Here is a 54,754-nt window from a genome sequence, read left to right on the forward strand (position 1 = left end):
GCAATAAGTTCATATACAGTACTTGTTTTCCTCGTATTTCGATAGGTGTGTCTTAATGTTTTAAAGGTGTATTGCCCACCAATAAAGACACTGCCCACTTCATCCACCGAATTACGATGATACTCGAAGTAGGTAAATCTGTTTGTTGTAGGATCTGTATATCTTTTTCTGTTCGGATACACTTCTGATGTGGGTCGATCAAGTTCAAGTTTTTGATACGTATCTCCTCGAAAGTTTTGTTCTAATGTAAGACTTACGTCGTTTATTTGGGAATCAACATGTACAAAAACAAAAAGGTCTTTTGTTGGGACCTTCCTTAGGGTTACCTGTGCTACTCCAACCCTTTCCTCAGCTTCATTCATAATGTCAAGGTAATATACCTGATCCTTCACACCATATAATGAAGCTTTCTCTTTCCTGTTTAATTTTAATTTGTGGTGTTTGGATGTCGCTTCAAGATGAAAGCTTCTATTTAATAATAGTTTTTCTTTTGGTGCTTCCTTTTTCGCATATACTTTTGCTTCATGTTGTTGGGGTAAAACAAACAAACATAAACATACGATTGGAAAAATAAACAAAAATCTTGTGACCCAGTTCTTGTTATGTGTCATATTCACTCTCACCAGTTCAAGGAATAATTAGTATACTGACCAAATCATTTTGACAATATAAAAAGAGTAAAGCATTTTGTTATATGCCTTACTCTTAACGACTTGTCGTTTATTTATGTATTGAATGTCCCGGTTTGTATAAGTGACCGGCTAGTCCATTCTCTTCCTTCTAATCCACCAATAAACTCCTCCACCGATTACACCTAATGCTAGCAAAACTGAGAAGATAATTTTTTCTTTAAAGAACGGTGAATGATTGCTTTGTACTTTTGTTGATGCGATTTTCGTGTCATCTTTTTCGATTATTTCCTCATCTTCTGAAGGTGTTTCTTCCGTAACTACTTCTTCGCTTTCCTCTTCTTCTATTGAATCTTCTTTATCTTGATTCAATTCTTCAACAACTTCTTCCGTCTCCACTTCGGTACTATTGGTTGTGTCAGTTGTACTTGTGGTCACTCTTTGTGAACCTGTATGTTCTGTCACAACTGGTGAAGTTGGTTTTGGAGAACTAGTACCTGGTTTTGGCGTTGGCGTTGGCTTCGGCTCGGGTTTTGGGGCCGGCTTTGGTTCTGGCTTCGGTGTTGGTTTCGGCTTTGGTTTTGGTGCAGGTGTTGGCGTCGGTGCCGGTTCTGGATCTGGCTTAGGCTCCGGAGTTGGTGTTGGCTTTTCTGGCTCTGGTTCAGGTGTTGGTTCTGGCTCCGGCTCTGGTGTTGGTTCTGGCTTTTCAGGTTCCGGATCAGGATTTGTGACCGGATTTGGTTTAGGCTTTGGTCCTGGGTTCGGGTCAGGCTGTGGCGGAATGACCATTTTTCCTGGATGTAAAGCAATGCTCAACCTTATAGGTTTAACGTCATTCTTCTCTCCATAAGCATATTGCGGAAAACCAAAAGCAAAAAGTACCCCTATTATTACGAAAACCTTTATTACATTACGTGCCCTTTTCACAGTCATCACTTCCCATACCTTACTAGTAGTATTTATCTATCATTTCATTGATTCTCTTATTCTAGTAAAAAATTCCTGTTTTTATTATATCGTATAATACTCGTTTTGCCATAGAAGGAAAGCATTTTTCCTGACTGTATTTTTCAATTTTCAACTTTTGAATAAAAATATGAACCCCCTAAACTAGATGATTTCTCCAGCTTAAGGGGTTCATGTTAAAAGAACAGTATCACATTTTCGTTAAATGACTAATTGCTTTCCGCTCATGGTATTGCATTTTTGATTGAATGTCAGACTTTGTATTCGCACAAAGGCAATCCTCTAGTAAAGCTTTGTTTTTGCTAAACTGTAGGCTATGCCAATAGTATTTTGCTTTTAAAATCAATCGTTTCACGGATCATTCCTCCTTCGAATTGCATAAATCGTCGGAGTTTCGTGTTCGGAAACTGGCTGGCGTAGTCAAATGACAGTAGCCCCTCTAGCTTTGCGTCATCACCTTTCAATGATTTTGCCCTTTCGTACGATTTATGTTCGTACCATTAATATTAGTTAATCAGACTCATACCAAAAAGAGTCTTTAGACCTATTTTTAGTGCTATATAACTAGTTGGAGAGGGTTGTCTGTTTATTTATTTCAACACCGACTCAAATACAGTTTTTACCTTCGGTGTTACGTCATGGCTTCCATTTTTCACATTTTCGATTAACATCGCCACTAACAGACTCGGGTTTTCCGTATTAACTGCAACAAACCAACCATTTTCCTGACCGTCTTCCTCTTTGCTTGCTTTTAATTCTGCTGTCCCTGTTTTACCAGCTAGTGTTACGCCGTCTATTTTGGCATCACGCGCTGTTCCTTTAGGGTCTTCAACTGTTTGAACAAGATCATTAAGGATGAGTTGGGCGGTTTCTGGAGTTATGACATTTTCCTTCCACACTTCAGGTTCTGAACCGTCCAATATTAGTTTTGGTTTGATTAGGTTTCCGGAATTAAGTAATGGTGTATAAGATACAGCCAAATGGATTGGGCTCATTTCAAGCTGTCCTTGCCCATATCCTGTGTCCGCTGTTAGAATCTCTGTGTTTAAACCCTCATTCGAAACCTTTGATTCATATACGGGATATTCAAACGGGAATGGCTCACCAAAACCATAATTCACTAATTCCGATTCAAAGCGCTCGCCGCCAATTCCTAATGCTGCCTGAGCAAAGTAAATATTGTCGGAGTAAACAAAGGCATCTCTTAAGTTCACCGGTTTGCCTGGATCACTCACCCTTGTGATTGAATATCCGCCCCATGAACTGTCTTTCTTCCACTGCTTCCCTTTGATGTCGATTGAGGTCTCAGGTTTTATCACATCGTTCGTTAGGGCGATTCCGGCTGTGATTGGTTTAAAGGTAGACCCAGGTGCATAGGTCATAATAAAACGATTCAATAATGGTTTAAGTGGATCTTCATTTAATTCGGTCCACGGCGCATTTCCTAACACAAATGCATTTGGATCAAATGATGGACTACTTACAAGTGCAAGCGCCTCCCCTGTAAGTGGGTGGATTGCTGCTGCAGCCCCAGCTTTCCCATTGAGTTGATCATATGTAACAAGTTGTGTATCGATATCAATTGTTAATTTGATTGTTTCGCCATCTTTCACTTCTTGCTTCGCAAGAGTGACATTTTCTCCGCCGTTTGCCTTTTTAATAAAGAGATGAGTGCCTTTTTCTCCTCTTAGCCGGTCCTCTAACACTAACTCAAGACCCTTTTTACCTACTACATCATTAGCTGAGTACCCTTTTTCTTCAAGCTTTTTTAAATCCTCCGCGGTTACTTTTCCAATGTATCCAATTAGATGCGCAACCGCCTCTTTAAATGGATATACCCGAGAATCCACCTTTTGTGAAAGGACGCCATTTAACTGTGTAACCTTTGTCGCAAGCTCTTGATCTTGTATAGGGAGTCTTGCAATTGGCACAAAATAGTGAGGTTGAACCCAAGAAGCATTTAACTCTTTTTGAATGGTTTCTGGATTTATTTTTAATAACTCTGCTGCTTTCCTAATTGTTTCATCCTTCTTTTCACCGAGGTCTTGGGGGACCATTCCGATTTCATAGACAACCCCATTTTCAGCTAAATTTACGCCGTTGCGATCAAGGATTTCCCCTCGTGTTGGTGATGAAAATTCGAGTCCAATTTCATCCCCTTCTTCCATGTCTGGAAAGAACATCGCTGGTTCCCATTTTATTGCCCACTTCTTCTCGTCTTTCTTTTCTTCTAAAACAAGAGTTGCTTGTTCTGAAAATTCAACAGGGCCTGCAATTGTCTCCATTGAAAGATTGTATGGGAATGTCACTTCCCCTTGTTCGTTTGGTTCAATCTCCTCTTCTGGAGCGTTGAAATCGATTTTGAGATTACTTACACCAATATCCCGATAAATCTTGGTGAACCGTTCTGAGAATTCTTCCTTATCTACCGTTTCCTTTGTGTCTGTTGAAAAGTTATCATATAATTCATCGAAGTTTTGTTTCTCCCAATTCGTAATAAACGCATTGAATTGATCCTCTGGTTTTGGGTCTTCCTCGCAACCAGTTAGTATCATAAGACTTGTCAGTATACTAACTGCGACCAAAAGTATTTTTTTCATCTTCCTCTCCCCTTTCCCATATCATTCTTATATTTTAACAATTTTTCGATAAAAATGGGACACGGGGACAGGTTATTTGTCCCACCTAGGTATGCTTTAATGAACCTGTTCTTAGTGTAGGCTTCAAAATCAAGTGCAACGCTGTTCGAAAGAATTTTTTTTAAGATCACCATACATTATAAGGTAGCTTGAGATGGTATGAAGACAATAAAAAAGTGGGTTAGGCACAATCCCCTCCCCACTTTAATATCAACTATTTTCCGGTATATCTAAAGGATACCATATATATTTCTGATTCTTGGATTGGGTTGCGATGCCATCCATAGTATAAGCTAATGGGATACGAAATTTGGTAATTTGAGTCAATGATGTGTTGTCCGGCCTGAAACACACCAGGTTCCCACTTAAAATTGAGATTGTTTTTTGTATGGAGGATGTCGACTTCATTTGGTGTCAGATATATTCGTTCTCTTGACAAGGCAACACTACTAATTTTACCGTTATCTTCAAATACTGTCGTCCCGTCAGGAAAGTCATAAGTCGTTCCATACTCAGTCACGACTTTCTTCCCTTTCTTTAATGCAGATTGTTGACTGGAGGCAGATGCCCCGACTTTAATCGTTATGTTATCAAAGGTTACTGTTTTTGTTTTTGAAAACGTCTCTGTAAAGTCAATGATATTATCTTTCGTTAAAAAGGTGGTTTCTCGTTTTTTCGAAAGCTCCGTTACGACTTTATTACTTACTGCACTCGTTCCGCCAATAATTTGGAAATTGGATATATTAAATCGTCTGATTACGTTCACGTTAAAATAAGGAAGACTATTGGGCTTGACTGTTAAAAACCAAGCATTTTGCTTAGCCGCTAAAACGGAACTTGTAAGTGCATCTGGCCAATGATCACCCCTCACAACGACCGCTAGATTTTTCGGAAGTTCTAGACTGTCAAAATAATGTTGATTTAAGCGATAGGCGGTATGGTACCTGTCATTTCCACTGACTCTTATTGTGTAATGCTTCTTATTCACTTCTTCAAATACACTGTAATCTATTACTTCAGTCCCACCTATCAGTCTGCCTTGCGACAATTTAGGTTCATTCAGTAGTTTATTTACGGAGGACGGCAGCTTTTTCTTGGTTGTAAGTAAAATAGGGGCCTTATCTCTAATCGCAAAACTTGATGCAGATAAGGCATCCGCAAAGCTTGTACCACTTGCAATAATAAATGGAGAATAATAACTCTTGTTTACTACTTTTAGATATTCTCTTGCAATATTTGTTGATGTATCGTAGCGGTCTTTACCACCAATTCGTCTAATAGAGGAGATGCCCAACGTTTTTAATTGACTTTCGACATTTTTTGTAACCGCATTTTCTCCTCCTAGAATGATGATATTCTTTGCTTGTAATCTACTAATCTCTTGCTGAGTAGCAGAATATAATTCTTTTGGAGTTGTTAACAAAATTGGGGCATCCAACTCATATGCCAAGGGAGACACGGCTAATGCATCCGGAAAATCCATTCCCGTTGCCAAAACAACCGTATCTGCCGTGGTCCACCCTTTTTTCGAAACTTCAACCGCTGTTTCATATCTGTTTTTTCCCTTAATTCTTTCTGCTGCTTCAGTCATACTTGGAGCCAAGAAAACGAGTAAAGCAACAAACATCACAGCACCAAACCTTTGCAGCCTCACCATACCCATCACCTCTTTATTATTTAAAATTTTCAAACAATTCAATTTTAGCAGAAAATGGTTCTTTGGTATAGGACTATTGTATGAGATGTAGGATAGAGGTACTATCAATTATGCCGAGTTGTGCTTTTACAAAGTAAAGCCAGCCACCGTTCGGAAACAGTGACTGATTACTTGGTGGGACAATGGAATGCCTCCGTCCCAATTTCTAGTTCCATTTTATAAGCGGAATGCCATTTTGTTTATTCTTGCTAATTTCCCCATTATAGGTTGGTTCATCCTGAGAAGGTTCTATGATTACGAATATATTGAACGTATATTGATCCCAAATGGAGACTCCTCTTTGTTTTAGTTCAGTAGATGAATTTGCTTTTTCTGTATAGACGTTTACTAATCTTTGGGCAAGTTCTTTTGCCTTTTGTTCAGATGTTCCTTCTTTCAGTTTTAAGATGAAACTTATAAAGGCATCTTCGCCTGAAACAAAGAATCCCTCCCTACTTATCTGAGGCTCTTTCTTTAGTTCACGATTCGTTTCCGCTTCCCATTTACTATCTATTTTTACACGCTCGTTTCTTACCTTATTTAAATTAACGTAACCACTAGGGATTGTAGTATCAAGATTTGGTGAGTCCACTTCATCGTTTATGAAAATCTTATCTACAAATAGTTCTTCAAAGACTTTTTCACCTGCATGGGTTGTTAATTCTAGGATGATTCCTGTGTCGAGGTCTATTTTTATATTGGCTTTCGTTCTTGTGTAGTCTTGATACCTTGGGTTGAGAGTTGCATGTAATCTTACCCAGCCCGCTATTTCATCGACTTCCTCCACTTCCCAAGAGTATGCCTCTGTAAATAAGGAGTCATAAGTGGTTAGAGGAGAAAGTGGTTCAAGATTAACGATGGTTGGATCGTTGTATATCTCAATCGCTGTACCAGCAAGTTCGATGTTTTCGAAATTTTTAACGTCGTGGTCCACTAGTGTTAATTGATTTCCGTTTATGATTGTTTCAAGATGTTGCTTTCCTTGTGGTCTCTCAATCATTGCATCAGATACATAAATAAGTTCCCCATTTTTATATCCCATGCTCACCTCGAACGTTTTCTTTAAGGTGACCCTATCATAAAAATTGCTTGTATATGCCAGTTGCAGTTTTTGATAGGGTTGCTGCGTACTGTTCCATCTTTCTTTGAATTGTGAAATCCATTCGTCACCAGTCTTTTCTTGCTGCGGTGGGGTTGGTTCTTCTTCTGTATTTTGTTCTTTCTTTTCATCTACAATGGGCTGTTGTTCATTTGGTGTATGAAGCTCTGGTGGATTTTCATTGTTTTGGGCAGGAGTGTTACTATCTCCCTGCAGGATATAAGGGACAGAGATGATTGAAAATAACAAGACCGCTGCCACTGCTGCTATTGTATGAAGAAGCTTTTTCGGCTTTTTAGGTTTTTTCTTTATACGGTTGATAATTTGTTCCTTCTGGCTTTGATACTCATGGTTTGAAAAGACGTGTTTGTCTAATTGCTCCTTTATAACTTTTAATTCATCCTTCATTTTTTTCACTCCTTTCATGTTCATCTTTAAGCATTTTTCGCGCTCTATCTAAACGAGTTCGTATTGTTGAAGCACTAACTTGAAGCAGTTCGCTGATTTCTGGTGTAGTCATTTCTTCATAATAAAATAGAATGACGACTTCTCGATAAATCACCGGTAACGCTAATACTTTGTCGGCAAGGACTTGGTTATTTTCGTTTGCGAGCAAAATCGACTCAGGAGTATCTGATTCCACCTTTTTAATCATGTTTGCAAAAAGTTGTTTTAGCCCTTTCTTCCTTCTTTCCTGGGCTCGAAGATAATCTTTGGCTTGATTGGCAGCAATGGTATACAACCAGGTTTTTATATTGCTCCTCCCCTCAAACGTTGCATATTTTTCATAAACCTTTATAAATACATCTTGTGTGACCTCTTGTGCAGTTGTCCAATCCTTTACATACGTGAAAACAAAATTGGTGATTTGCCGCTCATATGCTTCGATTAGTTCCTCGATGTAAGAGATGGGATCTACTTCCTCCTGTACTGTTGATTCATGTGTGACAACGTTCTTCACTAACTCACCCCCTATTAAAAATTCTATTTACTTATTAGACGTCCGGTCATACAAAAACGTCCCATGGGACAGGGGGACAGGTTAATTGTCCCAGGCCGGGACAATTAACCTGTCCCCGCGTCCCGCCGCACATAGAAAAAGAGAAAGGCGGCGCCTTCCTCTTTTAATCGGTTGTTTCTATCCACCAACCGGCTATGTTTATTCCTTGATAATGTACTTCTTTGCCTGTGCTGTCTTTGTATGAAAAGTTGCCCGTCGCGAACAAGAGGTACCAGTTTGTTTCGCCACTGGTGATTGGAACAATTTCTGATTTCGTTACCAGGTTTTCTTTTTCATCGATATAGGTTGACACTTTTACACAATCAAATCCGCTTGGGCAATACAGTTGTTTGTTGTTACTCACCCATTGTTGGAATGAATCGGGTTGGGTTGGGACACGTAGTGCACTAAATGCGATTGCAATGATTAGAAAGACAATCCACCACGTTTTCAGTCCATGCTGTTTTTGGGTGAAGCTTACTAGAAAGAGGTCCAAAACAACTGTATATAAAAATAACCATAGAAAGATATCTTCCCTAAAAATAAACCACCCTAGGATGAAGACGTAGAAACCAACACGTAGGATCTTGTTAAACTGTTGCAAGACCGTTGGATTGATGTCAGACACTTCCACGTCGTCCTCTTTAATGTAGACCCAAATAATTATGGCGGCAATGAGTAAAATGAAAATGAAAATCTTTAGCATCGTGTTCCCCCTGGGATTAAGAGAGTGACTTTTCAATTCCCTTGCTTCCTATTGGGACGGAGGGACAGGTTCATTGACCCATGATGGGTCAATGAACCTGTCCCCTTGGCCCTTATGCTGTTTTTTTGCGTGTTGCGAAGAAGGCTGTGATTCCTACTCCTAGTAACAGTAAACCAACTAGTAAGATGTTGTAATTGTTCGTGGCTGTTTTAGGTAGTTTTTTGTCATCGTTCTTCTTGTCACTTTTATTATTCGTTTGTTTTGGCTTGTCGTCTTTATTGATTTCCTTGCCTGGCGTTGTTACTTCATCTTTATCATCAGCAGGTTGTTCTACAGGTGTACTAGGTGCTTCACCCTCTTCAGGATCTGTTTCGTCACCTGGTTCTTCTACCATTGCCGATGTTGTTACCTTGGTCGTTCCATAGATGAAGCGTTCCTCATTATTTTCATCAAATCCGATGATCTCAATAGTGTATTCTGTTTCAGGTTCGAGGTCTGAGAACAGGTAGGTTGTCTCCTTCATTTCTTCCTCTACCACTTCTCCATCTACAAAAACGGAATAGGTAAAGTCTTCAAATCCGTCGGATGTTACAGGTTCCCAACTTAGTTCAATCTCCGAATCTGAAACATTATCAACTGAGATATCAAGGTATTCATAAAGTACAAGTACTTCTTTTTCTTCCAATTCATGAATAATCGCTAGTGTCCTAGAACCTTCTGTTAAATCTAATGGATTTTTCAATAACATAACTAACAGTAGGTTTTCCAACTTTAATAAGCTTGAAATATCGGAAATCTCATTGTAGCTCAAGTCCAGAATTTCGATATTTAAGTTTTCTAAAGAAGTAATATCCTTGATTTTGTTTCGTTGTAACGTTAAATATGAAAGGTTTGTAAAACTAGAAAGTACTCCAATGTCTACAATTTCATTCCCGTCTAATCCTAAAAACTCAAGGTTTGTTAGATTTTTTAACGGTGAAATATCCACAATTTCATTTTCCGCTAAAGATAGATATGTAAGTTCCGTTAGTCCTTTCAGCGGCTTTAGTGATGAAATCGCGTTAGAATCTAAATGCAATTCTTCTAAATTAGTGGCAAACTCCAATCCTTTTAAATCAGTAATACCTCTTTCCGAGGCATCGAGAGCAGTTAAAATGCTCAGATCGCTTTCCACAATTTCACGTGAATTTATATGCAATGCTTCCTTAATCGCTTCCTCTAAAGCTGGGTCGTTAAATTGAACTGATTTGCCTGACGGGGTAGGTGGCGTCTTAACATATGCATATGCACTTCCCCACACAAAGCCATCCTCATCGACACCCTCAACCGTGATATCGATTTCTGATAAAGGATCAAGTCCTGTTAGCTTATAAAATGGTTTTGAGACAGGCGTTTCCCCAACTTCCTCACCATTTACGTAAACTAAGTACTTTTTAATATTTTCAACTACTTCGAAAAAGTTTATGTCAAATTCAACTGTGGATTCCGTTACATCTGTCACAACAATTTCATGTTCAATATCGCTCCATTCAATATAAACATCTCTTTCTTGGAGTTTTTGAATAACTGCCATATCTGATGAACCTTTACTAAGGTCAAGTCCATAGTTGCCATATACAGTTACATGCGTTAGGTTCGGCAATTCAAGAAGCGTATCAATCTCATCTAAATCATTGTAAGCTAAAAAGACAGTATCGAGACTTTTTAAGTTTGCTAGGTTTTTAATAGTAGAAATTTGATTTTCATCAAGATCAAGGAATGAAAGATTTATAAGATTTTTGATTGGTGTTAAATCCTTGATTTCATTTCCACTTAGCGTAAGGTCCACAAGGTTTGTTGCGGACTCAATACCTGTTAGGTCCTTGATTTCTAAATAACCCGCATCAAGAGAAGTTAATCTCTCCATATCGTCGATGTAAATGTCTCGATGATAGACTTTTAACGCCTCTACCACAGCCATTTTTAAATTTTCATCTTTAAATTGAACCTTTTCTCCGACAGGTGGCGCAGTCGTTTTTGCTTCGGTTTCGATGGTCTCGACTGTCCCATCCTTATAGAAAATATCCACTTTTACCTGATAAGTTGTTTCCTGCAAAAGGTCAGTGTACGTGTATGCCGTTGCGTAAGGATCGGTAATTTCCTCGACCATTGTGTCATTTAGGTACACTTGGTATTTTTTAATATCTTCGGGTTCCCATGGCTCCTCCCAATATATTGAGATGGATTGCTCCGTTACACCCTCGACAGATAGAACTTTTTTAATGATTAATTGATCATCATCTAAGAGAATCTCAATCGGGTTAGCTTGGTAGTCACGGTCGTTTTCGACCTCAAATTCTGCTGTGATTTCTTCCTCAGTTGAGTAGTTGAAGGTAACGAGTTCATATGTTCCAACTGGTAATTCTAGATTCTTAGATTCACTGTCATAGTCGTTGAAAAAGCCTTCCTCATCTAAGAAGCCATAGTATTCTATTTCAGCAACATTTTCACTAACCCCAATGATTGAATAGTCAAAGTCGTACGGGATATTGCCTTTTGTTGTGGAAACTTTGACGTTTGTTACCACGGTTTCATTTGATGATGCTGGTACAGTTGTTTCTGAAGCTTCTGTTGGTTCTTGTGGTTCAGTAACTTCAGAGGCGTCGGCTTCCACCTGGTTTTCAGTTTCCTCATTGGCTTCGCCTTGGCCTTCTTCTATTTCTTCGCTTTGGTCACCTTCTGGAGTCGTTTCTTCAGAAAGATACTCTACCTTTTCACTTGTTAGTAGATTTCCAGATGACGTCAGCGCTGTAACTTCATATGTATACGTGGTGTTCGATATGATATTCGTGTCTTCATATGAATACTGTTTGATCGTTTCATCTTTGGTTTGTACACTCGGTTCAATTTTAGTTGTTTGTCCATTTTTAATAAGTTGATAGTTTATGATTTCTTCATTTTGTGGGAGTGACGCTTCCCACGTTAACGTGATGCCATTCTCTGATTCCGTTAAACTTAGCTGGCTTAGCTTGTTTTGCGCCTGAGTCTTGCTGATGGTCAATGGACTCAAGAACGAAAGCAGTAATACTAGGACCATACTTACATGTAGCCATTTTCGATTACGCATTTACCCTTCCTCCTACCGGAATTACAATAATAATAGAAACCATCCAGCATATTATATATCAGAGAATAGGAAAATAGTATCTAAATCTTCCTAAAATTAACATATTTCGAAAGCTGAAAATACTGAATTTGAGGGACCAGGGACCAGGGGGACGGTTCTCGTGGTCCTAGTACTCTTAGAATACTTACTTCATCTGACATTAAATTTGAGGATAACGGATATTGACGACATTGTATCGAAAAAAACCATGATACCGGCCAATAGCTCCAGCAAGTCAAACAGCCGTAACAGAGCTAATATTTTTTCTTTCCCAATACTTTATTAATTGACACAATTAATGTAGTGTGGACTTGAGTGACTGGCAAGTCTTTTAATACACTCATAAGAATCAAGTACAGACACTGCATTTTTTCGCAAAGATCTGTTCCTTTACTACAATAATCATCATCTAAATTCGAGTAATTGTATTGTAATTGAACTAATAGGATTACCGTTTTGGTTCTTAGATGTAAAGATATGAGATTTACTATAGCCATCATCAAATTTTATATGGTACCCATTTTCATCCATAGACCTTTCATCAAAATACTCTGCATATACGGGATCTGGATTATAGGCCTTAACCACTTCATCGAAGTTATCGTAATAAATAGATGCCTTATCTCCCAAGATCTCCACTTTATAGATTTGATTACTTACTTTGGAAATTGTATAGGTTGCATCAATATATTCAACGGTAAAATCACCTGATAATTCATTCTCTGAAATTGGTTGGCCATATTGAGCAATTAATTCTTCTTTTGTTTTACCAAAATTCATCTTTTCATAAAATTCTTCATAAAGATTCGTTACTTCTATCGTTTCGGTATTATTTTTTACTTCAGAATCCTCCTTCTTTTCAAGTGCGAAATCATAAACAAGTCTGGTATCTTTAGAACTAATCGCTACTAAATATTCACCATTTGAACTTTTTAAATTAAATAGATATGCTTTTCCCTGAGCTTCTTTCGATTCATATTCTTTGATAAATTCAGGTGTTCCTTCATATTGAGATAATATCTTTTCAGCTTCTTCTTTGGTTAATTGAATATCCTTTCCGTCCAATGTTTCAAAATTCCATCCATCTATTTTCCATTCATCATTCTCTTTCGATAGGTTGAATGTAGATAAAGTACCTATATTATGCAATTCATTAGCTGGTTCTAAGGTGAAAACTTTAAGGTTATTTTCTTCCTTTTGTTCAAAATCAAAACGAACATCATAATGAATCTTCGGTAAATAGACACTATCACACCCACAATAAAACTCCTCAACAAATTCTTGCAATGTGGTGTCAGCAAAACTATTTGTAACAAATGTCATAACTTCTGGTTTTAATACGTTATAATCAACAGGATTTCCAGGTCCCCAACCATTTCTCTCTCCTGAAGAAAGTAGTGTTTCAAATAACGGGTCGATTCTTTTATCTAATATTTTTTGAACATCTTCTTTTTTAAGTAAAACAAAGTCGTTTACCGCATTTTTACCTTTTACTTCAGTGCTTACTTCTTCAACTTTTTCTTTATCCGTTTTAACAAATTCGTGGTACCCCATATATCCACCAACTCCAACAATTATGGTAGAAATAATAGTAATAATAATTTTCAACATTCACTGTCCTCTTTTCTTCTTTTTGCTTGCATGCTTTATACTTCACTTATCCTATGTATATTTAAAAAGCGTTGCTTTTTTCAAAAAGGGCTACACCATTGCCCCTAATTCACAACTAATCACTTATTCTCTTTCCAATTCTTTTTAATGTCATTGTTTTCATCGAGCATATCCGTTAGGTAATGGATGCTTTGTAACAATTTTGTTTGTTCTAATAATCCAGGATTGTTGTTATTAACTTGAACTATGTAATTATCTAACTCACTATTAATTAGATTGTTTCTCCGTTTGAACTCATCTGGTAAATCACCAAGTAATGGTGAGCTTTTTTGTTCATTGAACCTTATTAAATCTGTTTTCAAAACTCTTAAAGTTTCTTCTAACTCTTGTAATGATGCCTGATCTTTTTCGGCCTCTTTTGCCAATAACGGCAATTTTTTCTCTAACTCTTTTAAATTATTAATGTGTGTTACCGTTTGATCTACAAAATTATTACCCACAAAAATGTTCTCAATTGGCTCCCAATTTTTTAAAGCTACCAATAGAGGTATTATTAGCAATATTGCAATCAAGATTTTTCTCCAACTTAGCTTGGATGATTCTTTTTCTGATTGAATAATTTCTTTAGCTGATCTTTTATCAAGAAATCGAATAACTAACATAAAAACTAGATAAATAGGAACACTCCAGAACAGAGCTTTTTGATCAAAATTTAATAATGAAAGCCATTTATATGAAAATATCCCCTCAAAGAATCCTCTATTATTTTCTATTCTAAGTTCGTTATATTGAATGAGGCCAAGGAAAAGAACAATACCCGAATAGAATAACGAGAAATAGTGGATATTATATATTTTCTTAACAAACCCTGGTATAAAACGAAAAGGGAACATAGCTAATATCCATATTCCTAAAAAAATATATAACGGGAGTAAAGATAGGATATCCTTTAAAATCTTATCTTTTATGAAAATAAGTAAAAAGAATGGAACGAGCAAAGCATAGATAATAGATAGATAAGGATTCAAAAGTAATGTTGCCACAATCACAATTATAAGCAAAATAGGTGGTGTCAATCTTTCTGGATGAACGGGTAGTGGTTCTGAGGTTTTCTCGTTATTTTCTTCATTTTTCTCAAAAACCCATTTACCGAAGCCTGGTTGCCTTTTATAACCCTCTCTTTCTAATTCATCTTCAATTCGCCCCTTTGTCCAACTGCTTTTTGTGCTATTATATTCTTTCTCCTTTTTCTTAACATGATAGTCGTTCAAAATGAAACCCCCTGATTCTTATTAATAAATCTATTCATAATTTACCTGTTGAACAATTTCTTCGATATTTAGATATCAGCGCAAATTGCTATTTTAATATACAGTAAATTTCTAAAATGAGTCAATTGTACCATAAAACCCCAAATACTCACATTGTTTCTGAGCATTACTATGGGACCAAGGAGGGACCAGGGGGACGGTTCTCGTGGTCCCGGGACATGGGGACAGGTTTGTTGTCCCAGAGTGGGACACTGAACCTGTCCCCATGTCCCACCTAAAAAAGGAACAGGAAGGAAGCTATCTCATTTGAGGTAGTTTTTTTAAATTTGTGTTAAATAACTGTTACAACCTGTACGAAGTTAACAGCCCAACATATTTTATAAAAAAGGAGGTATTTAATGTATAAGATTACGAAGGATTACATTAAAATCGGGAATTCACGTTCAGGGCAAAAGATTTCAAAGGTTCGTTTTATTGTGAGTCACGACACTGGGAATCCTGGTTCAACTGCTTATAACAATCGTACGTATTTTAACAACCAACAGCCCAGTGCTTCCGCCCATACATTTGTGGATGATAAATATATTTTAGAAATAATCCCACTTAACGAAAAAGCATGGCATGTTCAATATAATAAACCGAAAGATAACCAACTTTTTGGAGACGATGCCAATGATGCAGCAATAGGTGTTGAATTGTGTTGGGGCGGAAGTATTAATTTCCAAGAAGCCTACAAACGATATGTGTGGTACCACGCTTATCTTTGTAAAACATTTAATTTACAACCTAGAAAACATATTGTCTCACACAAAACCATTGATCCTCAAAGACGCTCCGACCCTGATAATGCACTAAAAAGATATGGAATCACATGGTCCCAGTTTATTAATGATGTAGTTAAAGAATTTGAAGGTAAAAAAGTTGAATCTAAACCAGCTCCACAAATAACAAAGGAGGAAAATGACATGTTAGAAAAAGCAATATTAATTGGTGGACTTCCTGATTTTGCAGTAGCAGAGCTATTAGCCGCCCGACTACAAGCACCTATTTACACTCGTGATGCCTATCCAGGTGGCAAAGTTACAAAGGAATTATATGTAGTGGGTGGATCGACAGCAGGTCTACAGGCAGATAAAATTATCAATCTAACTGGTAAAGACCGATTTGAAGTAGCACAAAAAGTCGGGAATTACCTAAAGTAAACTAAGATAAGCCCTTTCTCTTTGGAGATGGGGCTTGTTGTTTTGAATTTTTGTCGATTCTACGAAAATAGACATAAGAACTTTCTGGCAAGCATCTTCAAAAGATAGCAAGCTGTAAAGCCGCTGTTTAAATAATAAGAAAATATGGAAGCAAAATTATTTTTAAATAGGATTTTTATGATAATGATGTCCGAAACAGTTTATTTCAGAGGACCTAAAATCCTTTCAATCAAACGTTCGTTTGAAAATCAAATTTTAGTCCAACTCTTAACTAAGCTGGCAAACAATCGTTTGTTTGAATTAATACTTTATGATTAGTACAGATTTTTTTAAAACTTTAATTTGATATATAAAAATACATATAAAAGAATACTCCTATTTGGCTACAACCAAACGGAAGCGATTTTTTGATTCTGCCATACCTTAGTCCCGTATTGCAATTACATTGTTGTAAGCATTTCTGTACCTTCCCTTTTTCTTAGCATTAATCTCATAAATCAAAAACAAATTTTCACAATTCCTTTTATTTTTGTTATATACTGGTAAGTATCGAAAATAGGTACATAGTAGGAGGATTATAGTCACGTGAGTCTTATAAGAGATTTAGGGAAAGGTCTAGGAAAAGCTGCGGGTTTTGTTGTAGGGAAGCCAATCGAATTTGTTGGTGAGGTTACAGGTGTCAATTTAATAGAAGATATTGGAAAAGGTGTGCAAACGGCTTCAGAATTTGCAGGAGACACTGTTGGACAAGTTGCAAGTGGGGCTGTTGATACTGTATCTGGCATTATTAACGAAGATTCAACCAAACGAGATAAAGGACTTGGGGAAATGGGCAATGCTGTTTCCAGAACTGCAAAGGGTGTCGTTGTAACAGCTAAAAATGCAATCCATGACGGTGGAGATGTTATTGGCGGATTTATGGATGGGGACCAAAACAGAATGAAAAAAGGAGCATCTTCTCTAGTAAAAACAGTAGCAGTTTCCTCCTTGGCGATTGGTCTGCTTGATGTTGTTGATGGTGCTGATGGTGATCATGTTGCTCAGGCCGAAACACCTGATACTCCTAACAACACTGTACTATCCGTCGACTCTGATTCTACGCTAACAAATGAAGGTGGCACAACACTTGAAACAACTAACGACCATTTAGCAGGATCTGTGCATCCAGAAACAGGAGTTCCATTTGAAGAAAATACAGTAGAACTCCCAACTGGTGAAGTAGTTACGGGTGTTTACCCGGTTTTTGATGTTGAGTATGAAGTACAAATGGATGAAAGTTTGTACCTTCAATCTGATTATGTACATTTCAACTACGCAAATGCTGAATTATATGATGCTATCCAAGCAGATTCACAATTGGCTGATGACTTAGGATTAAGTGAACAAGACATACAAGCTTTAGCAAATGGCGATACCCCAGAAGGATTTACTTGGCACCATAATGAAGAGCCAGGAGTATTACAGTTAGTAGATGAAGAGATTCATGCGAATACTGGGCATGACGGTGGCAGAGAATTATGGGGCGGCGGAGAGCAGTACCGCTAATTTTAGAGTTGCATGGAAAAAGGCTAATGTTTTAGGGTGTTATCCATTAGTCCTTTTCTTTGATTTCAAACTTCTCTATCTTATTTTTGTGGCGATTCACCACATTCACCCCGCCCGAAGCCGAGATCACACTCCCCGTAATAAAATCTGAGTTATCCTCACATAAGAAGGCGATGATTCTCGCTATATCTTCGCCTGTGCCAGGTCGGCCGATTGGCGTTTTAGTGTCCTGTTGTGTGCGAGCTGTCAAAATTGAGGCTTCCTTCATATCTCCAGTGATGTCTCCTGGGCACACCATGTTTACCGTAATCCCGTGTTGTGCTTCCTCGAGAGCGACAGACTTGGTAAGTGACACGAGACCAACCTTTGCTGCACTAAAGGCAGCGCGATATATCCAGCCAGGCGAGCTCTCTGCATCTTGAAAGCCATAAGTAATAACCCTGCCAAATTTCTGTCTCCGCATCACAGGAATAGTAAGTTTGAGAAAGTGGTAGACTGAACTCAAATTGCCGTCTATCATTTCGTTCCATTCATGATCCTCATAATCTACGAGTTTTTTCCGTTCAAAAATATAGGGGCCGGCGTTGTTAATGAGGTAGTCAATTCGACCAAATCGGTTCATGGCTTGAGTAAAAATAGTAGAGATGTCCTCTTTTTTCGTAATATCACCTTTGACGAATTGGATGCATTCTAAATTGGATTTCCATTCTCGTTTAAGCTCTTCGACGCGAGCCTCGTCACTCCTATAATTCACAGTTACCGAGCAACCCATTTTCAAAAATTCCTCTGTCACTTTTCTACCTAATCCCTTTGTTCCTGCTGTAATGACTGCGTGTCTCATCTGTTTCACCTGCCATTCCGTATTTGGGACAATTAACCTGTCCCTCTGTCCCTTATCGGTTTATTAGTGTTAGAAATTCAAGGCGTGTATCTGCGCGTTCTTTAAATATGCCTCTAACGGCTGTTGTTATGGTTTCTGAGCTTGTCTTTTTGATTCCACGTCCACACATGCACATATGCTTCGCTTCGATTACGACCATTGTGCCTTGTGGTTCGAGGATTTCTTCGATAGCATTTGCAATTTGGTTTGTAAGTGTTTCTTGCACTTGGAATCGTTTTGCATACCCTTCTACCATTCTTCCAATTTTCGATAGTCCGGTTACCTTTTTATCAGGAATATAGCCAACATGGGCGACACCAAAGAAAGGTGCGAAATGATGCTCACACATCGAATGAAACTCGATATTCTTTACTAAGACGAGCTCACGGTGTGCAACGTCAAATACCTTTTTAAGATGGTCCTTAGGATTTTCTCGATAGCCTTCTGTGTATTCTAGGAATGCTTTGACCACCCGCTGTGGTGTTTCAATGAGTCCGTCACGCGAGGGATTATCCCCACAGAGTGCCATAAGCTCCTTTAGTGCATTCGTTACGTTTTTTACTTGTTTGACTTTTTCCGGGCTTTGTTCAAATATACGAGGGAATTTTTCAATTATGTTTCTTTCCGCATCTATTAAAGACATATGGTGAACCTCTTTTCGTCTATAAAAAAATTTATTAAACTACTAGTTCTCTTTCCAATTGGAATTTCCTTCCTACTAAAGGACCAACTATATGATTCATTTTCTAATGTGAGAGGATGTGCCTAATTGCTAGATTTCAAGATATTACAGGAAAAATATGTTAAAATAATTTCAAGGTTTCTACTAATATAGTCTTTCGAAATTACTAGTTTGACTATTAATTTTCAACAAATCGGGGGAATGAACGATGATAGAATTTAGAATGAGTGACAATGAAATGTCATTTGAAAATGAACAGTTTTTTACGAGAATGGATATAAACGGAAAGGGAGAAGGTCATGACAAAGGTGAACCAAGACTTCGATGCGCAGTTTCCATTACCCTTCATGTAAAAGAGACGAAAAATGAATTAAGTCTTCGAGCCAATATATACTGGGATACACACTATCCAAAAACCCACCCCATTTTTACTGGTGGCAGCCTCGTTACATTTATTGAGGAACAAGGCATTGAGTATGATGCGTTTAAAGTGTACTGGGATAAAGTGAAACGATTGGCATCCAATGTTTTTACAGACAAGGAAATTTTGGAATATCGCAAAATGATGGAAAAAGTAAAAGCGTAAGTGTTGGTTGTTACTGAAGGATTGGGTGCTTATGAGGATCATAAGTGCCCAGTCCCGAAGTTTCACTCCCTCACATTTTGAAGTGATCAACAACAAGCCCCGTTGTTAGTATGCAAAACCCACCCAACTCCCCCTCCAAATTCGACACAATTCGAGCAATCCTCAAAATGTACATACAACCTTTGTAGTATTTTTCGTAAAATGACATGAATTTCCATTCATATTCATTGCAGGATGGAATGTTTTTCCGGTAAAATTTTATGGTATATTTCAAAATTCGAAATAATTCGTGTTTGCAAATAGGGGGCTTTCTTCAGATGGTTTCAGATGTAATGAAAAAGGAGGAACAAAGAAGGGATACGCATTTAAGTCAGCTTGCCTCTGTTGGGCAAATTGCCGCAGGGATTGCGCATGAGGTGCGTAATCCATTAACAGCAGTGAAGGGATTTTTACAACTTCTTCAACAGGAGGAACAACACAGCTATCTTGATATTGCGCAGAGCGAACTAGACAATGCACTTGTGACGCTAAATAATTTACTTCAGGTATCTAAGCCTGATTTAGAGGACGAAGATGCACAAGTCATTAATCTCGCGGCTGAGTTGGAATCGATTTTAAACCTTTTTCTGGATAAATTATATGAAATTAAGATTGAGACTCATTTCCAGGACACAGATGCAACCATTGCTGGCAAGAAGAATCAGTTTAAAAAGGCTTTTTTTAACTTAATCAAAAATGCGATTGAGTCTATTGAGGGGACCGGCAACATTCGGATTACGCATTCGGCAAATGATCGGGAGGTTATTGTAACCATTAAGGATTCGGGAGTCGGCATTCCTAAAGAAAAAATGAATCTGCTTGGGACGCCCTTTTTTTCAACCAAGGACGCTGGAACCGGAATGGGGCTCGCCCAGGTATTTTCTGTTGTCTACCAACATGGCGGGGATATTTCCGTAGACAGTGAGTTAAATGTTGGAACAACCTTTACAATTAGGCTCCCAAAACAACACACAATAAATCGAGGTGTACGAAAATTGAATGTAGCCTTAAAAAATACCGATTCAGTGAAAGAGTTTTTCCGAGAAAACAAGGCTTATTTTGAAGAAAGATTACTTGAGGAAGCTATTAATGTAAAGGATAAAATCAAGGAAATTCATACTGTTGGGAACATTAACCTCCTCGATAATGCTCACAAACTTGTACTCTATGTGGTTGAAGAGCGTGAGCATGAGCTTATTACGTTTGCCAAACGCGAAGGCGTAGCGTGGGCAAAAAATTCGCTGACACTCGCGTTTAAGCTTGAATGGGTCCAAGCCATTCGTCGGACACTATGGGATTTCTTATACAATTATGATGTGTTATTAAATAATGAACCTCATCGTGACGACTTCTATTCACTTGAAAAAAAGGTGAACATTCTGCTCGACCATTTCTTGACGCATTTTTTCATCAGCTATTCGAGATACAAGGACGAGCTGCTAGAATCGCAGCGACAACTTGTTGAAAATCTGTCCGTTCCGATCATCCCAATTAACGGAGATACGCATATCATCCCATTGATTGGTGCAATTGATAGAATTCGTGTCGTGACCATTGAGGATAAAATTTTGGACAGCATTGAAAACGAGCATATTCACACGTTGATTATGGACCTATCTGGAGTCGCCTTCATGGAGGACGAAGTGATTTTTCGTTTCATGAAACTGATTGAGGGCATTAAAATGATGGGCTGTCAAACTGTCCTTACCGGCATCCGTGCCGAAATCGTCAAAAAGATGATTTCGTTGGATATCAGTTATTCCGATATTGCGGAGTCGAAAGGAACACTGCAGCTGGCGTTGAAAGATTATTTGTTTACGAGAGATGTTGCAGAATAATATGACTGGGACGAGGGAGCAGTCCCCGTCCCAAACTATCCTCAAAAACTAGTATTCTCGATGACCATTGCGATGCCTTGGCCACCACCGATACAAAGGCTTACCACCGCATATCTTTTTACCCGGCGTCTTAGTTCATAAGCCGCTGATAGGAGAATTCTCGCCCCGCTCGCTCCTACCGGATGTCCTAGCGCGACCGCTCCACCGTTAACATTTGTTTTCTCTCGATCTAACCTGAGTTCTTTTTCAACCGCAAGATATTGTGCGGCAAATGCTTCGTTCACCTCCACTAAGTCCATATCTCCTAACCCTAGTCCCACACGTTCAAGCGCTTTTTTAATGGCTGGAACTGGCCCGATTCCCATAATGGTTGGGTCGACCCCAGCTACTCCCCACGAAATCACTTTGGCAAGGGGCTTAAGTCCATTTTCACGAACCGCTTTTTCACCGGCAACAATCACAGATGCTGCCCCGTCATTGATACCGGATGCATTTGCAGCTGTGACCGTTCCGTCCGCTGCAAATGAGGGGCGCAGTTTGCTCATGGTTTCCAAGTTCGCGTCTGGTTTGATATGTTCATCTTTTTCGATAAAAATACGACCTTTTCTCGTTTTCACCTCAACGGGCACAATTTCTTCCGCAAAGGTTCCATTCTCGGCTGCTTTAGCTGCTCTCTGATTCGATTGTATGGCAAATTTATCTTGTTCTTCGCGGGTAATACCATAATTTTTTGCTAGTTTTTCAGCGGTCATACCCATGCCTTTACCTGTGTATTGGTCGGTCAGGGTTGTCAGTAGCATGTCTTCAAACTGGAGATTGCCCATTTTTGAGCCACCGAATCGCTGTGTAAAATTGGCGTATGGTGACTGCGACATATTCTCCGTTCCACCAGCTAGCACGAGTTCAGCGTCCCCTACTAATATATGGTGAGCCGCGGACACAACGGACTGCAGACCAGACCCGCAAAGGCGATTCACCATAAACGCGGGAACCTCGAGAGGAATGTCACTATGTAATGAGATGTGCCGTGCAAGGTAGGATGCGTTTTTTTCCGTATGAATGACATTCCCGTAAATTACGTGGTCGATTTGTGCTGGGTCAACCTTAGCTCGTTTCATTGCTTCAACCGCAGTTGCCCGACCTAATTCGGTGGCACCCGTTCCAGCAAACGCCCCTCCGAAACTCGTGAACGCCGTACGAGCCCCATCAATGATAAAAATTGGCTCCATGAAAAAACCTCCTTTTTTCACTAGTTTACCATGTTACTAATCATATGTAATGAATATTCAGACTAATACACATATGGAAGGAGGTGTACAAATTTATGCACACCTTTACTTAGACTCATTCAGTTGTTTATGTCGACCCATGGCTGCGTAGAGGAAGAAAACGGGGTATGTGGGGGTGTAAACTCTACCGGTATAAAACGCTTTCATTATTATGTATAACCTTCGATGACTATGTATGACCTCAAGCATTTCTATATCTATTAACCTCAATGAGACTTTCTACCTATATAATATTCCCTATTTTGACAAATTTCTGTTAATTACGTCACAACTTTTCACTTTTTTTGTCATTTTTCTATGTATCTCGCGTGAAAAATTGTTCAAACGTGAAGTTCTGCTACCGCAAACGTTACATACAGACCCTTACCACACCCCTCGTACGTAAAGTTTACCCTTTGGACTCCCCTTCTTGTTTCCCAGTAAATTGAAGGTACCGGCGGAATACATGAGGAACGCGTTTTTTAAAAGGACAGTTTACGTGGAATTTGAGGAACTTGCAGAACAGTATAAACCATTAATTTTTCAGGTGATTAAAAATTTGCGTTTGTTTGGAGACAAGGAGACGTTTTACCAAATCGGCTTGATTGGACTCTGGGAAGCGTCGACCCGCTTCGATCCGCGAAAAGGTGTTGAATTTTCAACGTTCGCATTTTCAACGATTCGCGGAAAGCTACTGGATCATGTAAAAAAGGAAGTTCGTTACAAGGAGCACTGCCAGCTTTCTGGCGAGGAACTTTTTATGCAGGTTGCTGATGGTTCGGGGAGCTACTCAACAAATTTAATCGAGGCTTATGGAAAGGGTTTGACAGATAATCAGGTAAAGTGGGTTCAAGGGCGGATTATAGAGGATAAAAGCTATAAGGAAATTGCGGCCGAGCACGGAGTTTCGGTTGAATCGGTAAAGTCTTGGGGAAAACAGGCCGTTAAAAAGTTGCGGACTATTATTATGGTAGAAAGGTAATTTTGTAGATGGTTTTTCCAAACAAACATTTGATTGAATGTAAACAAATGTTTGTTTGAATTTTTCAAGAAAATGTCGGCGGGCAACCTGATTCAAACAAACGACTGTTTGAATACAAACAAGCGCTTGTTTGAAGTTTCGGTTCATTTTTTCAAGGATAATGAATGATTAGGATTATGGCAAAGGGCAACAATGTATGGTGAGGTGAGGACATGATTAAGAAGTTGTTGATTCTCGCAATCATTGTGGAGCTTGGTGTGTTTTGGTATGTGCATCAGGAAAAGGGGTCTGTTCAAGTTCAAGTCGAGGAATTGCCGCAGCGTGAACTTTATTTGGACAAGAAAAAGGTCCCTGCTGATGAACCGGAGCCTGCAGTCGAAGCTTCCGCAACGACAGACCCTTTGGCTGAAATAAAAGACAAATATACAGTGGAATTTGAGAATTTAGAGAAGCAAACGAAAAAGGAAGCAAAGGAGCTCCTGGCACGGGCCAAAGCGGATTTCACTGAGGAATCAGCCGATGGCATCGCCGCTTTACAAGTCTTTGGCAGCTATTACAACGAGTTCAAGACGCTAGAAAAAGAAACAGACGAGGCCTTCGAGCAAATCTATTCGCAACTTGAAACTGAACTAGAAGCCAGCGGCTATTCAAAGGATGAGGCCGTTATCTTCCGTGAACAATACGAGGATAAGAAGAAGAAAATGCTGAAAAAGGCGCTCGATGTGCAAGGGAGTTATGAGTGAGGGTTTTGGGATTGATAAAGGGTTTGTGTGCGAGGTTGGGGTGATTGTTTCTGATATAAGGGGTTGTGTGCTGGGTTGGGGGGATTGAGTAGCCCATGAGCGGATTGTGTGCCGGCTTGGGGTGATTGTTTCTGATATAAGAAGTTGCGTGCCAGCTTGGGGTGATTGAGTAGCCCATGAGCAGATTGTGTGCTAACTTTTGGAGTAGTTGTGTCCAAAGTTAAGTGGTTTAAGCCCCAAGATGGGCGGATTGCATCTTTAGAGGAATGGATTGCACCATCATGGTGGGATTTGCGTCTTCTGATAAGGGATTTGCACGGTATTGGTGGCATTTGCGTCTTCTGATGACTGATTTGCACACTTTTTAGTGGGATTTGCGTCTTCTGATGACTGATTTGCACCGGTTTGGTGGCATTTGCGTCTTCTGATGACTGATTTGCACCGGTTTGGTGGGATTTGCGTCTTCCGATGGGCGATTTGCACCGGTTTGGTGGTTTTTGCGTCTTCTGATGAGGGATTTGCACCGGTTTGGTGGGATTTGCACCGGTTTGGTGGGATTTGCGTCTTCTAATCAATGATTTGCACCGGATTGGCGGGATTTGCGTCTTCCGATGAGCGATTTGCACCGGTTTGGTGGCATTTGCGTCTTCTGATGAGGGATTTGCGCCGGTTTGGTGGCATTTGCGTCTTCCGATGAGCGATTTGCACCGGTTTGATGGCATTTGCGTCTTCTGATGAGGGATTTGCACCGGTTTGGTGGGATTTGCGTCTTCTGATGAGCAAATTGCACGTAAGGCGTAAATTAGTGTACATCCCCTAATTTGACCCCTGCCCATGAACATCGAGCGATGCCTGAGTCACTCATTTTTCAACCTAAATGATACCCGCAAATGTTGAAATAACTGGGTAGAATGCATATAATGAAGGTATACTAAAAAAAATCAGGTGCAGTAACACCTGATCAACACAATTACATGCCGCAAAGTGAGCGGCTAACCAATCTTTAAAGAATTACAAATTGAAGTAATCACCCCTAATTCCTTGGTTGGGAGGGGCGGTTACTTCTTTTTGTTTGCAACGACCAACATGACCACAATTGTTAGGACCCCTAGCAAAACTAAATTAGATTGTAGTGCCACGGACATTGCCTCGTATGCCGTCATTTCTACCACCTCCCTTCAACAGGAAGTGGCTAACCGCCCACCCGCTTTATGTAACTGTATGTTTATTTTAACATTTCAGATAATAGATTACCAGCAAAATACGAACGTTTGTTCTATTTATTTTTACACAAACGAATATTATTTTTGTGGTAGAATATAGAAAAAATCTATTTAAGGAGCGTTCTACTTTGAACTTATTTGAGAAATTAATTGCAACCTATGATACTTCATTAGATAAAAATGGTGTAAGTGGCGAACGTCTAGCGTCTCGCCTTGCTGCCCTCTCAAAAATTGGGTTAACCGCTGATAACGGCTCCTACAGAATTGGCTTTTCCAAAGAGGAAAAAGCAGCGAAAGATTTGGTAAAAGAATGGATGTCGGAAGCTGGTCTTACCGTGACACAAGATGGAGCTGGAAATGTATTCGGACGTCTTGAAGGCAAAAATCCGAATCTACCAGCGCTCATGTCTGGCTCCCATGTTGATAGTGTTCCAAATGGCGGCCATTTTGACGGCCCACTTGGTGTACTTGCAGCCCTAGAAGTTGTTAGTGCTTGGAAACAAACCGGATTTGTACCAGAACGTCCATTTGAGGTTACTATTTTTTCAGACGAAGAAGGTGCCCGTTTTAACGGAGGTCTTAGTGGCAGTACATCAATGATTGGGGAAGCAAAAAAGGAGGATTATCTTCCGAAAAAAGACATCCATGGCGACTCATTTACAAAAGTACTAGAAGATGTCGGACTCTCGGCTGAAGAATTTTTCAATTCTCAAAAAGACCTTTCCAAACTTGAGGCGTTTGTGGAAATTCATATTGAGCAAGGAAAACGATTGGAGCAAGCTGGAGTGCCAGTTGGGATAGTAACTGGAATCGCCGGTCCTTGTTGGTTAAAAATGACGTTTACGGGAGTGGCCGGACATGCGGGCAACACGCCAATGAACGATCGCAAAGATGCTTTGGTTGCTGCAAGCCAGTTCATTCATGAGGTTCAATCTCTTCCAGGCCAGGTGAGTTCGTCAGCAGTCGCAACCATTGGTAAAGTCGATGTGCTACCAAACGGCGCAAACGTCATTCCAGGTGAAGTTCGCCTCATCGTTGACATTCGTGATATTAAAAAAGATACAAGAGATCGTCTCGTTGAAATGGTTATTGAAAAAGCACAATCCATCTCTACTGCACATGGTATTGAACTTCACTATGAAGAAACATTGCGCGAAGCACCCGTTCCAATTGCTGAAGACATGCAGCAAAAGCTTGAAAAATCAGTCGTAGCACAAGGGATTGAACCGGTTTATTTACCAAGCGGTGCCGGCCATGATGCAATGATTGTCGGGCGCGCGCTACCAGTGGCGATGATTTTCGTTCAAAGTAAAGATGGCATCAGCCACAACCCAGCCGAATGGTCTTCTTTAAATGACTGCGTTCAATCCGTTCACGTGTTGAAGGATTTTGTTGAGGGGTACGATCTTTAATATGTAAGGAAAGGGTGTTTTCTCGTTTTATTCGAGGGATCGCCCTTTTTTGTGTTGAAAATTGTATCTTACCAATCCTTCTATTACTGTTTGCCATTTGGTATGTGAAATTGTATACAAATGAAGATATTGGATAATATTAATACTCATCTAAGTGTATGTAATGATGATCACCCACCAAAACCATCGCAAGGGACTACAAAGGTTTAATGAAGAAGTTTTTCAACTAGGATAAGAAGCAAGCAAAAAAGATTAGTCGGGATGTCAGGGCTTCGGGTGCATGGGATGGGATTATGCGGCCATTCTTTCGGTTGGGATTCGTTCTTATCCGGGGATTTGCGTCTTTCCACGGGTATTTGCGTCTCCCCCTTGTTATTTGCGTCCTCTCCAAGATATTTGCGTCTCCTCCAAGATATTTGCATCTCTCTCCCTGATATTTGCGTCTCCTCCCAGATATTTGCGTCTCCTCCCTGATAATTTGCGTCTTCTCCCTGATATTTGCGTCTCCTCACGGATTTTTGCGTCTTCTTCCCGATATTTGCGTCTCCCCACGGATTTTTGCGTCTCCTCACGGATTTTTGCGTCTCCTTCCTGATATTTGCGTCTCCTCCCAGATATTTGCGTCTCCTCACGGATTTTTGCGTCTCCTCCCGGATTTTTGCGTCTCCCCACGGTTATTTGCGTCTCCTCACGGATTTTTGCGTCCTCTCCAAGATATTTGCGTCCTCTCCAAGATATTTGCGTCTTCTCCCAGATATTTGCGTCTCCTCCCAGATATTTGCGTCTCCCCACGGATATTTGCGTCTCTCTCCCGGATATTTGCGTCTCCCCACGGATTTTTGCGTCTCCTCCCGAATATTTGCGTCTCCTCACGGATTTTTGCGCCCTATCCAAGATATTTGCGTCTTTCCCCAGGTATTTGCGTCTCCTCACGGATATTTGCGTCTCCTCCAGGATATTTGCGTCTCTCTCCCGGATATTTGCGTCTCCCCACGGATTTTTGCGTCTTCTCAACAGAAATTGCACTCTATAATTAAAACATCAGTTAGTCTCAAAGACATTTATGCATCTACCCCTAACCAAACCTATCCCCGTTTACACATTTCGACAATTTTCGTCCAGCGCCACAAGCCTTTCGCCCCCCGCTATACCAGCATTCCCAACCAGTTAACACCCACCCCCTCCTCCCTCTCCACTCTTTTTCCAACTCCCACCATTTACAAATCCCACTTCACATCATAAAATAAGAACATACCATTTGAATATCGGCATTCACTCATATAATCACGGGGATATGGCCCGTAAGTTTCTACCAACGCACCGTAAATGCGCTGACTATGAGTGAGCAATGGGAATGCATGTATTTATGCTTATTCCACTTTCCTTCGTTGAAAGCCTGAAGGTCATTGACTCACTCGTTATTGGGGAGTGCAATGATGTTCAGGCTTTTTCATTTTTAGAGGATGTTCAAAAAGTCCGGTGAACATGACACTTCTTGGGGAAACCTCAACGTACAGTTCGTACCGTTTTCCGCCGACGAAGTCCTTTTCACCCACGTTTTTGAACACATATTTTAAGGAGGAAACTCACACATGGAACTTTTACAACAGAAAATTATTAATGAAGGTACTGTCCTTTCTGAGCATGTCTTAAAGGTGGATGCCTTTTTAAATCATCAAATAGATCCAGAGCTTATGGTGGAAGTCGGCAAAGAATTTGCCCGTCGCTTTGAAAATGACCAGATTACAAAGGTCCTTACAATCGAGTCTTCAGGGATTGCACCTGGATTAATGGCTGCCCTCGAACTTGGCGTGCCCGTGATTTTTGCTCGAAAAAGAAAATCTCTTACTCTCGTAAATGACCTGCTCACCGCGTCTGTTCATTCTTTTACGAAAAATGAAACCAGTGAAATCTCCGTTTCTAAAAAATTTCTTGAACCAAATGACAATGTGCTGATCATCGATGACTTTTTGGCAAACGGTCAGGCCGCACTAGGTCTTGCTAGCATCGTAGAGTTAGCTGGCGCTAAAACCGCTGGAATTGGAATTGTGATTGAAAAATCCTTCCAAGATGGCGGAAAACTGCTTCGCGACAAAGGCTTTAAAGTTGAATCTTTAGCTCGAATCCAGTCACTCCAGGGTGGAAAAGTGACATTTTTAGAAGAAGTGGGGGTTGGACGCTAATGCAAGAGAACTTTTTCAAAACGGCCTCACTCGGAATTCAACATGTACTTGCGATGTACGCAGGCGCTGTGGTTGTACCACTCATTGTCGGTGGCGCTATCGGGTTAACACCTGAGCAACTCACTTACCTCGTGTCAATTGACATTTTAATGTGTGGAATCGCAACCCTTTTACAGGTATGGAAAAATAAATTCTTTGGAATTGGGCTTCCAGTTATGCTCGGCTGTACGTTCACAGCAGTTGGACCGATGATTGAAATCGGTGGAAAATATGGGGTATCGGCGATTTACGGGTCGATTTTAGTCGGTGGTGTGTTCCTCATACTTGTTTCAACCATTTTTGGCAAGTTGATAAAATACTTCCCTCCAGTCGTAACAGGATCAGTCGTTACCATCATTGGAATCACGCTTATCCCAGTTGCGATGAATGATATGGCAGGCGGAGTTGGAAGTGCTGATTTCGGTTCAGTTCAAAATCTTGCCCTTTCATTTGGAACTTTATTTTTTATTCTAGTGTTGTATCGTTTTGCAAAAGGTTTTATGCGCCAAATTGCAATTTTACTTGGGTTACTCGTTGGAACAGTAGTTTCTTACTTTTTAGGTAGAGTTGATTTTTCAGCTGTTGGTGATGCGTCTTGGGTGCATCTGCCACAACCGCTCTACTTTGGCATGCCAACATTCGAACCATCTGCTATCATCACAATGATCCTTGTTCTGATTGTGGGACTTGTTGAAGCATCAGGTGTCTACTATGCACTCGGCGATATCACGGGTAAAAAGCTTTCTGAAAAAGAGCTCTCAAACGGCTATCGCGCAGAAGGAATTGCCACTATCTTAGGCGGACTATTCAACGCGTTTCCTTATACAACTTACTCACAAAACGTTGGTCTCATCCAACTTTCAGGTGTCAAAAAGAACAGTGTCATCTATGCTGCTGCTGTCTTTTTAATCATCCTTGGATTCATTCCAAAAGTCGGTGCGTTCACAACTGTCATCCCGACACCCGTTCTTGGTGGCGCGATGCTAGCCATGTTCGGAATGGTTATCTCTGCAGGTATCAAAATGCTAAGCAAAGTTGATTTTTCATCACAGGAAAATCTTTTAATCATGGCTTGTTCAATCGGTATGGGCCTTGGAATCACAACTGTCCCTACCCTATTTACAAACCTACCAGAGGGCATCCAAACCTTAACTAGCAACGGAATCGTAATCGGAAGCCTCACAGCCATCGTCATGAACTTCATCTTCATGAAGTCACCGAAGGAAAAACAAATACAAGTACTCGAAGGCCAAAAGGCATCATAAATTTGAGACACGGGGAGACACGGGGACAGGTTAAGTGTCCCACCAAATTCTTCGACTACAGAGCGAACACTAAAAAGGTAAGACCAAAGCGGTTCCATTACCTATCACAAACATAAAAAATGAGTGTCAAATTGTATGCTAATTTGACACTCATTTTTTATTGATACAGAGTGATTCGAGCAGAAAATACGATAAAAATGCACCCCAATTTGTAAGGGTACAACGACTGGTACCCCCGCACTTTATATACAAATCGTCTTCTCAAGTAAACTTCTCCGTTAGCTCAAGTAGAACTTTTTGCAAATTTTTTAAATACTAATATAAGTATCCAGAAGGAAATTTGCTTTCTTGCTGTTGAAGTAAAGAATCAGGAAAGTTCAGGAAGGAAATTTATACTAAATAGAGAAGTAGTAGTAATAAACGAGTTAGAAGCTCTGCTCGATCAAAGCATATACTTCCAGGTGGAGAAGATTCAATATATATTCAATATAGATCGTATTTTCCAATAAAATCCAAGAGACAATACTTTGATAAAGGGTGTGTAGTTATTAAAGCGATTATATTTGATTTCGATGGTACTCTTGCTGATACTTTGCCAGTTTGTTTCTATGCGTTTCAATCTGTATTTAAGGAGTTTGACAACATTGAGGTTACCCCAGATGAAATAAAGGCTATGTTCGGCCCATCTGAGACCGGAATCATAAAAGAAAATCTTATGGACTCAAATCATGATAAAGCAATTGAATTATATTATGAAAAATATAATGAAAAGCATCGAGAACTCGTTGTTGAGAATAAGGAGATTAACGATTTACTTCTGCTTTTAAAAAGGGAAGGTTATAAATTAGGGATTGTAACTGGAAAAGCAAGTAGAAGCCTACTTATCTCATTAAATTGCCTTAATATGAATGACATATTTGATGTAATTATTACGGGTGATGATGTTACTATACCCAAACCACATCCAGAGGGATTAAATAAGGCATTGGCTCAGCTTAACATAAAAAACACTGATGCTATTTTTTTGGGAGATAGTGACGCTGACATTCTGGCTGGTAAAGAGGCTAACGTACATACAATCGGAGTACAGTGGCTGCCGAATTATCAGACATTAGAGTTTAGTGTTCAACCAGACGAAAAGTTAAGTAACGTAAATGAATTCATACAATCACTTAAAAATTACAGGTATGAACAACAGTAACGTATGTATTTTTTTAGTCTTATTTCCATCAACGGGTGCTTTGATCCAAGAAGGATTAATGCACTTTTTTGTTGAAGTTGTTTAACAAACGGTGTAGGTTAGCATTCCTGTAGATCGTTAAATTTCAGGTTTGAAAAAAATAAAGCCCCTCAGTAAGATATGAGTAAGACACCACTCTAACTCAGACTCTTAAGGAGGAAGCCCTACTATGAATTTTAAAATGCAAGACAAACAAAATCAACTAATAGAAAGAATTTCCGATAAACATTTAATAGTCGGTGTGGATATTGCTCAACAATTTCACGTTGCACGAGCTATAAATTACCGTGGGATTATAGTTGGAGATCCCCTTACATTTGAAAATAGTGAAGTAGGTTTTAAAAGATTATTAAGGTGGATTCAAAGTTTACAAGAAATGAAGAATTTAAATGCAGCCATTGTAGGTATGGAACCTACAGGTCACTATTGGAAGAACATTTCGAACTGGCTTGATGAACAAAAGATTGAGGTTGTAACAGTAAATCCCCATCTAGTTAAAAGGAACAAGGAGAATCGTGATAATACCCAATCAAAGAGTGACAAGAAAGATGCACTCGTAATCGCGGATATGGTAAAAAACGGCTATTATTCATTGATCAGTCCATCCTCAGAGTCCTTCGAAAAGCTCAGAGTATTAATATCAAATCGAGATGTGATCGTAAAACGACTTGTAAGCTCAGCTAATCAGATTCATAAATGGGTAGATATTGTCTTCCCAGAACTCAGACAAGTGTTTAAAGATATAACATGTAAAGGGGCAATCGCAACCCTTCGAATATTTCCAACTCCTACTGAAATAGCTTCACTAGAACCCCTAGATGTCATGAAGGGATGGAAGTCATTAATGCAGCGACAGCCTGGTCCTAAAAAGGCTAAGTTACTTATTGAATTAGCAAAATCATCGATAGGAACAACTCAAGCACTGGATGCATATAAATTTCATTTAGAACAATTACTAGAAGAATACGACCTTACCATAAAACAACTCGATAGAGTTGAACAACAAATCAAAGAAGAACTCTATAAAATCCCTTTCGTACAGAAACTCCTTATGATTAAAGGGATAAGTGAAATTTCATTGGCTGGTATCTTAGGAGAGGCAGGAGACTTAAGTGGATTTTCTCATGGTAATTCTTTATTACGACATGCAGGACTCCATTTAGCAGAGGCGAGTTCAGGAAAATGGAAAGGACAGATTGTGATCTCAAAACGAGGTCGGTCTAGATTACGGCGTTTCCTTTACCTAGCTACCATGAGCCTAGTGATGAACAACGATGAGTTTAAAGCACTTCACGCACATAATGTGAGAGTCAAAAAGATGAAGAAAATGAAGTCTATTATGAAGTTAATCGGTAAATTAGCAAGAATTTTTGTAGGAATAGCTAAGCGTAATGAGGCATACTGTCCTAGTAAATTGAAAGAAACAATCCCTTTAGCAGCATAGGAATGAAAAACTTTTAGTCTTACACAAAAGTAGTAATCTTTAATTTTGAATGTTGTCTTATTCGTAGGATTACAAATATGTACGGAGTACCAGGTTTCTTAAACAAAAGGGCAATGTGACCCATCAGGTTAGCATAACTGGCCTCCACCCCTTGGAAAGGCATGACGAAGGAATGAGAGGGCGTTTGACCCGTTGAGACATGGGAGGGAAAGCCTCCAGGGGCGGCGTGGAGATGTGCATTATATGGTAAAATATGGAGTATTAGCTAACTCCTTTATTTAACTGTGCCTTCACGAAGCCAAAATGATCTGAACTCACTTCTAATGCCTTTTAATCCAATTTAAAGGGGTATGAAATCCTGCGAATAAGTGAGCATTCGAGAGATATTCGTATCAAACTGAGGGAGTTTAACACTTTATAAGGAGAGGGAGAGGATTTAATGGAAATTGCTATTGTTGCATTTGATGATTTTACGGATATTGATGTTTTTTTACCTTGGGACTTATTAAATCGTGTTAATCATCCTGAATGGAATGTTCAAATTTATGGGACTAAAGAAACTCATAGTTCGGTTACTGGTCTTACAGTTCCAATCCATTCGTCTATTGATGAGCTAAGAAATGCAGATGCAATTTTATTTGCCAGTGGTCCAGGAACGAGGAGACTATATAAAGATAAAAATTATCTTAAAAGACTAAAAATAAATCCATCGAAACAGTTAGTAGGTTCTATGTGTTCTGGAGCACTTATTTTAGGAGCTCTTGGTTTATTAGACGGTATGACTGCAACCACTTACCCAACAGCGAAAAAGGAATTAGAAAAATTTAATGTTACCGTGGTCGAAGAATCATTTATTGTTGAAAATAATATCGCAACTGCGGCTGGTTGTTTAGCCGCACAAGATTTAGTTGGATGGATAATTGAAAGATTGATAAGTAAGAAAGTAGGAGAAGCAGTAATAAACTCAATTCAACCGCTTGGAAAGGGCTTATCTTTTACAAAGTAATGTTATTAAGCTAACAGGTGCTTTGATCGAAGAAGGATTAAAAGCCCCTTTTTGTTGAAGTAATTCAACTAACGGTGTAGGTAGTTGGAGAAATGCGTTAGTGTTTCTGTTAGAATCTAAATGGAATACTAATCATAAGATACTTTAAAAAGTGAGGATATACGATGATTGCAAAAACAGAAGAAGATTTTAATGGTTTGAAGGAAATTGGCAAAATTGTTGGTTCTATTAGAGAAGAATTGGTACGAAGCACAATACCTGGAATAACGACTAAAGAACTTGATGATATAGCCGGAGAGCTTTTTGAGAAAGAAGGCGCAGTATCAGCTCCAAAAAGTGAATATGATTTTCCTGGTTATACTTGTATTAGTGTGAATGAAGAAGTGGCACATGGTATTCCGGGGAATCGGGTTATACGTGAAGGGGATCTAGTGAATGTAGATGTTTCAGGCTCAAAGAACGGTTACTTCGCAGATACAGGAATTTCGTTTGTCGTAGGCGAAGGCGAAGAAGTGTTAACGAAAATATGCGATGTTGCTAAAAAAGCATTTGAAGAAGGTCTTAAAAAAGCAAAACCTGGTTCTAAAAAAAGTGGAATCGGAAAAGCAGTATTCCAAACAGCAAAACAGCATGATTTAACTGTTATCAAAAACCTTACAGGACATGGTATCGGACGTACTATACACGAAGCACCTGACCATATTTATAATTATAATGATACATGGGATGATGAATTACTAAAGGAAGGGATGGTTATCGCATTCGAACCATTTATCTCAACCTTTGAAGAAGAAGTATTCCAAAAAGAAGACGGCTGGACCTATGCTACAGAAAAAAGCTTTGTAGCTCAATTGGAACATACGATTATCCTTACTAAAAATGGTCCGCTTATTGTCACACTTTAATTCAAGCATACGCGGAAAAGAAAAACACATGGAATCTGCTTACTAATGGGTGCGTTGATCTAAGAGGGATTAACCCCCTTTTTTGTTGAATTCCTTATTAAACAAACGATGCAGGTTAATTGAATAAAGAAGATTGAAATGAAAGTAATTTCAAAAAAGGAGGTATAAAAGGTGGACTTATTTCTCTGGATAATTATTGGTTTCATAATAATCGGAATTGTTATTCTCGCTTCTATGAAAAAAGATATGGAAAGTAAGCTCGCTTATATAACAGCAAATATGGAAGTCGAGGAAAGTTCAACAAAAGCTACACCCATAATTTGGTGGATAGTGAGTACCACGGCTTGGGGAATCGTGAGTATGATACTTATTGTTTGGTGGTTTCATAATCACTTTGGATAACTGTTGGTTTCAAATGTACTTAATCAACAGATAGCAATAGGTTAATGGAGCAACATGTTAGTAAGACAAGTTGCTCCATTGGATATGTTAGTAATATTTTCGGTAAAACTCCTTCCTGAGACGACCACTTAGCTCGGCAAATATTCGAGTAGTTTCACGTTTCTCATGTCCCATCAAACTCTGGCTATTTTATTTCCTATAAACGGTGCAAATTGATATATTTTACCTTACTTTTAGTTGTAAATTCACGTTTTGCGATAGGATACGGAACCCGTTACAAAACAGTGGCTTTTCTTTTTTGATATAACTTTTAAGCAGCTAGATTTTTCTTCCCCCTCAACAATTCAATCCCCACCCAAATTTTCCAAACAACAAAAGCTCCTGCAAATGTAAGGATACTAGAAATGATTCCGATCACCGCTCCCCTGCCATAAAGGGCTTCGTATGCGCCTGAAAAAAGGACGATTATGCTGATGATAATCGTGAAAACACCTAATGCTTTTGAGAATACCTTTGTTTTAAGGATGAGGAGACCTACCTGAATAAGCCAAATACTTAAACAGATGCTAGAAAACACTGAAATGACGAGTCCAAGCTCTATCATTGGATGAATCGTTTCGAGGGCTTCTGGGATGTTTTTATCTTTATTTGCGAGGTCGTGGAGTGCCGCAGCCGGTAGCAGCATGTAAAATGTGTAGGAAAACAAATGGAGGCAGGCAAATCTAGATACATTCGTGCTCATTTCAAGATACGCAGAACGAATGCGGTTGTCAATCGCTTCAACTGTCCAAAATACGAGAATGATAGCAAAAGCCCCAACTAGAATTAACGCCCAGTTCAAAACAGGGTAAGTCGCTAGCGATAAAACGGTTTGTTCGTAAACATCCTTACCTGGTACAGCCATACTCTGTGTTACAACCATCACAAGAACAAGTAAGGCCGCAGAAACAATCGCAAAAAGCCCACCTAACCGTTGTCGTGTCATTCATTGACCCCCTTACATTTTTTACTACTTTATTCGTAAGGTGGTCTACTCATTCCAACTGGGACACGGGGACAGGTTAATTGTCCCACCAAATATTTCGACCACAGAATGTACACTTAAAAGGGAAAGCCAAAACAGCGGCTTTCCTTTTTCCAGGCAACAAAACTTTTCTTACCCCATCAACAACTCAATCCCTAGGGACACGGGACCTGTCCCTCTGTCCCAATTTTTCATACTGTTTTCTTCAATTTTTTCGCAGTATAATTTCCGATTGATTGAACGATTTGGACTAACACAATTAAGATGAACACTGTGCCAAACATAACTGTTAAATCCCATTGTTGGTAGCCATATCGTAGGGCAAGGTCACCGAGTCCTCCTGCACCAATGACACCAGCCATAGCAGTTGCACCGATTAAACCAATCATCGCAATTGTCATACAAAGTATAATTCCAGGTCGCGCCTCTCTTATGAGAATGCGTTTAACAATTTGAATCCGTGAAGCCCCCATTCCTCGATAGGCTTCAATAATTCCATAATCCACTTCAAGTAGAGCTGTCTCAAGTAGTCGGGCAATATAAGGAGCAATATAAACAATAAGAGGGACGATTGCTCCTTGAATGCCAATTGATGTACCTACAATCAGCTCAGTAAATGGAATAATGGCTAACATTAAAATAATGAATGGAAGCGATCGAATAATATTTATAATCGTATTCAAACTATGAAACAACCATTTGTTAGGGGCCAGATGATTCGGTCTTGATATCACTAGTAAGACGCCTAACGGAATCCCAATGATTGTTGCAATTGCAAGTGATATGACAACCATTAATGTCGTTTCATAGAATGATAAAGTGAACAACGGCAGCAGTTCATCTAGACGGTCTATCAAAGTACCATCGCCTCCTTATATTTTTTATTGAGTTCCAGATTTATTTCTACATGGTATACAACATCTTTTAAATAGGTTATCGCTTGTTCGACTTTGTCTTCGTCACCTGATAGATGGACCAATAAAATTCCTAACGGTACGCCTTTTAGATACGTAATCGAACCATGGACAATATTGGTGACAACTGAATAGTTGGAGGCTATCTTGTTAAGGACAGGTTCATATGCAGATTCACCCCTAAATGCTAACCGTAAAATATAGGAATGACCACGTTTTTGTAATCTCTCTACCACGTCGTCCGTAATCGTATCTTCATACAAATTCCGTAAAAAGTTTTTCGTCGTTACATGCCTAGGATTGCTGAAAATATCGAGGACAGTTCCTTGTTCAATCACTTCTCCCTTATCCATAACAGCAACTCGATCACATGTTTTTTTGATGACTTCCATTTCATGTGTAATAAGAATAATCGTTAACCCTAGCTTTTTATTAATATCTAAAAGTAGCTCAAGAATTGAATCGGTCGTTTGCGGATCTAGAGCAGATGTTGCTTCATCACATAATAAGATTTCAGGATCCATCGCTAACGCACGGGCAATACCAACACGTTGTTTTTGCCCTCCAGATAATTGGGCAGGATATTGCTCTGCTTTATCTTCTAAGCCGACAAGGGTTAAGAGTTTTTTCACTTTTCGTTTTATTTCCTGCTTCGGTACTCGATTGATGCGAAGAATTTCAGCTATATTATCGAATACATTATAGGAAGAAAGTAGATTAAACTGCTGAAAAATAATGCCGATCTTTTTCCTTGTTTCTCGTAATTCCTTTTCGCTTAAGATTAAAAGGTTTTTTCCATTAATAAAAATATCACCAGTCGTCGGTTTTTCCAGGAGGTTAACCATTCGGAGCAAGGTACTTTTTCCAGCCCCACTAAAACCAATCACCCCAAAAATCTCTCCTTTTTCCACGTGAATGTTGACATTCTTTAGTGCCGAGACTTCCGTTTTTCCTAGTTTAAATACTTTGTTAATATTCTCTAGCTGAATCATTCGTTGTGCCTCCTATTCAATCGTAAATGGATCATCCGTCACCCTAATGACTTCCCCGTATTTATCTTCTATATAGGTTTTTACTGCGTCAGAATGATACAATTCAACAATTCTCTTATAATCTGGATTGTCTTTGTCTTTTTCATTTGTTGCAACAACCATTGGGAAGCTATCACCCGTCTCTAAAAATATCGATTCTTCAATAGGTTCTAAGCCCATATTAAAAGCAGTCGTACTTGCTACAATTCCCGCATCAATACTATTTAGTGTTCGAAGCATTAAAGTAACATCAATTTCTTTAAACTTAAACTTTTTCGGATTGTCTTCAATATCATTTAGAGTGGCCAGTTGTACATCATCTTTTACTTTGATTAATCCCGCTTCTTCGAATATCAATAGACCTCGCCACAGGTTAACAGGATCATTCGGAACTCCAAGCGTCGCACCTTCGGGAATATCATCAACACTCTCATATTTTTCAGAGTAGATACCTAGAGTACTATTATAGGTTGTTCCGATGGCAACGATAGGGTCCTTGCGATCTGCTACATATTTCTCCATAAATTGTTTAGCCTGAAACATATTTAAATCGAGTTCACCATCCGCAAGAGATTGATTCGGTGTCACAATATCATTAAACTTTATTACATCTAAATCAATGCCTTCTTTTTTAGCCTCCTCTTTGACTAGATTCGTAATTTCTTCTGGCGGTCCACCGGTTACCCCGATTTTGATTGTTTTTTCCTTTTCACTTCCCGCTGTTTCGGAACTTGCACAGCCAACAAGTAGTGTAAAAAGAGCTAAGAATAATCCTGCTGCTATTGTTTTTTTCATCTTCGTTCTCCTCTTTGGATATTTTTTAGGGTAAAAAGAGAGAAATCAGTTTGCCCTCTCTTTTATAGTTTTGTTTTTACATTTTTGCTTTAACTTTTACCTTAGGAAAATCTAACCCAAGATGTTCTCTAAGTGTATTTCCTTCATACTCTGTTCGATAAAGACCACGATTTTGCAATTCAGGAATCGCATAATCTACGAAATCCTTTATCCCGCCAGGAAAATAGGGGAATTTCACATTGAATCCATCACATGCATCGTTAAGGAACCAGTCACTTAATTTATCTGCCACGTGATCACCTGAACCGACGACAAATAAGTGGCCTTGCCCCCTAGCAAACACATTCGCTAATTGGCGAATCGTCAAGTTTTCTTTTTTCGACAGGTCTGATAGGATTTTAAATCTCCCTTTTTCCCCGTTATATTCTTCGAGACTTGGAATATCAGGAAGTCTATCATCAGGTGAATAATTGATTAAATCGATTCCAAGATATCTAGATAACATTCCAATTCCTAATTCCGGTAAAACTAACTCTTGGAAGTGTTCATATTTTTCTTCTGCTTCTTTTTGCGTTTTCCCTACAAACGGAACAACTCCAGGCATGATTTTAAACTGATTTGGGTCTCTACCGAAGCTTATTGCTTTTTGCTTCATTTCTTGATAAAGAGCTTTCCCTTCTTCTACAGTAGGCGAGGCAATTGTAAACAGAATATCGGCTATTTTTGCTGCAAACTCTTTTCCTCTTGGCGATGCACCAGCTGCAATTAGGACCGGATTCCCTTGTGGTGGGCGGGGACTATTGATTGGTCCACGCACTTTGTAATAAGTTCCTTCAAAATGAATCGGGTGAATTTTATTTCCGTCCAAAAACCTTCCATTTTCACGATCATACAATAAGGCATCATCTTCCCAGCTATCCCAAAGTTCCTTTGTTACTTCCACAAACTCTTCACTCATTTCGTAACGTAAAGAATGATCAACGTGATGGGTGAGACCGTAGTTTTGTGCTTCATTATTATGAGCGGATGTGACAATATTCCAAGCTGCCCGCCCGTCGCTTAAATGATCTAACGTTGAAAATTTCCGTGCGACATTATAAGGGTGATGATAAGTCGTTGATAATGTCGCGGCTAATCCAATTTTGCTTGTTAAACCTGCAAGTGCGGCCATTACTGTTGTAGCTTCCAATCTTATTTGTGGTGTGAACTCAAGATCCTCCTCATTATGTGCCAACACATCAGCAATAAACAGTAAATCAAATTTGCCTTTTTCCGATAACTCGGCAATTTCTTTATACAAGCTCAAACTCACAACCTCTTCCGTTTTTGTTTCGGAATAACGCCAAGCCGCTAGATGATGCCCTAAGTACGTTGTGAAGAAAGCTCCTAAATGCATTTGTTTTTTACTCATTAAAATCTCCTCCTATTGATAAATGAATGGGGGACAATGTACCTGTCCCTGTGTCCCTATCGTTAATCACTCCTTTCAAAAGAAAAAGACAGCTTCCCCCAAATTAATTCAGGAAAAGCTGCCTTTAGTTGTCTAATCGGCATACAACGAATATTAAATTGTATATGTCTTGATTGGGGCCATGTTTCTTACATCAATCGTAAGTTTTGGACAAACAAAAAACCCCATCTTAAAAATAAGAAGAGGTTTAGAAATGTAGCATCTATGTCTCCTCTTATCTTCCAAGCATTAAACTGCTTGCAGGAATTAGCACAGTACCTTAACAGGTCTGTTGCCGAGGCTTCAAAGGGCCAGTCCCTCCACCTCTCTGGATAAGAAAAAGTATTCACTATTTAATTAGTAAAAAAATTAATAACTCAAAATTATCAGAGCATGGTGACGATGTCAACAACAATTTTTATTTTAATAGCGAGTAAATCACACTAATATTATATCAGGATAATTTTAATTACACATCTAACTTCGTTTTCAAAGCAAACAAAAAACGGTGAATCCCCAAAATAGGATTCCACCGTTCTATTTTATTTTCCACAACATTTCTTATATTTTTTTCCGCTACCACATGGACAAGGGTCGTTTCTGCCTACTTTATTTTCATTTATAACGGGAGCTGTTGGAGGCATTGAATTGCCTGTTGCCAATTGGAATTGCTTTTCCTTCCCCATCGCTACCCTTTTCCATTCCAGTAAGTCAGGATGTTTTTCCCCAATCATTGTGTAGTAGCTATACGCTATCTGCTCAATATCCACTAAGGAAAATTCATATTCGTATTCCATATGGGCGTTGAATTCAGGGAGAGCTTCATTTGAAAAATGGAAACTTAGTGCTTCAATGATTGACTCTTGCACATCCAACTCATCTGCTTCACGATACGCTTTTCGTAACTCCTGAAGTGCCAGTTCTGTCTTCGTGTTTCCCAAAATCGAAGCAGCATAAATGACTGATTCCGGGTCCCTTACATAAGGAGCAACCTCTTTTACGACTTGATCTGATTGAAAACGGACTAATGCTGCCGAAACCTCTTCCATTAGAAGATCATCATCACTTTTTAACAAACTTGCAAAAAGAGGGATATGTTTTTCGAGTTTCAGTAACCCAGCCATATAAACATTCATAATTCCATTATCGGAGAACCATTCATTATTCACTTCCTCCGATAAAACCCTATCAATTTCGCCCTCTGTTATCCATCCATTTTTCACAATAGACTTCGATAACTTTTTTGCCATTGGGTAATAGTCATATTCACGGGAAAGGGAGCGATTCACTTTATTCAATACCTCTCCGTACATGGAATAAACTTCTTCCTCTGTCCCATGTTCAATAATCTCATAGATTTCCCATGTTTGCTTCGGAATATATGTTTCAAGTTTCTCTTTATATGTAAAAGCAAGTGGTATATCAATATTGTTTAATAAGTTTAGAGCGAGGCGACGATTTTCCTGGTCCAATGATGGAAGATGATTAATTAAAATCGTGAGCCCTTCTTCGTTAATGCTATGGTTTTCTAGATACATGAAAATGTCTGATTGTTTTTCTTTATGATGAAATGCTTCCTTCAGTAACTCGACCGTCCAATCCTCTGGAACATCCGGGTATTCATGAAGAGCATGCAAGACGGTTTGCTGAATCAAGATATCATCTGACAGCAGATGTGGTTTTATTTTTTCTAGAAATGTCATAGGTACATCCTTTCAATATCTTATCGTTTTCCCTACCCTGTAAAACGGACTAAGTACAATAAGATTTGTTTAATTGATTCATACGAAGCTTTATCGTATTTTAAATGGCTAGATATTTCTATTATCGCCTAAATTCACGAAACTGAGAATCATATTCTTTTTTTCAATTGAAAATAGCGTATCCTATATCCGGTCGCTCTGTTCCTTCCAAAGGAGTGGAACCACCTCCCCCGTCCCTCTGGTACCAAAAAAGAGCCCTCCCATTTATTGGAACAGCTCCTTAAACCATTTTTATTCAAATAGAGGACTGACGGCTCTTTCGTTGTGGATGCGGTCGATTGCACTGACTAGCAATGGCGCAACGGAAATGCTTGTAATTTTATCGATTTTCTTTTCTTCTGGTAATTGAATTGTATTGGTGATGACCAATTCTTTAATTGGTGATGATTCAATTCTTTCAATTGCCGGGCCCGATAAAACGGGGTGCGTACAGCATGCGTATACACCTTTTGCTCCTCGTTCCATTAACGCTTTTGCAGCAAGAGTGATGGTTCCAGCTGTGTCAATTAAGTCATCAATTAGGATTGCATTTTTTCCTTCGATGTTACCCACGATGTTCATAACTTCCGACACATTTGGCTTTGGACGGCGCTTATCAATAAAGGCAATCGGTGCATTTAATCGATTTGCCATTTTTCGAGCGCGAACAACTCCACCTTGGTCTGGTGCAACAACAACTATGTCCTCAAGACCTTTTGCAGCAAAATATTTAGATAGGAGTGGCACACCAAGTAATTGATCAACAGGAATATCAAAGAATCCTTGGATTTGTGGTGCGTGTAGGTCCATCGTTACAACCCTTGTAGAACCTGCTTTTTCAAGTAGGTTTGCGACTAGTTTCGCTGTAATTGGTTCACGTGAGCGCGCTTTTCGGTCCTGTCGTGCATATCCGTAATAAGGAATCACAAGATTAATGCTTTTTGCGGAAGCTCTTTTTAATGCGTCAATCATAATTAATAATTCCATCACATGTTCATTTGCCGGTTGTGAAGTTGACTGAATCAAATAAACTTCACTTCCACGCACACTTTCGTCGATATTAATATGAATTTCTCCGTCACTAAAACGTGAAACTGAGCATTTTCCTAGCTCACAGCCAAGTAAAGACGCCATTTCCTCAGCCAGTTCTGGATTTGAATTTAAACTAAACATTTTAAAACACTCGTTCAATTGATAAGCCACTGTTCGTCCTCCATGCAATTTATATTCTATATATAATATAACCCAATTTGGCAGGCATTACATAGTGTCAAATTGCATTTTTCGACAAAAACACTATAAAATAACGTTTTCAATTGGGGATATGTCGAAAATAATATAATTCATATTTTTTAAAAAATACATGTAAAACCCAGCGCCACCATAAAATAGCAAAATAGTAGACATTCTCATTAAATTCTCTATATTTATTTTCCAACGTGAGTCTTACAATGTAATCAAATGAGAAATAAATTGGAAAAGAGGGAGAAAATGAGAAAAGTTCCAGTGGCAGTCCAAATGTACACATTGCGGGATGAGTGTGAGCAGGATTTTTTCGGCACGTTAAAAAGGGTCGCTGAATTGGGTTTTGATGGAGTAGAACTTGCCGGGTATGGCGGTTATAGCGTACTAGAAGTGAAGGGAATGCTCGATAAGCTAGGCCTTAAAGTAGCCGGCAATCATGTTCCATTAGAAGAATTGCAAACGAATTTAGATAGGGTCATTGAAGACCAGAAAATACTAAGAAACCAGTATGTTGTTTGTCCTTACTTATTCCCACATCAACGAAGTGAAGAAGATTATCAGTCACTTGTTCCTTTTTTGAATAAAGCTGGCGAAATCTGTCACCAAGAAGGGCTCACGCTTTGCTACCACAACCATGATTTTGAACTTGAACCATTGTCTGACGGAAGAAAGGCTCTCGATACCATATTTATGGACACAAATCCTGAATATGTGAAGGCAGAGTTTGATGTTTATTGGTTAACGAAAGCAGATGATAATCCTGTGGAGTGGCTGAAACGATATCAAAACCGCACACCACTTGTTCATCTGAAGGATATGACATTGGATGAGGAAAAGTTCTTTGCTGAACTTGGTACAGGTGGTGTAGACCTTCAAGCCATTCTGGGTCGTGCTGAAGAAAACGAAGTAAAATGGTGGATCATTGAACAAGATGCGAGCAGACGCGATCCATTTGAAAGCATCGAAATGAGCATTCAATACTTGAAAAAAGCAGGTCTATAATCGGGTGGGACACAGGGACAGGTTTATTGTCCCACCATTCATGGGACGCGGAACCCCCGTGTCCCATTTACCCTTCTAACCTTCTATAGACACCTGGTGAGACTCCGTATTTCTTTTTAAACACTTTGTGAAAATAGGGGTAGCTTCCAAATCCGCATTCTTCGGCGATTTGTTCGAGTTTGATGGTGGTGTATTTCATGCGCTCAATCGCAGATGACAAGCGAATTTCTTGGGCGTATTCAATCATCGTTTTTCCGACACTGTCTTTAAACAGATGGACACTTCTTGAGATACTCAGGCCAACGTGGTCAGCGACATCTTCCACCTTTATCGCAGTTGTTGCGTGTTCTTCAATATATCGCATCATTCTTGTTACTTTGTAGGGGTACGGATAAGTTGGCACAATTTCGTTCATCGTTTGTTCCATCGTCAACAGGAGTGACCTCAACAGATAATCAGTAAGTTCTTGATTTAGGCTTGTTTGTGGTCTTCTTTTTTCAACAATAATTTGGTTCCATAACGAAAGAAGTTTTCCATCGAGATCAATTTGGTAAATGCTTGTTTTTGGGGAACGACTCCACCATTCGTCTATCCAATCACCTTGGCAGGATATATGGTAATCCCCACTTTTCTGCCCTTCTTCGACAAAAATCTCATAGTGATCACCTGGTTTAAGGAGTAAAAGATCTCCTTTTTCAAGCTCCATTTTTTGACCATTGACGATTACCTCACAACTTCCTTCTGTTTGTAATCGGAAAAGATATAGTGGAAATCCTTCTTTAAATTCAGATTGATAGCCCTTCGTATGATAGGAATACCCGCAAAAGAAAATGTTGGTGTTCATAACCATTCTCCAATCCTTAGAAAATAGCAAAATAGTATATGTTTTTACTATATCATCTATGTTTAACTATTAATAGATACGTTAAGATGTAATCAAATAGATAATGTTGAAGGAGTGATATTTTTTATGGAAAAACTTCGAGTTGCAGTCATCGGTTGTGGCAGTATTGCACAGTATCGCCATTTACCAGAATATAAGGGTAATCAACATGTAGAAATAGTAGCCGTTTGTGATATTAATGAAGCTCGCGCGAATGAAACAGCAGAAAAATATGGAGCTCAAGCGTACACAAGCTATGAAGAATTACTCACGAATGTTCAGGTCGATATCGTAAGCGTTTGCACGCCGAACTATCTTCACGCACCTGTATCAATAGCTGCATTGAATGCTGGAAATCATGTTCTTTGTGAAAAACCAATGGCCACTTCAAATGATGAAGCAAAAGCTATGATTGAGGCAGCGAAGAATAATGAAAAAAAACTCATGATTGCTCATAATCAACGTTTTGTTGCCTCACATAAAAAAGCACGCCAACTGATTGAAAACGGCGAGCTTGGCAAGATTTATAGCTTCCGTACAGCGTTTGGACATGGTGGTCCTGAAGGTTGGAGTATCGATGGAAAAGACAGCTGGTTTTTCGAAAAGGAAAAAGCATTTGTCGGAGCAATGGGCGATCTTGGCGTTCATAAATCAGATTTACTTCGATATATTTTAGGAGAAGAGATCGTTGAGGTTGGCGCTTTTGTTGAAACCAACGCGAAAGATTTTTCAAATGTGGACGACAATGCAGTTTGCGTTTTAAAAACAGAAACTGGCATCATCGGAACACTTGCGGCTAGCTGGGGCTACAGCAAAGAGGATAACTCAACGATTATTTATGGAGGAAAAGGCGTGATGCGGTTAGAGGACAACCCGACCTACTCCATGGTTATTCAATATGCAAATGGAGAAGTTGCGAAGTACGAGCTTGGCAAAATCCAATCAAACGATGAAGGCGGACAAAACACTTCTTTTGTCATTGATCATTTTGTGGAGTCTGTTTTACAAGACCAAGAACCTCTCGTAACAGGTGAGGAAGGAATGAAGTCGTTACAAGTCATTCTCGCTGCACTTCAATCTAGTGAAACAAAGCAAATCGTTAAAATCAGTGAACTATAAGAGGTGACGTTTTATGGAAAAACTTCGCATCGGAATCATTGGAGCAGGTGGTATTGCACAGCATCGCCACCTCCCTACTTTTCAGAAATTAGATGATTTATGTGAGGTACGTGCCATCTGTGATGTGAATCTTGCGCGTGCTCAAGAAGTCGCAAACAGCTATGAAATACCGATTGTATCTGACGATTATCATGAAATTTTTTCTGAAGTGGATGCGGTTTGTATTTGCACACCAAATAAATTCCATGCTGAAATCGCGGTTGCTGCTTTTGAAGCTGGCCTGCATGTTTTTTGTGAAAAGCCGATGGCATTAACGGCAGCAGAGTGTGAGGCCATGATTGCCACTAGTAAAAAGGCTGGAAAAATCCTTGATATCGGGTTTCATTACCGCTTTACAAAAGAAGCACAAGCTGCCAAAAAGGCAATGAGTGAAGTTGGAACTCCGTTAGTTGTCAGGGTAAAAGCCCTTCGTCAACGGAAGGTACCAGGTTGGGGTGTTTTTACAAATAAAGAACTTCAAGGCGGTGGAAGTCTCATCGACTGGGGCTGTCATTTTCTTGACCTCGCCCTATGGTTGATTGGCAATCCAAACGAAACCGAGGTTTCCGGCTCTGTCTATAATGAGTTAAGCAAAATCCCAAACCAGCCCAATGAATGGGGAACTTTTGACCATGAGACATTTAACGTCGATGATCATGTGACAGCTTACATAAAATTTGAAAACGGGGCATCGTTGCTGTTTGAAACATCCTGGGCTGCCAATATCAAAAGTGATGAAGAACATCTCAGCATCTCTGGGGTTGATGGTGGCTTAAGTGTATACCCATTTGAACTATATACAGCGAAGAACGGAATGTTATTAAACAGCAAGGCTCCATGGCTTCCTGGTGAGGAACAACCGGATCTTCCACAAGCTCGGAATTTTATTGAAGCTTGCCTCGGGAAATCCGAGTTGGTCGTAAAACCTGAACAAGCACTTCAAGTTTCAAGAATCATAGATAAAATATATGAAAATGGAGGAACTTTATCATGAAATTAGGCGTATTCACCGTTTTATTTGCAGAAAAATCCTTTGAAGAAATGTTAGATACAGTAAAAGAAGCTGGCCTACACGCTGTAGAAATTGGAACTGGTGGTTATCCAGGTAACAGTCACTGTGATTTGGATGGATTACTAGAAAATGAAGAGGCACGTAATGAGTATTTGAAAAAGGTACAAGATCGCGACCTCACTATCAGTGCTTTTAGCTGCCACAGCAATCCAATTTCACCTGATGAGAACTTCGCAAAATCTTCTCATGAGACGCTTTTAAAAACGATTCAATTGGCATCTCTCATGAACGTGCCAGTTGTGAACTGTTTTTCCGGTACAGCTGGAGATCATGAAGGAGCTAAATATCCAAACTGGCCGGTTGTGGCATGGCCAAATGAATATAGTGACGTGTTAAAGTGGCAATGGGAGGAAAAACTCATTCCGTACTGGAAGGAAGTTGGCCAATATGCGAAAGATCATAATGTAAAAATTGGTCTAGAGCTTCATGGTGGATTCTTGGTACATACACCATATACCCTGTTAAAATTACGTGAGGAAACATGTGATGCTATCGGTGCAAACTTAGACCCAAGTCACCTTTGGTGGCAAGGCATTGATCCAGTTGCAGCGATTAAGATTCTTGCAAAAGAAAATGCTATCCATCATTTCCATGCAAAAGACACGTATATTGATCAAGACAATGTCAACATGTATGGATTAACGGACATGCAACCATACGGAGAAATTCGTACACGCGCTTGGACTTTCCGCTCTGTTGGCTGCGGCCACGGCTTACAAGAATGGTCTGACATGATGAGTGCCCTTCGCACCTATGGCTACGACTATGTGGTCAGCATCGAACATGAAGACCCAATCATGTCCATCGACGAAGGATTCAACCGTGCCGTAACTAATCTAAAATCAGTATTAATCGAAGAGCCTGTCACAAATATGTGGTGGGTGTAAGTAGGAAATTCCATACTTAAGGGGCGCCAATATGGCGCCCCTTCACTTTATTAAAACACAATTGTTTTGTTATTATCGACAATAACTCGATCTTCAAGATGCCATTTTACGCCGCGTGCAAGCACACTTCGCTCGACATTTTGACCAATCTTTTTCAATCTCGCCACATCATCACGATGATCGACTCGTGCGATATCTTGTTCAATAATTGGGCCCTCGTCCAAATCATTTGTTACATAATGGGATGTAGCACCGATTAATTTTACCCCGCGTGTATAGGCGCGCTCATACGGTCTCGCACCAACAAACGCTGGTAGGAATGAGTGATGAATGTTGATAATTTGGTTCGGATATGCCGCAACAAAATCTGGTGTTAACACCTGCATGTAACGAGCTAACACAATCAGATCAATCTCATACTCTTTTAAAATCTGTAATTGTTGTTCCTCAACCTGTTTTCTGATGTCCTTATTCGCCGGAATGTAAACGAACGGAATGCCTAGATTCTCAACAACAGGTCTTGCATCTTCATGGTTGCTCACAACAAGCGCAATATCCGTCATCAAATCGCCACTTTGCCATTCCCATAAAAGCTCATGCAAACAGTGGAGCTGCTTGGATACAAAGATTGCAGTTCTTTTCACATTTTGGACGTTAAGTAACTTCCATTCCATTGAAAATTTTTCAGCAACCTCAACAAAGGCAGACTCCATCTCTGCTGTTTTTTCCGTTAAAGACGGGCATTCGAATTCGATTCGAAGATAGAACGTACCCTCTTCATGATTTGAGGAATACTGACTTGACTCAATAATATTTGCATCGAATGAATATAAAAACTGGGAGACGGCCATTACGATTCCATGTTGATCCGGACAGCTGACCAACAGCCTTCCGCGATTTTGATGTTTGCTTTGAAATTCTTCCTTATTAAAATACATCTTCATTACCTCACATTAATTATTGAGGAATATTATAACAGTATCCCACCTAGTTGTCTAAAGATTTCGGTATCTTTTCGACAATATTTGCGAGGTTTATGTGGAGCTCTCGAACCGAAGGTGCTAATCTCCTGCATTAGGGTGCGATTTTCGAACCAATATGCAATTCCCCGTACATGGGTGCATTTCCCGAAACAAAGATGCATTTCCTACTACCGAAGATGCTATTCCCCGCACATGGGTGCATTTCCTACCACCGAAGACGCAATTCTTCATCACAACGGTGCATTTACCGAAACGAAAATGCAATTATCCGCACGAGATGCATATCCTCAACACAACGGTGCAATTCTTGAACCAAGATGCAATTAACTACAAAGATACATTTCCCGAACCCGAAGACGCACTCCCCCGCAACAACACCGCACCCACCGTTCTTATAGATACATTCTTCTACTCATTTGCCAATTTTTCAATTAGCAATGCTACCAATGCGCTTCTTACCGGCATTTTTGAAATTAGCAGATGCTCGTTTGATGCATGTGCACCATCGCCTACTGGTCCTAGTCCATCCAATGTCGGAGCAAATTGGGATGCAAAACTTCCGTCACTTCCGCCACCACTCGCTTGTTCTTCCAGGTCAAAGCCAAGGTATTCCTTCGCCAATTCCTTCGCTGTTTCAAACATTTTACTGATTTCTGGCGTTTTTTCCATTACTGGTCGATTGATGCCACCTGTTACCTCAATCGTTACACCTTCCATAGATGGCGTTAAGCCCTCAATCAACGGGATGACTCTTTGGAACTCAGCTGTATTTTTCACGCGCAAATCCAATTCTGCCTCTGCTTCTGCAGCGACCACATTCGATGCACTTCCACCTTTTATAAGCCCAATATTTAGTGTTGTTCCTTTTTCAAAATCAGTTAAGCCGTGTAAATAAAGGGTTTGGTGGGCAAGTTCCTCGATGGCACTGATTCCTTTTTCAGGCTCAATGCCAGAGTGTGCTGCTTTTCCTTTTACTTTTATCGTGAACATGCCGACACCTTTGCGAGAGGTTTTGAGTTTCCCCTTTGTTGAAGCTGCCGCAGATTCTAAAACAAGGACAAATTTGCTCTTTTTCGCTTCCGCTTCGATTAAATCACGTGAAGACTCGCTCCCAATTTCCTCATCTGATGTAAACAACATGACAACCTTTGTTTTCATAGGCACATTTAACGATTTCAAGGCATGGAGTGCAAACAACCCTTGCACAATGCCACCCTTCATATCAAACGAGCCTGGCCCATAAAGCTTGTCACCATCGATACGGAATGGAAGTTCTTCCAGCGTTCCTTTTGGCCAAACAGTGTCCATATGGGCTAAAATTAAAATTTGTTCGTCTCCGTCACCGAACTCACATCGGAAATGATCCCCGAAGTCCTTATTTGGAAACACCTCGATGGAGCCGCCAACATATTTTTTATATAGCTTCTGAACTTGTGCACCCACCTGGTCCACCGCTTCTTTATCATGAGATGGAGATTCGATTTCCACTAACCCCTTTAAAACTTCCACCATCTCAGACTCTCTATCTTTCAAAAACTCTACAACGCGCTGTTCCATTACAATGCCACCTTTTTTGGGACAGAGGGACAGGTCCCGTGTCCCACCATTTTACTTGGGACGTTGAACCTGTCCCCCCATCCCGACAAATTTTCTTATTATAACAATATTACAACAAATGAACCCATGCTACTATTTTTGCAGCATGGGCTCCAAATTTCTTATTTAATAACTGGCATTCTTTTTAAAAAGTGATCCAAGAATCTTGATGCATCTACCTCTGTGCATACTTGGATTTTTTGTTCTCCTTCAGGGTTCGGAACCGTTCTGCCGTCTTCCTCTCCTTCAGTAATCACGTTCACACCTATGTATGTCGGTTTCACAAAGCTTGGGTCAATCGCAACTCCTACTGCTAACGGATCGTGAAGACCACAGCCACCAATTCCTGGACGGAAAGATTCATAGAAATCATGGTAAAAACCAACCATATTCGCAAAAAACTCGCCAGCCTCAGAACCTCGCCATGCTTCTACCTTATCCCTTGGTAACAAGGTCTGCATCGTCACATCCAGTCCGACCAATGTAATTGGCAAGCTCGATGAAAATACGACTTTAGCTGCCTCTGGGTCTGTAAAAATATTTGCCTCCGCATGTGGGGTCGCATTTCCTGGCACGAAGACCGCACCACCCATAATTACGACATCCCCGACAAGCCTGACAAGCTCAGGCGCCTTTTGAATCGCAAGTGCCAAGTTTGTCAACGGCCCCACAGCGATTATGGTTACCTCATGTGGACGTTTTTTCACCTGATTAATGATAAAATCGACTGCCGTCTCTGATTCTGCTGAATATTGCGGTTGAAAATCCAATACATTTCCTAAACCGTCTTCCCCATGAACATTTTTTGCGTAGCCCTCGCGTGTCTTACGTTTCAATGGCTTTTCTGCGCCTGCAAATACCGGAATCCTTTTGCCTACTTTCTCTAAAACAGCCAACGTGTTTCGCGTTGCCGCCTCCACTTCCACATTTCCGTAGCTAGTCGTTAATCCCAAGATTTCTAGCTCTGGTGAATTCACAGCATATGCAATTGCCATCGCATCGTCTATTCCCGTATCTACATCAAAAATTACTTTTTTCATCGTTTACCTCCATATACTGTCGTACCCCTATTTTTATCTGGGACGCCGAGCCTGTCCCTGTGTCCCACTATATTCTGTCACTTCTTCAAGAGTTGGCATTGAGACCTGGGCCCCTTTTTTCGTGACTGTTAATGCGCCAACGGTATTTGCAAATTCAGTTGCTTCCTGCAAGCTTTTTCCGCTAACAAGTGCTGTTGCCAGTGCGCCTGCAAATGAGTCTCCCGCTGCTGTCGTATCTACCGCTGTTACTACGTGTGGTTCGACAAAGAATGATTCTGTTTCCTTTGACACTAGGACACCTTTCCCACCAAGTTTCGCAAACACAGTTCCGACACCTTGTTTCATAAGCTTTTCACTGGCGGTTTTCGCAGTTTCCTTATCCGAAATTTTCAAATCCGTAATAACCCCTAGCTCACTTTCATTGGGCACGATATAGGATACCTTCTGATAAAGCTCATCAGGAAGCTTTACTGCAGGCGCAGGGTCAAGCATCACCGGCACATTGTGTTTGTGCGCAATTTTCGCCACTTCAATAACCGTTTCCAAAGGAATCTCAAGCTGCATCATCACAAGCTTTGCCGCAATGATAATCTGTTCATGTCGCTTCACATATTCGGGTGTTACATGGTCATTCGCTCCCGGCGAAACAATAATACTATTTTCCCCCTCGGAATTTACGCTGATAACAGCGACCCCAGATGAAACTCCCTGAACTTTTTCAATACCAGAAGTGTCTACTCCGACTTCATTTAGGCCATTTAAAAGTTGCTCTCCAAAAATATCGTCACCGACACACCCGAGCATTGCAACCGAAGCCCCAAGTTTCGAAGCTGCATATGCTTGGTTGCCGCCTTTTCCACCGTTTCCTGTAAAAAAGTCTCGGCCCATAATCGTTTCTCCCCATTCAGGCCGCTTTTTCACATTTACTACCATATCAACATTTAAACTACCCACAACAACAATATCCGCACTCATCTTACTCCCCCACTCTTTAAGGGACAGGTCCCGTGTCCCACCCATTTTTTCCTGGGACAACGAACCTGTCCCCATGTCCCAACTTGAAAAAACTCGATGATAATATACAATATTATAGACAAACTATTTAACAGGGGCAAAGGCTGCTGTTAAACAAATGTAATGGAGGAATATTTTTTATGCATAAAACTGCAGATATTATGGAGGCTACAAATTACATATTGAGTAAGACAGAACATCGTCCGACAATAGGGATGATTCTTGGGTCAGGGCTTGGCACACTTGCAGAAGATATTGAAAATGCAGTTGTGATCCCTTACAACGAGATTCCACATTTTGCGAGATCAGAAGCGATTGGACATGCGAATGAGCTTGTAATTGGACAATTAAAGAATAAAACAGTTGTAGCGATGAAGGGGCGTTTTCATTATTATGAGGGCTTCTCAATGGACGAAGTGACGTTTCCAGTTCGTGTCATGAAAGCACTTGGTGTTGAAAATCTGCTTATCACAAATGCATGTGGAGCTGTGAATACAAACTTTAAACCAGGCGATTTGATGCTCATTACCGACCACATCAATTTAACTGGTGCGAATCCACTAATTGGTCCAAACAATGATGAGTTAGGAACTCGTTTCCCTGATTTATCTGGTGCTTATAATAAGGAACTACGTGGCATCGCACAAGCTGTTGCTGATGAAAAAAATATTACATTGCAACAAGGTGTGTATGCATGGTGGAGTGGCCCAACTTACGAAACTCCTGCTGAAATCCGCATGATTCGTACTCTTGGTGCTGATGCCGTTGGTATGTCAACTGTTCCAGAGGTGATTGTGGCGACACATGCAGGCATGAAGGTACTCGGAATTTCTTGCCTTACAAACATGGCAAGTGGCATTCTAGATCAACCTTTGACTCACGACGAAGTAATTGAAGTGGCGGGTAAAGTAAAAACGACATTTATTGAGTTAGTGAAGGGGATTTTGGAAAGAGTGGAGTAAAAAGATAGCCGCAGTCCTTTGTGGATTGCGGCTTCAATTTTGGAATTGTTGTTGATACGCTGGATTTGCGTCGGCTTTCTCGGATTTGCGTCTCCTCAATGATTTTTGCGTTGGATTTCTCGGATTTGCGTCTGCTCTAGGATTTATGCGTCTATTTTCTCACATTTGCGTCTCCCCGGCGATTTTTGCGTCGGTTTTCTCATATTTGCGTCTGCTATAGGATTTTTGCGTCGGTTTTCCTACATTTGCGTCTCCTCTGCGATTTTTGCGTCGGTTTTCTCACATTTGCGTCTGCTATAGGATTTATGCG

General features: G+C 39.8%; 45 protein-coding genes, 1 pseudogene and 3 riboswitches (1 of these 49 only partly in view). Of the genes and pseudogenes, 19 read left to right on the forward strand and 27 right to left on the reverse strand.

Translation table 11 applies throughout. The features are described from left to right. The 11 genes from BTHG_RS12345 to BTHG_RS12395 form a co-directional block, all read right to left on the reverse strand. Positions 1-611, reverse strand: partial view of a hypothetical protein gene (locus BTHG_RS12345; RefSeq protein ID WP_010677054.1) — the 5' end (the start) only. Its footprint begins 1,009 nt before the window's first position; the window shows 611 of its 1,620 coding nt (coding positions 1-611); it begins with the start codon at positions 609-611; its stop codon lies off the left edge, out of view. Between the two features lie 150 nt (positions 612-761). Further along, on the reverse strand, positions 762-1,556 hold the full coding sequence (locus tag BTHG_RS26800; protein WP_010677055.1) for a hypothetical protein: 795 nt from the start codon (positions 1,554-1,556) through the stop codon (positions 762-764). Positions 1,557-1,785: 229 nt separating this feature from the next. Beyond that, positions 1,786-1,950, reverse strand: coding sequence for a hypothetical protein (locus BTHG_RS26805; RefSeq protein WP_157256192.1), 165 nt, complete (start codon positions 1,948-1,950; stop codon positions 1,786-1,788). Between the two features lie 44 nt (positions 1,951-1,994). Beyond that, a riboswitch (cyclic di-GMP riboswitch) is annotated at positions 1,995-2,079 on the reverse strand. Positions 2,080-2,185: 106 nt separating this feature from the next. After that, positions 2,186-4,195, reverse strand: a complete 2,010-nt coding sequence (locus BTHG_RS12360; RefSeq protein WP_010677056.1) for a penicillin-binding transpeptidase domain-containing protein — start codon at positions 4,193-4,195, stop codon at positions 2,186-2,188. Between the two features lie 253 nt (positions 4,196-4,448). Then, positions 4,449-5,891: a cell wall-binding repeat-containing protein gene (locus tag BTHG_RS24900; protein WP_010677057.1), complete on the reverse strand. Its 1,443-nt coding sequence runs from the start codon at positions 5,889-5,891 to the stop codon at positions 4,449-4,451. A gap of 205 nt (positions 5,892-6,096) precedes the next feature. Beyond that, positions 6,097-7,437 (reverse strand): hypothetical protein, encoded by a 1,341-nt coding sequence (locus tag BTHG_RS12370; RefSeq protein WP_010677058.1) that lies wholly within the window; start codon positions 7,435-7,437, stop codon positions 6,097-6,099. Then, positions 7,427-7,990, reverse strand: coding sequence for a sigma-70 family RNA polymerase sigma factor (locus BTHG_RS12375; RefSeq protein ID WP_010677059.1), 564 nt, complete (start codon positions 7,988-7,990; stop codon positions 7,427-7,429). The genes BTHG_RS12370 and BTHG_RS12375 overlap by 11 nt, the downstream gene beginning before the upstream one ends. A gap of 163 nt (positions 7,991-8,153) precedes the next feature. Next, positions 8,154-8,735 carry a hypothetical protein gene (locus BTHG_RS12380; protein ID WP_010677060.1) on the reverse strand — a complete coding sequence of 194 codons (582 nt, stop codon included), beginning with the start codon at positions 8,733-8,735 and terminating at the stop codon, positions 8,154-8,156. A 112-nt stretch (positions 8,736-8,847) separates the two neighbouring features. After that, positions 8,848-11,841: a leucine-rich repeat domain-containing protein gene (locus tag BTHG_RS12385; RefSeq protein ID WP_010677061.1), complete on the reverse strand. Its 2,994-nt coding sequence runs from the start codon at positions 11,839-11,841 to the stop codon at positions 8,848-8,850. A gap of 444 nt (positions 11,842-12,285) precedes the next feature. Continuing rightward, positions 12,286-13,491, reverse strand: coding sequence for a hypothetical protein (locus tag BTHG_RS25900; RefSeq protein WP_010677062.1), 1,206 nt, complete (start codon positions 13,489-13,491; stop codon positions 12,286-12,288). Between the two features lie 119 nt (positions 13,492-13,610). After that, on the reverse strand, positions 13,611-14,762 hold the full coding sequence (locus BTHG_RS12395; RefSeq protein WP_010677063.1) for a DUF6376 family protein: 1,152 nt from the start codon (positions 14,760-14,762) through the stop codon (positions 13,611-13,613). A gap of 398 nt (positions 14,763-15,160) precedes the next feature. Here BTHG_RS12395 and BTHG_RS27400 point away from each other — a divergent pair. Further along, positions 15,161-15,670: pseudogene (locus BTHG_RS27400) on the forward strand (peptidoglycan recognition protein family protein); the annotation flags it as partial. Positions 15,671-16,549: 879 nt separating this feature from the next. Further along, positions 16,550-17,509, forward strand: a complete 960-nt coding sequence (locus BTHG_RS25905; protein ID WP_010677065.1) for an HNH endonuclease — start codon at positions 16,550-16,552, stop codon at positions 17,507-17,509. Between the two features lie 46 nt (positions 17,510-17,555). On the opposite strand, the gene BTHG_RS12420 is transcribed toward BTHG_RS25905, so the two are convergent. Then, positions 17,556-18,350, reverse strand: a complete 795-nt coding sequence (locus BTHG_RS12420; RefSeq protein ID WP_010677066.1) for an SDR family oxidoreductase — start codon at positions 18,348-18,350, stop codon at positions 17,556-17,558. Positions 18,351-18,402: 52 nt separating this feature from the next. After that, positions 18,403-19,032 (reverse strand): GTP cyclohydrolase I FolE, encoded by a 630-nt coding sequence (folE, locus tag BTHG_RS12425; protein WP_010677067.1) that lies wholly within the window; start codon positions 19,030-19,032, stop codon positions 18,403-18,405. A 247-nt stretch (positions 19,033-19,279) separates the two neighbouring features. Between folE and BTHG_RS12430 the strand changes: the two genes are divergently transcribed. Continuing rightward, complete coding sequence (locus tag BTHG_RS12430) at positions 19,280-19,657, forward strand: hypothetical protein (protein ID WP_010677068.1); 378 nt, start codon at positions 19,280-19,282, stop codon at positions 19,655-19,657. Positions 19,658-19,974: 317 nt separating this feature from the next. Further along, positions 19,975-21,534 carry an ATP-binding protein gene (locus BTHG_RS26280; RefSeq protein WP_010677069.1) on the forward strand — a complete coding sequence of 520 codons (1,560 nt, stop codon included), beginning with the start codon at positions 19,975-19,977 and terminating at the stop codon, positions 21,532-21,534. A 41-nt stretch (positions 21,535-21,575) separates the two neighbouring features. Here the strand turns inward: BTHG_RS26280 and BTHG_RS12440 are convergent, their stop codons facing one another. After that, positions 21,576-22,763: an acetyl-CoA C-acetyltransferase gene (locus BTHG_RS12440; protein WP_010677070.1), complete on the reverse strand. Its 1,188-nt coding sequence runs from the start codon at positions 22,761-22,763 to the stop codon at positions 21,576-21,578. A 538-nt stretch (positions 22,764-23,301) separates the two neighbouring features. On the opposite strand from BTHG_RS12440, the gene BTHG_RS12445 reads away from it, so the two are divergent. From BTHG_RS12445 to BTHG_RS12465, 3 genes are all read left to right on the forward strand, one after another. Next, positions 23,302-23,784 carry a sigma-70 family RNA polymerase sigma factor gene (locus BTHG_RS12445; RefSeq protein WP_010677071.1) on the forward strand — a complete coding sequence of 161 codons (483 nt, stop codon included), beginning with the start codon at positions 23,302-23,304 and terminating at the stop codon, positions 23,782-23,784. A 212-nt stretch (positions 23,785-23,996) separates the two neighbouring features. After that, on the forward strand, positions 23,997-24,527 hold the full coding sequence (locus BTHG_RS12450) for a hypothetical protein (RefSeq protein WP_010677072.1): 531 nt from the start codon (positions 23,997-23,999) through the stop codon (positions 24,525-24,527). A 1,351-nt stretch (positions 24,528-25,878) separates the two neighbouring features. Next, positions 25,879-27,162 carry a Zn-dependent hydrolase gene (locus BTHG_RS12465; RefSeq protein ID WP_010677074.1) on the forward strand — a complete coding sequence of 428 codons (1,284 nt, stop codon included), beginning with the start codon at positions 25,879-25,881 and terminating at the stop codon, positions 27,160-27,162. 372 nt (positions 27,163-27,534) lie between these two features. Here BTHG_RS12465 and BTHG_RS12470 read toward each other — a convergent pair whose 3' ends face one another. Continuing rightward, positions 27,535-28,176: a hypothetical protein gene (locus BTHG_RS12470; protein WP_187370783.1), complete on the reverse strand. Its 642-nt coding sequence runs from the start codon at positions 28,174-28,176 to the stop codon at positions 27,535-27,537. A 242-nt stretch (positions 28,177-28,418) separates the two neighbouring features. Further along, positions 28,419-28,520, forward strand: a riboswitch (purine riboswitch). 234 nt (positions 28,521-28,754) lie between these two features. Here BTHG_RS12470 and BTHG_RS12485 point away from each other — a divergent pair. The 7 genes from BTHG_RS12485 (at position 28,755) to BTHG_RS12515 (ending at position 35,646) form a co-directional block, all read left to right on the forward strand. Continuing rightward, positions 28,755-29,345, forward strand: a complete 591-nt coding sequence (locus BTHG_RS12485) for a xanthine phosphoribosyltransferase (RefSeq protein WP_010677076.1) — start codon at positions 28,755-28,757, stop codon at positions 29,343-29,345. Next, positions 29,345-30,649, forward strand: coding sequence for a nucleobase:cation symporter-2 family protein (locus BTHG_RS12490; RefSeq protein ID WP_010677077.1), 1,305 nt, complete (start codon positions 29,345-29,347; stop codon positions 30,647-30,649). Before BTHG_RS12485 ends, BTHG_RS12490 begins: the two co-directional genes overlap by 1 nt. 547 nt (positions 30,650-31,196) lie before the next feature. Next, positions 31,197-31,850, forward strand: a complete 654-nt coding sequence (locus tag BTHG_RS12495) for an HAD family hydrolase (RefSeq protein WP_026021801.1) — start codon at positions 31,197-31,199, stop codon at positions 31,848-31,850. Positions 31,851-32,058: 208 nt separating this feature from the next. Further along, a complete protein-coding gene (locus BTHG_RS12500; protein WP_010677079.1) occupies positions 32,059-33,333 on the forward strand; it encodes an IS110 family RNA-guided transposase in 1,275 nt (424 codons plus the stop codon). Positions 33,334-33,772: 439 nt separating this feature from the next. Then, complete coding sequence (locus BTHG_RS12505; protein ID WP_010677080.1) at positions 33,773-34,339, forward strand: DJ-1/PfpI family protein; 567 nt, start codon at positions 33,773-33,775, stop codon at positions 34,337-34,339. Between the two features lie 164 nt (positions 34,340-34,503). Further along, positions 34,504-35,244 carry a type I methionyl aminopeptidase gene (gene map, locus BTHG_RS12510; protein ID WP_010677081.1) on the forward strand — a complete coding sequence of 247 codons (741 nt, stop codon included), beginning with the start codon at positions 34,504-34,506 and terminating at the stop codon, positions 35,242-35,244. A 171-nt stretch (positions 35,245-35,415) separates the two neighbouring features. Continuing rightward, positions 35,416-35,646 (forward strand): hypothetical protein, encoded by a 231-nt coding sequence (locus tag BTHG_RS12515; RefSeq protein WP_010677082.1) that lies wholly within the window; start codon positions 35,416-35,418, stop codon positions 35,644-35,646. Between the two features lie 310 nt (positions 35,647-35,956). Here BTHG_RS12515 and BTHG_RS12520 read toward each other — a convergent pair whose 3' ends face one another. The 7 genes from BTHG_RS12520 to BTHG_RS12550 all read right to left on the reverse strand — a co-directional run bounded on the left by BTHG_RS12520 (position 35,957) and on the right by BTHG_RS12550 (position 43,775). After that, a complete protein-coding gene (locus BTHG_RS12520) occupies positions 35,957-36,631 on the reverse strand; it encodes a hypothetical protein (protein ID WP_010677083.1) in 675 nt (224 codons plus the stop codon). A 230-nt stretch (positions 36,632-36,861) separates the two neighbouring features. Then, complete coding sequence (locus BTHG_RS12525) at positions 36,862-37,524, reverse strand: methionine ABC transporter permease (protein WP_042341946.1); 663 nt, start codon at positions 37,522-37,524, stop codon at positions 36,862-36,864. Continuing rightward, positions 37,524-38,576 (reverse strand): methionine ABC transporter ATP-binding protein, encoded by a 1,053-nt coding sequence (locus tag BTHG_RS12530; RefSeq protein WP_010677085.1) that lies wholly within the window; start codon positions 38,574-38,576, stop codon positions 37,524-37,526. Before BTHG_RS12530 ends, BTHG_RS12525 begins: the two co-directional genes overlap by 1 nt. A 12-nt stretch (positions 38,577-38,588) precedes the next feature. Then, positions 38,589-39,410, reverse strand: a complete 822-nt coding sequence (locus BTHG_RS12535; RefSeq protein WP_010677086.1) for a MetQ/NlpA family ABC transporter substrate-binding protein — start codon at positions 39,408-39,410, stop codon at positions 38,589-38,591. Positions 39,411-39,486: 76 nt separating this feature from the next. Then, the gene (locus BTHG_RS12540) at positions 39,487-40,821 is read right to left on the reverse strand and encodes an LLM class flavin-dependent oxidoreductase (RefSeq protein ID WP_010677087.1); all 1,335 of its coding nucleotides are present in this window, start codon (positions 40,819-40,821) and stop codon (positions 39,487-39,489) included. Positions 40,822-41,092: 271 nt separating this feature from the next. Further along, positions 41,093-41,199: riboswitch (SAM riboswitch) on the reverse strand. A gap of 203 nt (positions 41,200-41,402) precedes the next feature. Continuing rightward, complete coding sequence (locus BTHG_RS12545; protein WP_010677088.1) at positions 41,403-42,563, reverse strand: SEC-C metal-binding domain-containing protein; 1,161 nt, start codon at positions 42,561-42,563, stop codon at positions 41,403-41,405. A 291-nt stretch (positions 42,564-42,854) separates the two neighbouring features. After that, positions 42,855-43,775 carry a ribose-phosphate diphosphokinase gene (locus tag BTHG_RS12550; RefSeq protein ID WP_042341948.1) on the reverse strand — a complete coding sequence of 307 codons (921 nt, stop codon included), beginning with the start codon at positions 43,773-43,775 and terminating at the stop codon, positions 42,855-42,857. A 318-nt stretch (positions 43,776-44,093) separates the two neighbouring features. Between BTHG_RS12550 and BTHG_RS12555 the strand changes: the two genes are divergently transcribed. Then, on the forward strand, positions 44,094-44,849 hold the full coding sequence (locus tag BTHG_RS12555; protein ID WP_010677090.1) for a sugar phosphate isomerase/epimerase family protein: 756 nt from the start codon (positions 44,094-44,096) through the stop codon (positions 44,847-44,849). A gap of 67 nt (positions 44,850-44,916) precedes the next feature. Here the strand turns inward: BTHG_RS12555 and BTHG_RS12560 are convergent, their stop codons facing one another. Beyond that, on the reverse strand, positions 44,917-45,693 hold the full coding sequence (locus BTHG_RS12560; RefSeq protein WP_010677091.1) for an AraC family transcriptional regulator: 777 nt from the start codon (positions 45,691-45,693) through the stop codon (positions 44,917-44,919). Positions 45,694-45,819: 126 nt separating this feature from the next. Here BTHG_RS12560 and BTHG_RS12565 point away from each other — a divergent pair, with 126 nt between their 5' ends. The 3 genes from BTHG_RS12565 to BTHG_RS12575 are packed head-to-tail and all read left to right on the forward strand — an operon-like array spanning position 45,820 to position 48,849. Beyond that, positions 45,820-46,851 (forward strand): Gfo/Idh/MocA family protein, encoded by a 1,032-nt coding sequence (locus BTHG_RS12565; RefSeq protein WP_010677092.1) that lies wholly within the window; start codon positions 45,820-45,822, stop codon positions 46,849-46,851. 13 nt (positions 46,852-46,864) lie between these two features. Beyond that, positions 46,865-47,884: a Gfo/Idh/MocA family protein gene (locus tag BTHG_RS12570; RefSeq protein WP_010677093.1), complete on the forward strand. Its 1,020-nt coding sequence runs from the start codon at positions 46,865-46,867 to the stop codon at positions 47,882-47,884. Beyond that, entirely contained in the window at positions 47,881-48,849 is a 969-nt protein-coding gene (locus BTHG_RS12575; protein ID WP_010677094.1) for a sugar phosphate isomerase/epimerase family protein, read from the forward strand. The genes BTHG_RS12570 and BTHG_RS12575 overlap by 4 nt, the downstream gene beginning before the upstream one ends. 50 nt (positions 48,850-48,899) lie before the next feature. Here the strand turns inward: BTHG_RS12575 and purU are convergent, their stop codons facing one another. The 4 genes from purU to rbsK form a co-directional block, all read right to left on the reverse strand. Beyond that, on the reverse strand, positions 48,900-49,793 hold the full coding sequence (gene purU / locus BTHG_RS12580; protein ID WP_026021804.1) for a formyltetrahydrofolate deformylase: 894 nt from the start codon (positions 49,791-49,793) through the stop codon (positions 48,900-48,902). A gap of 447 nt (positions 49,794-50,240) precedes the next feature. Then, positions 50,241-51,389, reverse strand: a complete 1,149-nt coding sequence (locus tag BTHG_RS12585; protein ID WP_010677096.1) for a M20 family metallopeptidase — start codon at positions 51,387-51,389, stop codon at positions 50,241-50,243. Positions 51,390-51,550: 161 nt separating this feature from the next. Continuing rightward, positions 51,551-52,468, reverse strand: coding sequence for a nucleoside hydrolase (locus tag BTHG_RS12590; RefSeq protein WP_010677097.1), 918 nt, complete (start codon positions 52,466-52,468; stop codon positions 51,551-51,553). A gap of 33 nt (positions 52,469-52,501) precedes the next feature. Next, a complete protein-coding gene (gene rbsK / locus BTHG_RS12595) occupies positions 52,502-53,443 on the reverse strand; it encodes a ribokinase (protein ID WP_010677098.1) in 942 nt (313 codons plus the stop codon). 179 nt (positions 53,444-53,622) lie between these two features. Here rbsK and BTHG_RS12600 point away from each other — a divergent pair, with 179 nt between their 5' ends. Next, entirely contained in the window at positions 53,623-54,444 is an 822-nt protein-coding gene (locus BTHG_RS12600) for a purine-nucleoside phosphorylase (protein ID WP_010677099.1), read from the forward strand. Positions 54,445-54,754: the final 310 nt, after the last annotated feature.

Origin of the sequence: Bacillus timonensis, assembly GCF_000285535.1 — a bacterium.
GTDB classification, from domain to species: Bacteria; Bacillota; Bacilli; order Bacillales; family Bacillaceae_L; genus Ferdinandcohnia; species Ferdinandcohnia timonensis.

What these genes read in the sequence shown, in the direction of transcription:
- BTHG_RS12360 (WP_010677056.1), bottom strand. Translation starts at nt 4,195, where the DNA reads ATGAAAAAAATACTTTTGGTCGCAGTTAGTATACTGACAAGTCTTATG.
- BTHG_RS24900 (WP_010677057.1), bottom strand. Translation starts at nt 5,891, where the DNA reads ATGGTGAGGCTGCAAAGGTTTGGTGCTGTGATGTTTGTTGCTTTACTC.
- BTHG_RS12370 (WP_010677058.1), bottom strand. Translation starts at nt 7,437, where the DNA reads ATGAAGGATGAATTAAAAGTTATAAAGGAGCAATTAGACAAACACGTC.
- BTHG_RS12380 (WP_010677060.1), bottom strand. Translation starts at nt 8,735, where the DNA reads ATGCTAAAGATTTTCATTTTCATTTTACTCATTGCCGCCATAATTATT.
- BTHG_RS12385 (WP_010677061.1), bottom strand. Translation starts at nt 11,841, where the DNA reads ATGCGTAATCGAAAATGGCTACATGTAAGTATGGTCCTAGTATTACTG.
- BTHG_RS25900 (WP_010677062.1), bottom strand. Translation starts at nt 13,491, where the DNA reads ATGTTGAAAATTATTATTACTATTATTTCTACCATAATTGTTGGAGTT.
- BTHG_RS12420 (WP_010677066.1), bottom strand. Translation starts at nt 18,350, where the DNA reads ATGAGACACGCAGTCATTACAGCAGGAACAAAGGGATTAGGTAGAAAA.
- folE (WP_010677067.1), bottom strand. Translation starts at nt 19,032, where the DNA reads ATGTCTTTAATAGATGCGGAAAGAAACATAATTGAAAAATTCCCTCGT.
- BTHG_RS12430 (WP_010677068.1), top strand. Translation starts at nt 19,280, where the DNA reads ATGATAGAATTTAGAATGAGTGACAATGAAATGTCATTTGAAAATGAA.
- BTHG_RS26280 (WP_010677069.1), top strand. Translation starts at nt 19,975, where the DNA reads ATGGTTTCAGATGTAATGAAAAAGGAGGAACAAAGAAGGGATACGCAT.
- BTHG_RS12440 (WP_010677070.1), bottom strand. Translation starts at nt 22,763, where the DNA reads ATGGAGCCAATTTTTATCATTGATGGGGCTCGTACGGCGTTCACGAGT.
- BTHG_RS12450 (WP_010677072.1), top strand. Translation starts at nt 23,997, where the DNA reads ATGATTAAGAAGTTGTTGATTCTCGCAATCATTGTGGAGCTTGGTGTG.
- BTHG_RS12485 (WP_010677076.1), top strand. Translation starts at nt 28,755, where the DNA reads ATGGAACTTTTACAACAGAAAATTATTAATGAAGGTACTGTCCTTTCT.
- BTHG_RS12490 (WP_010677077.1), top strand. Translation starts at nt 29,345, where the DNA reads ATGCAAGAGAACTTTTTCAAAACGGCCTCACTCGGAATTCAACATGTA.
- BTHG_RS12500 (WP_010677079.1), top strand. Translation starts at nt 32,059, where the DNA reads ATGAATTTTAAAATGCAAGACAAACAAAATCAACTAATAGAAAGAATT.
- BTHG_RS12505 (WP_010677080.1), top strand. Translation starts at nt 33,773, where the DNA reads ATGGAAATTGCTATTGTTGCATTTGATGATTTTACGGATATTGATGTT.
- map (WP_010677081.1), top strand. Translation starts at nt 34,504, where the DNA reads ATGATTGCAAAAACAGAAGAAGATTTTAATGGTTTGAAGGAAATTGGC.
- BTHG_RS12520 (WP_010677083.1), bottom strand. Translation starts at nt 36,631, where the DNA reads ATGACACGACAACGGTTAGGTGGGCTTTTTGCGATTGTTTCTGCGGCC.
- BTHG_RS12530 (WP_010677085.1), bottom strand. Translation starts at nt 38,576, where the DNA reads ATGATTCAGCTAGAGAATATTAACAAAGTATTTAAACTAGGAAAAACG.
- BTHG_RS12535 (WP_010677086.1), bottom strand. Translation starts at nt 39,410, where the DNA reads ATGAAAAAAACAATAGCAGCAGGATTATTCTTAGCTCTTTTTACACTA.
- BTHG_RS12540 (WP_010677087.1), bottom strand. Translation starts at nt 40,821, where the DNA reads ATGAGTAAAAAACAAATGCATTTAGGAGCTTTCTTCACAACGTACTTA.
- BTHG_RS12545 (WP_010677088.1), bottom strand. Translation starts at nt 42,563, where the DNA reads ATGACATTTCTAGAAAAAATAAAACCACATCTGCTGTCAGATGATATC.
- BTHG_RS12550 (WP_042341948.1), bottom strand. Translation starts at nt 43,775, where the DNA reads ATGTTTAGTTTAAATTCAAATCCAGAACTGGCTGAGGAAATGGCGTCT.
- BTHG_RS12555 (WP_010677090.1), top strand. Translation starts at nt 44,094, where the DNA reads ATGAGAAAAGTTCCAGTGGCAGTCCAAATGTACACATTGCGGGATGAG.
- BTHG_RS12560 (WP_010677091.1), bottom strand. Translation starts at nt 45,693, where the DNA reads ATGAACACCAACATTTTCTTTTGCGGGTATTCCTATCATACGAAGGGC.
- BTHG_RS12565 (WP_010677092.1), top strand. Translation starts at nt 45,820, where the DNA reads ATGGAAAAACTTCGAGTTGCAGTCATCGGTTGTGGCAGTATTGCACAG.
- BTHG_RS12570 (WP_010677093.1), top strand. Translation starts at nt 46,865, where the DNA reads ATGGAAAAACTTCGCATCGGAATCATTGGAGCAGGTGGTATTGCACAG.
- BTHG_RS12575 (WP_010677094.1), top strand. Translation starts at nt 47,881, where the DNA reads ATGAAATTAGGCGTATTCACCGTTTTATTTGCAGAAAAATCCTTTGAA.
- purU (WP_026021804.1), bottom strand. Translation starts at nt 49,793, where the DNA reads ATGAAGATGTATTTTAATAAGGAAGAATTTCAAAGCAAACATCAAAAT.
- BTHG_RS12585 (WP_010677096.1), bottom strand. Translation starts at nt 51,389, where the DNA reads ATGGAACAGCGCGTTGTAGAGTTTTTGAAAGATAGAGAGTCTGAGATG.
- BTHG_RS12590 (WP_010677097.1), bottom strand. Translation starts at nt 52,468, where the DNA reads ATGAAAAAAGTAATTTTTGATGTAGATACGGGAATAGACGATGCGATG.
- rbsK (WP_010677098.1), bottom strand. Translation starts at nt 53,443, where the DNA reads ATGAGTGCGGATATTGTTGTTGTGGGTAGTTTAAATGTTGATATGGTA.
- BTHG_RS12600 (WP_010677099.1), top strand. Translation starts at nt 53,623, where the DNA reads ATGCATAAAACTGCAGATATTATGGAGGCTACAAATTACATATTGAGT.